The organism is Microcoleus sp. B7-D4, assembly GCF_036705125.1.
GTDB lineage: Bacteria > Cyanobacteriota > Cyanobacteriia > Cyanobacteriales > Microcoleaceae > Microcoleus.
In genome coordinates this window covers 44039-101709 of sequence record NZ_JAUBTT010000017.1, presented here as the reverse complement: position 1 = coordinate 101709, position 57671 = coordinate 44039, and the positions used below count along the sequence as shown (strand labels likewise).

The 57671-nt window shown below is 46.0% G+C and carries 50 protein-coding genes; 30 read left to right on the top strand and 20 right to left on the bottom strand.

Annotation, left to right across the window (positions count from 1 at the left end):
* Positions 1-563: 563 nt before the first annotated feature.
* Both QUB12_RS09475 and QUB12_RS09470 read right to left on the bottom strand, forming a co-directional pair.
* The gene (locus QUB12_RS09475) at positions 564-1082 is read right to left on the bottom strand and encodes a hypothetical protein (RefSeq protein WP_333102109.1); all 519 of its coding nucleotides are present in this window, start codon (positions 1080-1082) and stop codon (positions 564-566) included.
* A 20-nt stretch (positions 1083-1102) separates the two neighbouring features.
* The gene (locus tag QUB12_RS09470; RefSeq protein ID WP_333142223.1) at positions 1103-2188 is read right to left on the bottom strand and encodes a ParM/StbA family protein; all 1086 of its coding nucleotides are present in this window, start codon (positions 2186-2188) and stop codon (positions 1103-1105) included.
* A 411-nt stretch (positions 2189-2599) separates the two neighbouring features.
* Between QUB12_RS09470 and ftsH2 the strand changes: the two genes are divergently transcribed.
* From ftsH2 to QUB12_RS09445, 5 genes are all read left to right on the top strand, one after another.
* Positions 2600-4486 (top strand): ATP-dependent zinc metalloprotease FtsH2, encoded by a 1887-nt coding sequence (gene ftsH2 / locus QUB12_RS09465; RefSeq protein WP_006633417.1) that lies wholly within the window; start codon positions 2600-2602, stop codon positions 4484-4486.
* Between the two features lie 179 nt (positions 4487-4665).
* Entirely contained in the window at positions 4666-5031 is a 366-nt protein-coding gene (locus tag QUB12_RS09460; RefSeq protein ID WP_333142222.1) for a hypothetical protein, read from the top strand.
* A gap of 245 nt (positions 5032-5276) precedes the next feature.
* Positions 5277-6566, top strand: a complete 1290-nt coding sequence (locus tag QUB12_RS09455) for an aminopeptidase P N-terminal domain-containing protein (RefSeq protein ID WP_333142221.1) — start codon at positions 5277-5279, stop codon at positions 6564-6566.
* A 255-nt stretch (positions 6567-6821) separates the two neighbouring features.
* Positions 6822-9749 (top strand): PAS domain S-box protein, encoded by a 2928-nt coding sequence (locus QUB12_RS09450; RefSeq protein ID WP_333306524.1) that lies wholly within the window; start codon positions 6822-6824, stop codon positions 9747-9749.
* A 5-nt stretch (positions 9750-9754) separates the two neighbouring features.
* Complete coding sequence (locus QUB12_RS09445) at positions 9755-10984, top strand: ATP-binding protein (RefSeq protein WP_333306522.1); 1230 nt, start codon at positions 9755-9757, stop codon at positions 10982-10984.
* 15 nt (positions 10985-10999) lie between these two features.
* Here QUB12_RS09445 and QUB12_RS09440 read toward each other — a convergent pair whose 3' ends face one another.
* From QUB12_RS09440 to QUB12_RS09425, 4 genes are all read right to left on the bottom strand, one after another.
* Positions 11000-11581 (bottom strand): HAD family hydrolase, encoded by a 582-nt coding sequence (locus QUB12_RS09440; RefSeq protein WP_333142218.1) that lies wholly within the window; start codon positions 11579-11581, stop codon positions 11000-11002.
* 268 nt (positions 11582-11849) lie between these two features.
* A complete protein-coding gene (locus QUB12_RS09435) occupies positions 11850-12998 on the bottom strand; it encodes an ATP-binding protein (protein WP_333142217.1) in 1149 nt (382 codons plus the stop codon).
* Entirely contained in the window at positions 12995-15256 is a 2262-nt protein-coding gene (locus tag QUB12_RS09430) for a WD40 repeat domain-containing protein (protein ID WP_333142216.1), read from the bottom strand. Before QUB12_RS09430 ends, QUB12_RS09435 begins: the two co-directional genes overlap by 4 nt.
* Before the next feature lies 1 nt (position 15257).
* Positions 15258-16634, bottom strand: coding sequence for an AAA family ATPase (locus QUB12_RS09425; protein WP_333142215.1), 1377 nt, complete (start codon positions 16632-16634; stop codon positions 15258-15260).
* Between the two features lie 581 nt (positions 16635-17215).
* Here QUB12_RS09425 and QUB12_RS09420 point away from each other — a divergent pair.
* The gene (locus QUB12_RS09420) at positions 17216-17509 is read left to right on the top strand and encodes a TRADD-N-associated membrane domain-containing protein (RefSeq protein ID WP_333142214.1); all 294 of its coding nucleotides are present in this window, start codon (positions 17216-17218) and stop codon (positions 17507-17509) included.
* Positions 17510-17620: 111 nt separating this feature from the next.
* Here QUB12_RS09420 and QUB12_RS09415 read toward each other — a convergent pair whose 3' ends face one another.
* Positions 17621-18583 carry a glycosyltransferase family 9 protein gene (locus tag QUB12_RS09415; protein WP_333142227.1) on the bottom strand — a complete coding sequence of 321 codons (963 nt, stop codon included), beginning with the start codon at positions 18581-18583 and terminating at the stop codon, positions 17621-17623.
* 172 nt (positions 18584-18755) lie between these two features.
* Here QUB12_RS09415 and ispD point away from each other — a divergent pair, with 172 nt between their 5' ends.
* Both ispD and QUB12_RS09405 read left to right on the top strand, forming a co-directional pair.
* Positions 18756-19442 carry a 2-C-methyl-D-erythritol 4-phosphate cytidylyltransferase gene (gene ispD / locus QUB12_RS09410; RefSeq protein WP_333142213.1) on the top strand — a complete coding sequence of 229 codons (687 nt, stop codon included), beginning with the start codon at positions 18756-18758 and terminating at the stop codon, positions 19440-19442.
* A gap of 75 nt (positions 19443-19517) precedes the next feature.
* Positions 19518-19850 carry a hypothetical protein gene (locus tag QUB12_RS09405; RefSeq protein WP_333300594.1) on the top strand — a complete coding sequence of 111 codons (333 nt, stop codon included), beginning with the start codon at positions 19518-19520 and terminating at the stop codon, positions 19848-19850.
* Positions 19851-19992: 142 nt separating this feature from the next.
* Here QUB12_RS09405 and QUB12_RS09400 read toward each other — a convergent pair whose 3' ends face one another.
* Both QUB12_RS09400 and QUB12_RS09395 read right to left on the bottom strand, forming a co-directional pair.
* Positions 19993-20925 (bottom strand): LysR family transcriptional regulator, encoded by a 933-nt coding sequence (locus QUB12_RS09400; protein WP_333142211.1) that lies wholly within the window; start codon positions 20923-20925, stop codon positions 19993-19995.
* 66 nt (positions 20926-20991) lie between these two features.
* Positions 20992-21171 (bottom strand): hypothetical protein, encoded by a 180-nt coding sequence (locus QUB12_RS09395; RefSeq protein ID WP_333142210.1) that lies wholly within the window; start codon positions 21169-21171, stop codon positions 20992-20994.
* Positions 21172-21186: 15 nt separating this feature from the next.
* On the opposite strand from QUB12_RS09395, the gene QUB12_RS09390 reads away from it, so the two are divergent.
* The 7 genes from QUB12_RS09390 (at position 21187) to QUB12_RS09360 (ending at position 24712) form a co-directional block, all read left to right on the top strand.
* On the top strand, positions 21187-21480 hold the full coding sequence (locus tag QUB12_RS09390; protein ID WP_333142209.1) for a hypothetical protein: 294 nt from the start codon (positions 21187-21189) through the stop codon (positions 21478-21480).
* A 105-nt stretch (positions 21481-21585) separates the two neighbouring features.
* Positions 21586-21852, top strand: a complete 267-nt coding sequence (locus QUB12_RS09385) for a hypothetical protein (protein WP_333102082.1) — start codon at positions 21586-21588, stop codon at positions 21850-21852.
* Between the two features lie 236 nt (positions 21853-22088).
* The gene (locus QUB12_RS09380) at positions 22089-23108 is read left to right on the top strand and encodes a tetratricopeptide repeat protein (RefSeq protein ID WP_333300592.1); all 1020 of its coding nucleotides are present in this window, start codon (positions 22089-22091) and stop codon (positions 23106-23108) included.
* Positions 23109-23223: 115 nt separating this feature from the next.
* Positions 23224-23385, top strand: coding sequence for a hypothetical protein (locus tag QUB12_RS09375; protein WP_333142207.1), 162 nt, complete (start codon positions 23224-23226; stop codon positions 23383-23385).
* Positions 23386-23489: 104 nt separating this feature from the next.
* Complete coding sequence (locus QUB12_RS09370; RefSeq protein WP_333142206.1) at positions 23490-23687, top strand: hypothetical protein; 198 nt, start codon at positions 23490-23492, stop codon at positions 23685-23687.
* Positions 23680-23934, top strand: a complete 255-nt coding sequence (locus tag QUB12_RS09365) for a YgiT-type zinc finger protein (protein ID WP_333287163.1) — start codon at positions 23680-23682, stop codon at positions 23932-23934. Before QUB12_RS09370 ends, QUB12_RS09365 begins: the two co-directional genes overlap by 8 nt.
* 268 nt (positions 23935-24202) lie before the next feature.
* Positions 24203-24712 (top strand): N-acetyltransferase, encoded by a 510-nt coding sequence (locus tag QUB12_RS09360; RefSeq protein ID WP_333306519.1) that lies wholly within the window; start codon positions 24203-24205, stop codon positions 24710-24712.
* Between the two features lie 243 nt (positions 24713-24955).
* Here QUB12_RS09360 and QUB12_RS09355 read toward each other — a convergent pair whose 3' ends face one another.
* Positions 24956-26533: an adenylate/guanylate cyclase domain-containing protein gene (locus QUB12_RS09355; RefSeq protein ID WP_333306517.1), complete on the bottom strand. Its 1578-nt coding sequence runs from the start codon at positions 26531-26533 to the stop codon at positions 24956-24958.
* A gap of 88 nt (positions 26534-26621) precedes the next feature.
* On the opposite strand from QUB12_RS09355, the gene QUB12_RS09350 reads away from it, so the two are divergent.
* From QUB12_RS09350 to QUB12_RS09305, 10 genes are all read left to right on the top strand, one after another.
* A complete protein-coding gene (locus QUB12_RS09350; protein WP_333306515.1) occupies positions 26622-26882 on the top strand; it encodes a hypothetical protein in 261 nt (86 codons plus the stop codon).
* Between the two features lie 427 nt (positions 26883-27309).
* Positions 27310-28140 (top strand): prepilin peptidase, encoded by an 831-nt coding sequence (locus QUB12_RS09345; protein WP_333306513.1) that lies wholly within the window; start codon positions 27310-27312, stop codon positions 28138-28140.
* Positions 28141-28201: 61 nt separating this feature from the next.
* Positions 28202-28417, top strand: coding sequence for a hypothetical protein (locus QUB12_RS09340; protein WP_333102041.1), 216 nt, complete (start codon positions 28202-28204; stop codon positions 28415-28417).
* 64 nt (positions 28418-28481) lie between these two features.
* Positions 28482-28655: a hypothetical protein gene (locus QUB12_RS09335; RefSeq protein ID WP_333306511.1), complete on the top strand. Its 174-nt coding sequence runs from the start codon at positions 28482-28484 to the stop codon at positions 28653-28655.
* Positions 28655-29605 (top strand): acetyl-CoA carboxylase, carboxyltransferase subunit beta, encoded by a 951-nt coding sequence (accD, locus tag QUB12_RS09330; RefSeq protein ID WP_333306509.1) that lies wholly within the window; start codon positions 28655-28657, stop codon positions 29603-29605. The genes QUB12_RS09335 and accD overlap by 1 nt, the downstream gene beginning before the upstream one ends.
* Before the next feature lie 530 nt (positions 29606-30135).
* The gene (locus QUB12_RS09325; protein ID WP_333058460.1) at positions 30136-30327 is read left to right on the top strand and encodes a translation initiation factor IF-2; all 192 of its coding nucleotides are present in this window, start codon (positions 30136-30138) and stop codon (positions 30325-30327) included.
* Positions 30328-30472: 145 nt separating this feature from the next.
* Complete coding sequence (gene psbV, locus QUB12_RS09320) at positions 30473-30961, top strand: photosystem II cytochrome c-550 (RefSeq protein WP_333306507.1); 489 nt, start codon at positions 30473-30475, stop codon at positions 30959-30961.
* A 154-nt stretch (positions 30962-31115) separates the two neighbouring features.
* Positions 31116-31616, top strand: a complete 501-nt coding sequence (psbV2, locus tag QUB12_RS09315; protein WP_333287153.1) for a photosystem II cytochrome PsbV2 — start codon at positions 31116-31118, stop codon at positions 31614-31616.
* A 601-nt stretch (positions 31617-32217) separates the two neighbouring features.
* On the top strand, positions 32218-32556 hold the full coding sequence (gene petJ, locus QUB12_RS09310; protein ID WP_333142200.1) for a cytochrome c6 PetJ: 339 nt from the start codon (positions 32218-32220) through the stop codon (positions 32554-32556).
* 491 nt (positions 32557-33047) lie between these two features.
* Positions 33048-34067 carry a CHAD domain-containing protein gene (locus QUB12_RS09305; protein WP_333306504.1) on the top strand — a complete coding sequence of 340 codons (1020 nt, stop codon included), beginning with the start codon at positions 33048-33050 and terminating at the stop codon, positions 34065-34067.
* 236 nt (positions 34068-34303) lie between these two features.
* Here the strand turns inward: QUB12_RS09305 and QUB12_RS09300 are convergent, their stop codons facing one another.
* The 3 genes from QUB12_RS09300 to QUB12_RS09290 form a co-directional block, all read right to left on the bottom strand.
* Positions 34304-34801 carry a 2TM domain-containing protein gene (locus QUB12_RS09300; protein WP_333142198.1) on the bottom strand — a complete coding sequence of 166 codons (498 nt, stop codon included), beginning with the start codon at positions 34799-34801 and terminating at the stop codon, positions 34304-34306.
* Positions 34802-34966: 165 nt separating this feature from the next.
* Positions 34967-35803 (bottom strand): cyanoexosortase A, encoded by an 837-nt coding sequence (gene crtA, locus QUB12_RS09295; RefSeq protein ID WP_333142197.1) that lies wholly within the window; start codon positions 35801-35803, stop codon positions 34967-34969.
* 1213 nt (positions 35804-37016) lie between these two features.
* Positions 37017-37754 (bottom strand): PEP-CTERM sorting domain-containing protein, encoded by a 738-nt coding sequence (locus tag QUB12_RS09290; RefSeq protein WP_333300590.1) that lies wholly within the window; start codon positions 37752-37754, stop codon positions 37017-37019.
* Between the two features lie 1224 nt (positions 37755-38978).
* Between QUB12_RS09290 and QUB12_RS37540 the strand changes: the two genes are divergently transcribed.
* Positions 38979-39107 carry a hypothetical protein gene (locus QUB12_RS37540; protein WP_333466280.1) on the top strand — a complete coding sequence of 43 codons (129 nt, stop codon included), beginning with the start codon at positions 38979-38981 and terminating at the stop codon, positions 39105-39107.
* Here the strand turns inward: QUB12_RS37540 and QUB12_RS09285 are convergent.
* On the bottom strand, positions 39059-39196 hold the full coding sequence (locus QUB12_RS09285; RefSeq protein WP_333142195.1) for a hypothetical protein: 138 nt from the start codon (positions 39194-39196) through the stop codon (positions 39059-39061). The genes QUB12_RS37540 and QUB12_RS09285 overlap by 49 nt on opposite strands.
* A gap of 81 nt (positions 39197-39277) precedes the next feature.
* A complete protein-coding gene (locus tag QUB12_RS09280) occupies positions 39278-40852 on the bottom strand; it encodes an outer membrane protein assembly factor BamB family protein (protein WP_333306502.1) in 1575 nt (524 codons plus the stop codon).
* Between the two features lie 127 nt (positions 40853-40979).
* On the opposite strand from QUB12_RS09280, the gene QUB12_RS09275 reads away from it, so the two are divergent.
* The gene (locus tag QUB12_RS09275) at positions 40980-43127 is read left to right on the top strand and encodes a thioredoxin domain-containing protein (protein WP_333306501.1); all 2148 of its coding nucleotides are present in this window, start codon (positions 40980-40982) and stop codon (positions 43125-43127) included.
* 156 nt (positions 43128-43283) lie between these two features.
* Here the strand turns inward: QUB12_RS09275 and QUB12_RS09270 are convergent, their stop codons facing one another.
* The 3 genes from QUB12_RS09270 to QUB12_RS09260 all read right to left on the bottom strand — a co-directional run bounded on the left by QUB12_RS09270 (position 43284) and on the right by QUB12_RS09260 (position 46552).
* Positions 43284-44372 carry an ABC transporter ATP-binding protein gene (locus tag QUB12_RS09270; RefSeq protein ID WP_333306498.1) on the bottom strand — a complete coding sequence of 363 codons (1089 nt, stop codon included), beginning with the start codon at positions 44370-44372 and terminating at the stop codon, positions 43284-43286.
* Positions 44373-44584: 212 nt separating this feature from the next.
* On the bottom strand, positions 44585-45643 hold the full coding sequence (locus tag QUB12_RS09265) for a spermidine/putrescine ABC transporter substrate-binding protein (RefSeq protein ID WP_333142191.1): 1059 nt from the start codon (positions 45641-45643) through the stop codon (positions 44585-44587).
* 51 nt (positions 45644-45694) lie between these two features.
* Entirely contained in the window at positions 45695-46552 is an 858-nt protein-coding gene (locus tag QUB12_RS09260; protein WP_333107567.1) for an ABC transporter permease, read from the bottom strand.
* Positions 46553-46646: 94 nt separating this feature from the next.
* Here QUB12_RS09260 and QUB12_RS09255 point away from each other — a divergent pair, with 94 nt between their 5' ends.
* Complete coding sequence (locus QUB12_RS09255) at positions 46647-48707, top strand: dynamin family protein (RefSeq protein ID WP_333142190.1); 2061 nt, start codon at positions 46647-46649, stop codon at positions 48705-48707.
* 145 nt (positions 48708-48852) lie between these two features.
* Here QUB12_RS09255 and QUB12_RS09250 read toward each other — a convergent pair whose 3' ends face one another.
* On the bottom strand, positions 48853-49701 hold the full coding sequence (locus tag QUB12_RS09250; protein WP_333142189.1) for an ABC transporter permease: 849 nt from the start codon (positions 49699-49701) through the stop codon (positions 48853-48855).
* A 101-nt stretch (positions 49702-49802) separates the two neighbouring features.
* Between QUB12_RS09250 and QUB12_RS09245 the strand changes: the two genes are divergently transcribed.
* Positions 49803-51314 carry an FAD-dependent oxidoreductase gene (locus tag QUB12_RS09245; RefSeq protein WP_333142188.1) on the top strand — a complete coding sequence of 504 codons (1512 nt, stop codon included), beginning with the start codon at positions 49803-49805 and terminating at the stop codon, positions 51312-51314.
* A gap of 332 nt (positions 51315-51646) precedes the next feature.
* Here QUB12_RS09245 and QUB12_RS09240 read toward each other — a convergent pair whose 3' ends face one another.
* Positions 51647-54460, bottom strand: coding sequence for a chloride channel protein (locus QUB12_RS09240; protein WP_333306496.1), 2814 nt, complete (start codon positions 54458-54460; stop codon positions 51647-51649).
* Between the two features lie 791 nt (positions 54461-55251).
* Between QUB12_RS09240 and QUB12_RS09235 the strand changes: the two genes are divergently transcribed.
* Positions 55252-57671 (top strand): S8 family serine peptidase (locus QUB12_RS09235; RefSeq protein ID WP_333142185.1); only part of this gene is annotated, 2420 nt, incomplete at its 3' end.

Genomic DNA, 57671 nt, shown 5'->3' with positions numbered 1-57671 from the left:
AACTGACAAATAACAAAACGATCGCCCTTTTTTTTCAAAAGAGCGATCGCTTTGTGTCTGTATTCAGTACCGGCTGCCAACAGCGCGCCACTAACATTACATCTCAAGGCTTTTTAGCCTTGGTCTACCGATACTTTTTTGCTAACATTTGCTAACAAATACATAAGTTGAGAGCTGATCTCAACCAAGGCGTATCAACCGATGCCCGTAGAAATTTCTACAAGCACTTATATTCTTGCCTTCAGCTTGGTTATCGCTTACAGCCCCACGCCAATCTGATTATTTGCTTTGATAGTGTAGAGGCAACTTATTTATATAGCGGTTGCGTACTACCAAGGTTTTTCACCTAAATCAGAGTGGCTAAATTCATTCTAAGCTGTCGCGCATTTAAATTGTATATTCAGGGCGGGCGTCCCGCCCAACCCCTACTCCCCACAAGACTTTAATTTTTTTTGACAGACAACTTAAATGCCGCAACAGCTTATATGATATAAATATCTCTGGCAAATGTAAGTGATTGTTAGCAAATGTCAGAAAAAGTCTTACTGTTAATCTACCTCATTTTAGAAATCTTGGGGTAACAAAGAACTTAAACGCTCCAACAAAGGATCGGAATCCCGAGGAGGAGCAACTTCAGCATCAGACACTACATTATCATCCGCCACAGATTCAGATTCAATCGGGCCAGGCTCTACTACTTTTGAAACTGGGGCAAAAGAAACTTGAGCAAACTTACTGTTAACACTCCCCTGCAATTGATCCAACTGCGCGCTGAGTTGATTCAGGTGATGTTCCAGTCCCTCCAAACGGCTTAATTCCTCTGCCGAAACATTGTGCTCAAACTCAGCAAATTTTACCACAAGTTCAGCAATACGCTGTTCCAACCGCTGAAAGCTCTGTGTAGAGCTAGCAGACTCAGATACAGACAAAAACTGCCACAAAGCTTGCTTGCAGAGATTGCTGAAAGTCTGATACTTCGTGAAAGCCAACTCTTTTTCAATAGCGGCCAGCAAAGTTTGATCCGCAGCATCTTCCGTAAACGCCACCGAGAAATTCGCCTTATTTTTTGCCCACAGTGCCATAGGGTTCAAGCCTTAATGCGTTACTTTATCGTGGCTAGCTGAGCCTCAGCATAAATAAACTGTCCCAAAGCATTAGCTTTCCGGGAAGGCTGAGCCAAGTGAGCCTTAAGATTGGCGTCTTTAAGCAAAGGTTGCAAAACCTCCCAGAAAAACTCGCCGCCACCGCCAGTCAGAACCACATCCGTCACACGTTCGGGCAGCCACTGCACCAAACGTTCGGACAGTTCGTTAGCGAAAGCCTCCCGCAAGTCCTTAATAATCGGATCCAAATTAGTCGGCTTAGTCGCTCCTCTGGGACGGTAAAAACGCTGGCCCTCGGGTTTATTCACCGCTTCCAGTAAAGACAGAGATTGAGGGTCAGCTCCCGGAATCTTTGAGGCAACTTGTTCGTAGAACTTGTTCATTGCGAAGGAATCGCTCTTTGAAGCCGCCCGGGCGAACCGGAAACGATCGACCATTAACAAATCGGTAGTTTGGTGTCCGATATCAACAACAGCCACCGACAGTTCGGGCAACTCCGGCGTAAACTCCTTGTTATCTTGAGCCTCGCACCAAATCAGGCTGCCGAACCCTTCCGGCATCACCCAAACGTGACTGATGTTAATATCCACACGCTCGCCCCGGTACACCACAACGTGGGGAGAGCGCAGTTGGCTGATAATCTCTTCCTTTTCCTTCTCAAACTGATCCTGCGAATAAAACGGCAAACCCAGCACAACTGCTATTTCGCCTTTCATCTGGAAATATCCAGCACAGGAAAAGACCTTAACCAAAGCATCTACTACTTTCGACTGGTCAGCGCCACCGAGATTAGCGCCAAAATCTGCCGCCAATTGACCGATCGCGTAGCCCTTGCCCTGGTACTCCAGCCACATATCCAACAGAGGGTCTGTTGCTTTGGACTCAAAGCTGCCACCCCGCACCTTTTCCACGGGCATAGTAGCCACGTTGGCAGGGATGAAAACAACGCTACTAGGGTTGCGACTCACGCAAGCTTTAGTTGCCGTCCGACCCAAATCAGCACTAATAATCGATTTGTTGTTAGAAGCGACTTTAGTCTGCTGGGTCAGCATAGCCGAATTAGGAACAAGCTGTCTAGTTGTCATTGAAATGTGTTACCTCACTGAGCCTCACCATTATCATGCCTTATCCCTTGACACTGCCACGCTTAAAGACAGTGGGTTTTGCGGCGATTCTTCTAACTCTACCTAGATCGGTATCGAAATCAGCACCAAACATTATATTCGGGACGATCGCCCTTAATAGATTTTAGATTTTAGATTTTAGATTTTAGATTTTAGATTTTAGAGGCGACAACAGGGGCCGCGGTCCGGGGGCTTGTACCCTGGATGGTTTCGGTCGAGGAGTATTCTCGATCGATCGCGGCAATACGGCCTGTTGCCTGAGAGTGCATTGTTAAGTTAAATTTAGTTAAGATTCTGAGTGTAAACTTTTGTCGCACTTCTCCGACACCGCGATCTTACCCGATCTGTCCCCAATTCAAGGCATCCGCATTTATGAAAATTTCTTGGCGAACTATACTACTTTGGACTTTACCCGCCTTAGTCATCGGCTTTTTCTTGTGGCAGGGGGCCTTTGCCCCATCTCCGGCAGAAATGAGCAAGAACACCGCCAGCACCCGCCTAAGCTACGGTCGATTCTTAGATTACTTAAACGCCGGTCGAGTGACCAGCGTTGACCTTTACGACGGAGGTCGGACGGCTATTGTCCTAGCAGTCGATCCCGAACTGGACAATCACGAGCAGCGGTGGCGGGTAGACTTGCCCTCAAATGCCCCGGAACTGGTTTCTAGGCTCAGAGACTCCAAAATCAGCTTCGACACTCACCCACTACGCAACGACGGCGCTGTCTGGGGACTTTTAGGCAATCTAGTATTTCCCCTCTTGTTAGTAGGAGGCCTGTTTTTCCTCTTCCGCCGCGGTGGCAACGTGCCAGGGGGCCCTGGCCAAGCCATGAACTTTGGCAAATCCAAAGCTCGCTTTCAAATGGAAGCTAAAACAGGCGTACTGTTCGACGACGTAGCAGGCGTTGAGGAAGCCAAAGAAGAACTACAAGAAGTAGTGACATTCCTCAAAAAACCCGAACGCTTCACCGCAGTCGGGGCAAAGATTCCCAAAGGCGTGCTGCTAGTGGGCCCTCCCGGAACCGGTAAAACCTTGCTGGCAAAAGCGATCGCAGGCGAAGCCGGCGTGCCTTTCTTCAGCATCTCCGGTTCGGAATTTGTGGAAATGTTCGTCGGTGTCGGCGCTTCCCGCGTTCGGGACTTGTTCAAGAAAGCTAAAGAAAATGCTCCTTGCATCATCTTTATTGATGAAATCGATGCAGTGGGTCGCCAGCGCGGCGCCGGTATCGGCGGCGGTAACGACGAACGCGAACAAACCCTGAACCAGTTGCTGACCGAAATGGACGGTTTTGAGGGCAATACTGGCATTATCATCATTGCTGCCACGAACCGCCCCGACGTGCTCGACTCAGCGCTGCTGCGTCCGGGACGTTTTGACCGCCAAGTTAGCGTAGATACGCCGGATATCAAAGGCCGCTTGGAAATTTTGGAAGTTCACGCGCGCAACAAGAAGCTGTCTGCGGAAATTTCTTTGGACGCCATCGCCCGCCGTACTCCTGGTTTTACCGGCGCTGATTTGGCTAACTTGCTCAACGAAGCTGCGATTTTAACCGCCCGCCGCCGCAAAGAAGCGATTACGATGCTCGAAGTTGACGATGCAGTCGATCGCGTGGTAGCAGGTATGGAAGGCACTCCCTTGGTGGACAGCAAGAGCAAGCGCTTGATTGCTTACCACGAAATCGGCCACGCGATCGTCGGTACAATCATTCAAGCCCACGATCCAGTTCAAAAAGTTACCTTAGTTCCTCGCGGACAGGCCCGCGGCTTGACTTGGTTCATGCCCAGCGAAGACCAAGGTTTGATTTCTCGATCGCAAATTTTAGCCCGCATTAGCGGTGCTTTGGGTGGCCGCGCAGCCGAAGAAGTAGTTTTCGGCGATGCCGAAGTAACCACCGGTGCCGGCAACGATTTGCAGCAAGTAAGCGGCATGGCGCGGCAAATGGTGACTCGCTATGGGATGTCTACCTTGGGCCCGATCGCCCTGGAAGCCCAGCAAAGCGAAATTTTCCTCGGCCGCGACTACACAGCGCGATCGGAATATTCCGAAGAAATAGCCTCTCGGATTGACGGACAAGTTCGATCGATTGTCGATCACTGCTACGACGACGCCCGCCGAATTATTCGCGAAAATCGCACCGTGATCGATCGCTTAGTCGATTTGTTGATCGAAAAAGAAACCATCGACGGCGAAGAGTTGCGCCTAATTGTCTCTGAATACACTTTTGTTCCTGAAAAAGAACAATACGTTCCTCAGCTTTAAAAAGAAGAGTGAATATTGAGGGCGAATAGAATTCGCTGCTACACAAACAAAGTCCGCCTGCGCGGACTGAAGAAATTCAACCCGCGCAGGCGGGTTTTGTCTGTGTAGCAGCGGTTTCAACCGCCCAGTCAAAAGAAACTTCTTCCTCCTGCTATATGATTAAGAGTTCATCGATTTGTTTGATAGTAATTTCAACATTAATTTTTGGCATTAATTTGAGCGCCCGCGCCGAAAAATTAAGATGTTTTGTAGATATTTGCATCGACTCCAGCAGCGTTGAATTAAGCAAATCCGATATTCCCGGTGCTCCCTCTTATCCAGTCAGAACTATTTTAGTAACTCAACAGTTTAGTAACGAGAAATTGTTGGCGCAAATGGAAGTTGACTGCAAGCAACGACAGTTGAGAACTGTCAGAGTTAGCCAAGATGGCGAAAATTGGTCGAATTTCGATCGGAGATGGACTTTAGTAGATCGCAACTCATCTTTGTCTGGGCTGGTTGACTATACTTGTCAATTGGCGATCGCAGAACCAGAGAATAAATAAGTATAGCCTTTCTCAGTAATATGAGGTGTACGCTTGATAAGCGGGCATAGGGCATAGGGCATAGGGCATAGGGCATACCTCACCAAGATTGAGAACTGCTGTAGACCCAGAAAAAAAACAGAGCACCTATATCTTCAACCCTTGCCTTGCGGGTGCAAGTCTGACAAGCAGCGCTTGAAACCGCTGAGTGTTAATATTACACTCAATCTAAAATCTAAAATCTAAAATCTAAAATCTAAAATCGGATGACCAACCCCACCGAATATCGGCAAAGACGCGAACAGTTAATGGCAAAAATTGGCAGCGGGACGGCGATATTTCGCAGCGCACCCGCAGCCGTCATGCACAACGATGTAGAATACGCCTACCGACAAGATAGCGATTTTTTCTACTTAACAGGTTTCAACGAAGCTGCGGCGGTAGCAGTGCTCGCGCCGCACCACGAAGAACACAAATTTGTCTTGTTTGTGCAGCCAAAAGACTTGGAAAAAGAAACTTGGCACGGTTATCGCGCCGGAGTAGAAGGCGCTAAAGAACTTTACGGCGCGGATGAAGCTTTTCCCATCGCCGAACTTGCGGAAAAACTGCCGAAATATTTAGAAAAGGCCGATCGCATATACTATCACTTCGGGCGCGATCGTACTTTCGACCAAACAGTCCTCAATCACTGGCAGCGCTTGATGGCAACCTACCCAAAACGCGGCACAGGCCCGACAGCGATCGAAGATTCCAACATCATTTTACACCCGATGCGGCTGGTGAAAAGCGAAACTGAATTAGCATTAATGCGAAAAGCCGCTAATATCTCAGTTGCAGCGCACAACCGCGCCCAAGAATTCGCTAAGCCGGGCAGATACGAATATGAAATTCAAGCTGAAATAGAACATACTTTTGGCTTAAATGGCTGCACTCCCGCTTACCCTTCAATTGTTGCATCCGGTTACAATTCCTGCGTCCTCCACTACATCGAAAACAACCGCCAAATGCAGGAAAACGATTTGTTGCTAATAGATGCTGGTTGTGCTTGCGGTTACTACAACGCCGATATTACTCGCACCTTTCCTGTTAGCGGCAAATTTACAACTGAACAACAGATAATTTATGACTTAGTTTTGCAAGCACAATTGCAGGCAATTAGTCAAGTATATCCGGGAAATCCTTACAGCAAAATTCACGAAACAGCAGTGCGCGTTTTGGTGGAAGGTTTAATGGATTTAAAACTTTTGGTGGGGGACATTGAAGAGATAATTAAAGAAGAGAAATACAAGCCATTTTATATGCACCGCACTGGTCATTGGCTGGGATTGGATGTGCACGATGTCGGCGTTTATCAGTACGGCGAAAATCCGCAAGTTTTGCAGGCAGGACAAGTGCTGACGGTGGAACCGGGGATTTATATTTCTCCTTATATTAAACCGGTTGAAGGACAGCCGGAGGTTCCTGAAAAATGGCGCGGTATTGGTGTGAGAATTGAAGATGATGTTTTGGTAACATTGGAAAGTCATGAAGTCTTGACGGCGGGAGTTCCTAAATAATTGTTGACTGTTGACTGTTGACTGTTGACTGTTTGAACAATACCGATGCAACCGGAAACGATTTATGTAGGGTGCGGATCTGTTCTATGGTTCAATGGAATTTGCTCCTTGACGGGTGGCGACGCACCTTAGTTACAACTTGATTGTGTGTACCGCATATAAATTGAATCTGCTGTAAGTTGGCAGTGCAGGCTTGAGCTTTGTTAGTATTAACTTGAAAAAGCTCAAGCCTTTACTGCTAAACCTAGAGCAATTATGTGTATTGATCCTACCAAGATCGATCGACCTCTGGAAACCTGCGAAGCATTGGTAGCAGAGCAAAAAGCAAAAATTCGGCAACTAGAAGAGGATTTGCAGCAGCAGAGAGAATTGTGCCAGAAATTAGAAGCACAACTCAAAGCAGTCGAGAATCCTGGCATTTCGGGCTCCGTAACTGAATCGGATATCACCGAGGACGATCGTATTCGGTTAATCACATCTCTGGAAAAAAGCCAGGAAATGTACCGAACTCTCATCAAACATTATCCGAATGGGTCGGTGTTTTTGTTCGATCGCGATTTGCGCTATACTCTGGTTGACGGCCAAGGTTTGGCAGTAGTTGGTTTGTCCAAAGAACAGTTGGAAGGCAAAACATTGTGGGAAGTATCCCCACCTGAAGATTGGCAACTTTTTGAGACTACATATCGCGCTGCTTTGGCAGGAAAAGAGAATACTTTTGAATATAAATACGGCGATCGCATTTATTCAACAACAATTGTTCCCGTCAAAAACGACCGGGAAGAAATTTTTGCAGGAATGGTCGTTACTCAAGATATTACCGAAAAAAAACAGGCAGAAATAGCGCTGGAAGAAATCAAAAATCAGCTACAAATTAAATATCAAAAGCGCACTGAGGACTTGAAAACAGCCAACGATCAATTGCAGGAAGAAGTTCTCTCTCGCTGGCGCGCCGAAAAAGCTCTGCGGAAAAGCCAGGAACAGCTAGAATTGTTTTTCTCTCAATCTTTAGATGGTTTTTTCTTTATGATGCTGGACGAACCCGTCCACTGGGACGATACAGTTGACAAAGAAAAAGTTTTGGATTACATATTTGCTAACGGGCGGGTAACGAAGGCAAATGATGCTTTGATAGCTCAATACGGAGGTACTAGGGAAGAGTTTATTGGCCGGACGCTTTACTCTTTCTTGTCGCACGACTTGACTGGTAGCAGAGAGATAATCAAGCAATTTTTTGATGCTGGCAGAATTCACATCGAAAATGAGAATCGCACGTTTGACGGAGTTCCAGTTTGGATAGAAGGCGACTATATTTGCATTTACGATTCCCACGGCAGAATCATCGGGTATTTTGGCGTACAGCGCGATATTAGCGATCGCAAAAAAGCAGAAGCAACCCTCAGAGATAGCGAAGAACGCTTTCGGGCAACCGTCGAACAAGCGGCAGTCGGTATTACCCACCCTGACGCAACAGGCCGCTATTTGCGAGTCAATCAAAAATTCTGCGATATAGTGGGATATACTGCGAGCGAACTGCTGTCGCGAACTTGGATGGACGTTACTTACCCAGAAGATATAGATGCAGATTTAGAACAAAACAAGCAATTATTTGCCGGCCAAATTGACAGTTTTAAAATGGAAAAACGCTTACTGCACAAAGACGGCACTGTAGTTTGGGTAAATATTACAGTATCGCTCATCCAAGAACCGCTGAGCGGGGCAGTTTACAATCTAGTAGTGACAGAAGATATTAGCGATCGCAAAAAAACCGAAGCAGCGCTGAAAGAAAGCGAAGAAAGGTTCCGAGAGCTAGCAGAAAACATTGAAAGCGTGTTTTGGATGGTAAACGTTCAACCCCAGGAAATTATTTATATCAGTCCGGCTTACGAAAAGATTTGGGGCCGAAGCTGCGCTGATTTGTATGCTAACAGGCGCTTTTTTGCAGATTCCCTCCATCCAGAAGATCGCGAGCGCGTTATTGCTAATTTAACTAGACAAATTGAGTCTGAAGACGAGATAGAATATCGAATTGTCAGGCTGGACGGCAAAATACGCTGGATTCGCGATCGGGCTTTTCCCATTAGAAATCAATCTGGTAAAGTTTACCGCATCGTGGGCATTGCGGTAGATATTACCGCAGGCAAACAGGCAGAAAAAACCATCCGCGAAAGTGAAGAACGCTTCCGCCAGTTAGCAGAAAATATCCAAGATTCCTTCTGGCTAATGTCTGCGGACTTCACCGATTTATTGTATCTGAGTCCAACTTACGAACAAATCTGGGGGCGCAGTCGCGAAGAATTGTATGCTGATCCATTAAAAATGATGGAGTGGGTGCATCCAGAAGATAAACTCCTGTTGGAAGAGGCAATGGGGCGAGTTTTGCAGGGCGAGTCCACCAATACCGAATATCGGATTTTTCTGCCAGACGGCACAATTCGCTGGGTGTGCGATCGAGCTTTTCCCATTTACGACGAATCGGGCAAAATTTACCGCATCGCGGGTATTGCCGAAGATATCAGCGATCGCAAATTTACTGATGCCCGCATCCAAGCAGCACTCCGCGAAAAAGAAGTATTGATCAAAGAGATTCACCACCGAGTCAAAAATAATATGCAGGTAATTTCCAGCTTGCTGCAACTTCAGGCTCAATATATTGAAGACGAACCGACGCTAGCTTTATTTGAAGAAAGCCAGACCCGTATCCATTCAATGGCTCTGATTCACGAGCAACTGTATCAATCCGAACATCTCGATCGCATCGCCCTTCCCCCCTATGTCGAAAACTTGGTTGCTAATTTGTATCAATCTTTTGGTTGCGGCAACACTTCAATCAAATTTAATCTCAAAATTGCTCCCATTTATTTAAACATAGAAACAGCCATTCCGTGCGGTTTAATTATTAACGAGCTGGTTTCTAACTCTTTAAAATATGCCTTTATCTCGAAGTTACATGGTGAAATATCTATTAGTTTTCATGAAATAGATGACCACCAATTTCATTTAACTATTCAAGATAACGGTCGCGGATTTCCGGCGGATTTTGACGTGGAAAATACTGAAACATTAGGATTGCGCTTAGTGAAAATGTTGGCTTACCAATTAGAGGCGAGTATTGCCATTGACAGTCAGTGTGGAACCTGCTACACTCTAATTTTTAAAGAGTTAAATTATCGGCGACGCCTTTAAAAAAAATGAACCCTATACAAATTTTGGTTGTAGAAGACGAAGTTATTGTAGCCCAAGACATAGCAGGTCGATTAAAAAAACTGGGATATTCAGTAACAGCTACAGTTTCTTCAGGAGAAGAAGCAATTCAAAAAGCGATAGAAAGCCCCCCCGATTTAGTGTTGATGGATATCGTGCTTAAAGGTGACATGGACGGGGTAACAGCGGCAGAGAAAATCCGAACTAATATGAATGTGCCGACAGTATTTTTAACAGCTTATGCCGACGCTCAAACGCTGCAAAGAGCGAAACTTACAGACCCATTCGGTTATATTATCAAACCATTTCAACAAAATGATTTGCGGGTGGCGATCGAGATTGCCCTGCACAGACACGAAATCGAAACCAAGATGCGAGAATCTCTCAAAGCCGCAGAAGCAGCTAGAGAGTCGCTGGAAGAAAAATCGCACCGCCAAAACCATTATATTTCAATGGCCGCTCACGAATTGCGGAACCCGCTCAACGCGATTTTAATCTCTGCGGAACTTCTAGAGCTCGATCGAACTCGCAGCAGTGACGAATCCCAAGTTAGAACCCTGCGATTGGTGCACTCAGCTACCCAAAAGATGAACCAGCTAATCGATGATATGCTGTTTATGGGTCGAGCAGAAGCAGGTCAACTCAAATGTCATCCATTACCGATAAATCTAGTCGAATTTTGTCAAGACTTGCTCGCTCAATTGCAGTTAGGAAATGAAGCCAAGCACAAACTAACATTAATCCCCTCAGATGTTACCAGTGCAATATTAGATCAACAATTGCTGCACGGCATTATTTCTAACTTAATCGTCAACGCCATGAAATATTCCCCAAACGGCGGGCAAGTCACCTTGGAATTGGAATACCGTCAAGCAGGCGAAGGAGACAAAGAAGCTATTTTTTGCTTATCTCCTCAGTGTTTGTTTGGCAATTCCCTATTTAGCAATATTAACTCCCCCTTACTAATTCTGCGTATCCGAGACGAAGGTATCGGCATCCCAGAAACCGAAGTAGGGAAAATATTTGAAATGTTCTACCGCTGCAAGAATACGGGAAAGATTAAAGGTAACGGTTTGGGATTAACAATTGTTAAAAAAGCTGTGGAATTGCAAGGAGGCGCGATCGCCTGCGAAAGCAAAATGGGCGTGGGTACAACCTTCACAGTCGCGCTTCCTTACGTAGCACTTTCCTGTTCGACTCAACGGCAAAAAACTTAAATGCCCCTACAAAAACTAATCAAAGTGTTGCAAAATCCAGTCCACCGCCACCGCTAAATTTGCTGCAATAAAATCCGGTTTAGTATGGTGCTGATACTCCCCACTCAACACGCTTTCCCCGTAACCAGTCTGCACCAAAATACCAGTACAGCCGGCATTGTGAGCCATATCAACATCAGTCGCTTTATCCCCCACCATAAAACTATTTCGCAAATCCAAATCGTATTCCCAAGCCGCCGCTACTAACATTCCTGTATTTGGTTTTCGCCAAGTCGAATACCGCGTAAATTCTGGGTTTTTTCCGCCTTCGGCTGCGCTTAAATAAGGACAGTAATAAAGAGCATCTAACTTTGCTCCGGCTTCATTTTCTAATAAGTGACACAGGCGTTTGTGCAAAGCTTCTATGTGGCTAATCGGATTATAATCCCTCGCTGGGCCCGATTGATTGGAAACCAAACAGCAAAATATTTGTTGGTCATTTAAGCGGCGTACAGCTTGGGCTATTCCGGGGATTAAATTCAAATCTTCTACTTTGTGGATGTAGCCGACTTCGATATTGAGAACGCCATCGCGATCGAGAAATACTGCTCGTTTCATTGTTGTATTGTTTTTGATATAATATAAAACTCGGTGGCATCGGAATTGATATTACTTAAACTTTTCCTCCGCTAGTCCTCCCGCCTACCCGCTAGTCCGCCAGGGAATGAATTCCCTGTCTAATAGCTAAAGTCCTCTAAAAGAGGACTGAATCATTCATTAGTCCTCTGAAGCGAGGACTTTCGCTTTGAGGCCGGGGTTTCAACCCCTGTCGGACTATCGGTTTAACGTGTTTGTTGACTCCAATGGACACGGCGCCGTGTCCTCATCATGATTCTAAAATAGATTGTTTGCCTAGCCATTCGCGGAAACTATTATGATACAAACTATAGCAAATTTCTCCTTCGATTTCTTGTTTATTTAAGAACTCTATCCAATTGTCTAATGTTTTTTCAACATCGTATTCATCCTGATCAATTATATTGGCGATCGCACTTACAGACAAACCTGTTGGGGATTTTACCAAAACATTCAGCACAGACAAGTCGATCGCCGATAAGCCCTCACCTCCCATCCGCAGCCAGTGGTTTTGATAATAGGCTGCTAAACCGGGAGGAAGTTCAGAGAGAAGTGAGGACTCTCCCAGATTAGCATCGGGGCGTGAATTCTCGGCGATCGCCCTTAACATTTGACTCAGATACATGAAATTGTTTTCGCTGACAGTGGCGAGTTGTTGGCAGAATTCGGGTTGAGTTAAATCCGGTGCGGTTGATAGGTATTGCTGAATGTAGTTAAGGACATCTTCCCGATTTTGGGCGGGATAATCTCTTAAATCGAGAGTTTGAGAGGGGGTTTCAATTAACAAACCGGATTTCTCTCTCAAAAACGGGCGGCGGGCGAGGATAAAATAAGTACGATCGCCCAAATATCTCGGCAGATAAAACAGATTTGTGCTGGGAGGCTGACTCGTGCGGGCGATCGCGTCTACAGAATCAATTACAATTATCAACCGTTGGCGATGACGTGCCGTCTCGCAAGCTACGTTTAATTTATCGCTAATTTGCTGAAGCAACAAAGACAGAAACCAACTCCCATCATGGGATTCGAGATTTTGAAGTTGAGATTTTAGCTTGAGGATTTCGGATGTTTCCCCATTGGCGGCAAGGTATTTGTCAATCAGTTGAGTGCAGACTGAAGCGAGAAAATCTTCAGCTCGATTTTTGCCCTCAACTGCAGCGTTGTAATAGATACTGCGAGGATGGGCGGTGACATATTGAGCGAGGATGGAACTTTTGCCGCAGCCGGGAGTGCCGACAATTGTGAAATAACCGTGGCTGTGGGAGTCCAGAAAGTCGGAAATGGCAGAAAAAACAAACTTGCGCCCTGTAAAATTCTCGGTTTTTTCTCGCAGGAGTTGCTGAAATTCTTTTGGGTAAGCGGCGGTAGAGATCGGAGTTGGCAGAGGTGAGGAATTCATGTTAGTTCCTCCATCCCTTCTAGCCGCAGGAAATATACTCGGCCGGATTGGTCGCCTGCCACAATTGTTACTCCATCGGGTGCAATGGCGCAACAGGCGATCGGATTTTCAAGCGTGAAACTAGCAATGAGATTTCCAGTCGATAAATCCCATAGTTTGATGGTGTTGTCATCTGAACCAGAAATCGCTCGCTTGCCATCAGTAGTGACGGCTACTACATTTACCGATTTGCTGTGATCGGTAAGAGTAAACAGTTCCTTTCGAGTCGTTAAATCCCAGATTTTAAGGGTGTTGTCTCTCGAAGCAGAAATTGCGTGCTTGCCATCAGCAGTGACAGCTACTGCATTTACACGGTCACTGTGACCAGCAAGAATAAACAGTTTCTCTCCTGCTTTTAAATCCCAGACTTTGATGTGGTACGAACCAGAAATCGCCAACTTTCCATCAGCAGTGACAGCTACTGATGTTACCAAGGAACCCTCATCAGCAAGAATCAACAGGTTATCTCCAGTTTTTAAATCCCAGACTCTGATACCCTTGAAACAATGAGAAAGCACCCGCTTGCCATCAGCAGTGAATGCTAGTACATTATCCAAGAATCCGCTATCTTTGCGAGTAAACAGTTCCTTTCTAGTTGTTAAATCCCATACTTTAATGGTGCTGTTTATATCAGAAATATCCAGCTTTTCACCAACAAAGAGGTTGCCCAACGAACCAGAAATCGCCCGCTTGCCATCAGCAGTGACGGCTACTGCTGTTACCGGGTATCTGTGACCCGTAAGAGTAAACTGTTCCTTTCCAGTGGTTAAATCCCACACTTTGAGGGTGTTGTCTCTCGAACCAGAAACCGCCCGCTTGCCATCAGCAGTAACGGCTACTGCTGTTACCGAGTAGGTGTGATCCGTAAGAGTAAATTGTTCCTCTCCTGTTGTTAAATCCCATACCTTGAGGGTTTTGTCATCAGAACCAGAAATCGCCCGCTTGCCATCAGTAGTGACGGCTATTGATTTTACCGATTGCCTGTGACCAGTAAGAGTAAACAGTTCCTTTCGAGTTGTTAAATCCCAGACTTTGAGGGTGTTGTCTCTCGAACCAGAAATCGCCCACTTGCCATCAGCAGTAACGGCTACTGCTGTTACCGATTTGCTGTGACCAGTAAGAGTAAACAGTTCCTTTCCAGTGGTTAAATCCCAGACGTTGAGGGTTTTGTCTCTCGAAGCAGAAATCGCCCACTTACCATCAGCAGTGACTGCTACTGCATTTATCCAGTCACTGTGACCAGTAAGAGAAAGCAGTTCCTCTCCAGTTGTTAAATCCCAAACTTTGAGGGTTTTGTCTCTCGAACCAGAAACCACCTGCTTACCATCCGCAGTAACGGCTATTGCATTTATCAATTTGCTGTGACCAGTAAGAGTAAAAAATCCTTCTCCTGTTTGTAAATCCCAGACTTTGAGAGTTTTATCATCTGAACCAGAAATCGCTCGCTTGCCATCAGCAGTGACGGCTACTGCATTTACCGATTTGCTGTGCCCAGTAAGAGTAAACTGTTCCTTTCCAGTTGTTAAATCCCAGACTTTAATAGTGTTGTCTCTCGAACCAGAAATCGCCCGCTTAGCATCAGTAATGACGGCTACTGCATTTACCAATTTTCTGTGACCAGTAAGAGTAACCAGTTCCTCTCCAGTTGTTAAATCCCAGATTTTAATGGTGTTGTCTCTGGAACCAGAAATCGCCTGCTTGCCATCACCAGTGACGGCTACTGCATTTACCCAGTGTCTGTGACCTTTGAGGGTGCGGATTACTTCCCTGCTAGGGGGAGTTAAACAAGGTGTCAAAGGACGCAACCACGGTGCTATTTTCTGTTGCTTTACTTTCTCCAGTATTGTATAAACTTGTGGTATTTTTAAGTGTACCAATCGCCCCCACAATTGCTCTGCTAGTTGCGTTTTGTCTCGCTCTAAAATATCCGATGATCTCCACAATACCGAGCGAATCAAGTTCAGAGCTTTTGCTTTTTCTGGGTTGTACTCTGGGTTACTTAATGCTTCTGAATCGTCAACTAAATGGAAATCATCAATCAGTGCCTGCACTCCAAACTCAGGATGTTGAATCTTTGCCATCAGGAAGTTAAAATCGGTTAGTGTTTGATAATACTTTTCTAAATTCCCTGAATTGACATAAATTAGCAGTAAGCTGCCCAGATAAGCACGTTGATAGAAAAGTGGTTTGGCCTCGAACTTGTTAGCAAATTCTCCCATCTCACGCCATCCCTTTTTCTAAATTCTCAGCAATCCGTTGATATACTTCCTGAAAAATTTTACGCTTTGAATCCATCTCTCGTTGGGCTTTCAGAAAGTCAAGGAAACTCGCATGATAGATGCTGTAGCAGATTTTTCCGTCTACATTCTGCTTTTTCAAATACTCAACCCACTCATCTTCTAAAACCTGTGCCACATCGCATTCATCCACCTCGGCAATTCCAGCCATCATCTCGCAGGGAATCGGCGTGGCAATCTCAAGTAAAATATACAAGACAATCTCCATCAATTGCCCTGGCTTAGCTTCCATCCCCATCCGTACCCAATGGTTTTGATAATACTCTTGCAGCCCGTCAGGCAATTGCTTTAAGCTCAAGTCATTATAATCGCCCTTAGCAATTGCGGGCAAAACATACCGCAAATACATAAAATTGTTTTCGCTTTTGTCTGCCACTTGCTCGACAAAAGTTGTCTCGGTAATGCTACGAATTTGAATCCACTTTCTCAGTTCATCTTTATACTGAGAATCGGTAGAGAGCAGATACCGAATATACTCTTTGATATCATCATGATTGAAATTAACATACTCGCTGTCTCTTAAATCTAACTCTTTTACCGGAACTCCCGGAGATACAGAAAGCCTCTTTTGACCGAGGTTATGCGGTCGCCTCGTCAGCAAGAAATAAACCCCATCTGGCAGAGTAGTCGGTAAATGTAAAAGATTTTCTCCCGCTTCTTGTGCGACTTCATCCAGTGCATCAATCGCAATTACCAAACGTTCGCCCAAAGTGAGTTTTCCCGCCACCTTTGCCAGTAAAGTGGGTAAATCGGCATTTTCTGAATTTGGCAATTGATAGCGGTCAATTAATTGCTGGCGAATGCTCTTCAAAAACAATTCTGGTCTGTTGCGGCCTTCGACGAGAATATTGAAATAGCAGGGAGATTGATGTTCCGAGACGTATTTGGCAACAATGGAACTTTTGCCCATTCCCGCATCCCCGATGATTGTAAAATAACCGTGAGGATTTGCGGTGATAAATTGCTGAAAATTATCAAAAACAAATCGGCGGCCGCAAAAGGTTTTAATTTTTTCTGTTATAAGTGATTCAAACTCTGGCGGCAGCGAATTGTCGGCATTCCAATCTTTTGGGTCAACTATGTCTGTTGGTTCTAGGCCTAATTTTTCAGCTATCTTGGTAACTTGCCATCTTTCTACGCCATTGGGGCAGTCTTTTGTACCGAGTAAGCGCTTAATCGTGTCGGTGGAAACTTTGGCGAGTTGGGCAAGTTTTTCTTGAGTAAAACCTTTTTCTTTAATTTGTTCTCGGAGATACTCTTTTCCCTTTGCACTCGATTGAACTTTATCGGAGTCGCGCATAGTAATTTGTTAGCTATTGTTATTGGTTTTTCAGTTAATTCGATAATCCTACAGTCCGACAGGGAATGAATTCCCTGTCTCATAGCTAAAGTCCTCTTAAGAGGACTGGAAATTAGTATTTTAGTCGGTTTTAACCGACTTCTGCTATTAGCCAGGGAATTCATTCCCTGGCGGGTTTCGGGAGAGTCCGACAGTCCGACAGGGAATGAATTCCCTGTCTCATAGCGAAAGTCCTCTTAAGAGGACTGAAAATTAGTATTTTAGTCGGTTTTAACCGACTTCTGCTATTAGCCAGGGAATTCATTTCCTGGCGGGTTTCAGGGGAATGAAACAGCATGGGGGCTAGCGGGAGCGAGATTTCATGATTATTCATCCGTAACTCCGATCGCACTCACATTCTATATTTAAATACTTCTGTCTGTCTAGGGCAAATAGGTTGTAATCTCCTGCCCTATCTGCCCCAAAAATGAGGGCAGATCACAAATTAAAACTCGCCCTACCTGCCCTAGACTCTCGCTGTTTGCTTCGGTAGAGTAATTGTAGAAACAATAACTTATCAGTATTTAGGAGAGGAAACAGTTATGAATTTTAACTTATTCGGAAACTCGCAACCCGATGAAGATTATAGCGAAATTAAGAAAGAAATGCTGCGAGAATCATTGCGGCAAGTTCGCCAAAGCTACAATCTTGCCCTTTTTGTCACCGCCGCATCGGCAATGGTTACTTTCGGAGGGATCGGACTTCTATTTTGTGAGAAAATCTCAGAGGCTACTCTCACTGCTTCGGGCGGATTGTTGACAAGTTTGGGCAGCATTGAGTTTGCCAAGCAAAAGAAGAAGGAATTGCAGCAGATGATGGATGATTTGGAAGACTAACATCGAGTTTTAGCTTCCCGACTTCTTTCCTCGTCCCCCGGCCGGGCCTGGAAAGCAGCTAAATTGTAGGGGACACGGCACTGCCGTGTCCTGACTTAGATATCCTAGTTTTTAGCCGCCCCAAACCTTCTTCAAAACATCTTGAGGAGAGATGTCTGCCATTTTGCCAGTAGGAGATTTAATGCCCAAAAATCGATCGCTCTTTGGCAACAATTTCGCCGGTTCAGTCGGGCCGAACAAAGCTATTGTATAAGTTTGAACCGCCACAGCTAAGTGCATCGGCGCACTGTCAGTACATATCATCAAATTAGCAGCAGCAATAGTGGCAGCCAACTTGCCGACATCATCCGGCGAGATAACTTTTACATTCGGACATGACTCGACTAACTTTGTCACGAAGTCTGCATCTTCTGGACCTTTCACAACAACAACAGGCAAATTCGGCTGCCGCTGCTGACAATCTTCAATTATTTGCTTCCAGTTGTCTGTAGGGTAAATTTTGTCAATACCTTTAGACACAGCTAATTGACTCGAACCGCCGTGAATTAGAATGTAGCCGCTTTCTTTTACGCCCAACCGCTGCTGTTCGGCTTCCGCCCACTGAATGTCCTGTTTTGGTACATTAATTGCCAGTGGCGGACAAGGATTTGTAATGTTAAATCCTTGCAGCAAATCATGGTACATTGAAGCGGCGTACTGTTCAGTTTTCAGCGGTACAGCAGCAGTGAGAAATCGAGCGCCGTTGGTTCCCGAATAGCCAACTCTCTGCGGAATGCCGGTCAGCCACAGCAGCAGCCCTACAGTCCACCGCTGGCCGAGGGAAATAACTGCTTCGTATTCGCGATCGCGAATTACGCCCAGTAAATTGCCCAAATCTGCCATAGCGTTGCGGTCTTTGAAATTGTACGTCAAGACTTCTTTGACCGACTTGCAGACTCGGTAAGCACCCTTTGCCCTCGGTTCCACGATGACATCAATTTGCGCGTCGGGATAAGACTGCTTGAGGTCATCAAGAGTGGGGAAAAATAAAATTTGGTCGCCAATCCCGCCAGGGACAAGTGCTAGTATTCGCATCATAAACGATCGGGCTATTATTGATCGAGGTAGCTCTCAGAGATCGGCTCTCAACTATCAGCTTATAGTATTTCTAGACCTTAAAATCTACTGGCTGACAGCTAAACAACTGACTCAAAAGTACAGGACGCTCTTATTATATATATCTAGTTGGGTTAAAAACGGTTAGTAAATGCACTTATTAATTCCTGCAGCGGGTTCGGGGCGACGGATGGGGAGTCAGCGGAACAAACTGCTGCTGACTTTGCTCTCTAAACCTTTGCTGAGTTGGACTTTGGCTGCGGCTGAAGCTTCGCAGCACATTAGCTGGATTGGCATCATGGGCCAGCCAGACGATTTTCCTGATTTTCAAGCAATTCTGAGCGATTTATCTTTGGTTATGCCCGTGGAACTGATTCAAGGAGGCGCCACCAGGCAAGAGTCAGTTTACAACGGTTTGCAAGCTTTGCCGCCCAATGCCGATCGAGTGTTGATTCACGACGGCGCGAGGTGTTTGGCAACTGCTGAATTGTTCGATCGATCGGCAGAGGCCCTCTTGACCTGTCCGGGCTTGATTGTCGCCGTCCCGGTCAAGGATACGATTAAGGTCGTAGATGAGCGTCGGATCGTGCGAGACACCCCAGACAGAAGCAATTTGTGGGCTGCCCAGACTCCCCAAGGATTTGAAGTGAAATTGTTAAAGCAGTGTCACGAAGAAGGGCGACAAAAAGGTTGGGAAGTTACCGACGATGCGGCTTTGTTTGAAAAATGCGGTTTACCAGTGCAAATTGTGGAGGGAGAAGAGACGAATTTGAAAGTCACAACACCCGTTGACATGGCGTTAGCGGAATTTATTTTGCGGCAGAGATACGGGGAATAATTTTGAATTGTGTAAGGGGAATGCGACTCAGCTATGTTGTCGTCATTAGGAGAAAATCTGTAATACAAGTGGAGGATGAAAGCAATGGAATATAGCGGTACATGGCGGATCACAGAGATGGCAATGTGGGATAGTGATTATTTGGACATGGAAGTTGAAGCCTATATCGAGATTGATGAAGCAGGTTCAGGAGAATTTCAATTCGGTTTAGTATCAGGTGAAATTGACGGCGAAGTCGTAAAAGATGGAAAGGATCAGCGATTTGAGTTTACATGGGACGGTAATGACGAGAACGATGCTGCATCTGGTAGCGGTTGGCTCAAATTAAAGGATAAAAACTCGGTAGATGGTCGAATCAAATTCCACCAAGGCGACAGTTCTAGTCTTGTTGCAAAGCGCATGAAATAGGCAATCAGCGATCGTACTATTTTAGGCCATTTTTTTTACCGCAGATGAACTCAGATAAAATCCCATCTGTGTTCATCTGCTGATATCTGCGGTCACAAAATCCCAATCTGACCAATAACCAATAACAACTGACTTAAGTTTATCATGAAGGATTAATCGGAAACTCACCCTCACTATCAACGTCTGCGGCACTTTTAACTAAATCCAAAAACGCAAACACGGCCGGAATCAACAACCCATCCCTCAAAACAGCCACCCCAATTACCCTCTCAAAATCCGCAGGTAAACTGCAAACTTTCACCGAAAGAGGTATCGGTTCCGCAGCCAAACGCGGCAGAATTGCTGCACCCAAACCTTGCATCACCATACTGACAATAGTTGAATCTTCGCTGAGTTCGTAAGCGATATTTAAGGGAAACCCCGAAGTTGTCAAATATTTTCGCAGCGGTACAGAACAAGCATTTTCCACCGGCTGCAAAATCAACGGATAAGCCGCTAATTCTTTCCAGGTAATCTTAGCACTTGACAATTTGGCAGTTGGTGGCAGCAACACAACATATTTATCCCGCAAAATTTCTCTAGTTTCAAATTCATCCGAGATGGGAAGAGAGACAAAACCGATGTCTGCTTTGCCCGATCGCAAAGCCTCTTCCACAGCTTGGGTATAATAAACTTCGGCAATGCTGACCGTAATTTTGGGAAAGCAACTGCGAAATTTAGCAATAATACCCGGTAGGATATGAGTTGCGACACTCCGAAAAGTAACTATCCGTACCTGGCCTCCCTGCAAACCTTTTTCTAAATCCGCTTCTTTGACCATCATTTCTAAGGCGCAGGCTATTTGACGCCCGTGACTCACTACCCTTTCCCCCACCGGCGTCAGTTGAGCACCGTGTCGCCCCCGGTGGAACAGTTGCACTCCTAATTCTGTTTCTAAAGAGGCGATGGCGTGGCTGACGGCGGATTGGGACAGTTCCAATTGCAAAGCCGCCTCGCTAAAGTTTTCACAGTCTGCTACAGCTATCAAAGCTTGAATCTGAGAGAGTTTCATCCGCCGCGTATTGATTTCGTTCATAGCGTTTGTGCCAGTAGTACCCAAATTGTCACAAGGGCTTCGATATATCGATTTTATTCATACAACCTATGCAAGCAATGCTTTGATTGTCAATTGCCCTAGAGTTAAGGTTAATTTATCAGGTAACAGATAGACTTTTACAGGACTTGCACGATAACCATATTGTGCTGTAATTGCGATGACGTTATTGCAGCTAAAAGCTATTTTTTGTAATTTTTTTGGTGCAATCTTTGTAGGAGTTATCACTTTAAGGTGTTGGCTATGTCTACTTACAACAGTCGGATAAACCCCCGAATAATGATGTTTTTTTTGATAGCCGATCGAGCTAAACCATCCGAAAAACATAAAGGGCTATCTCTCTTTTCAGCTATAAAAAAAATTGGGCAGTTTTTGCTCTACCTCATTTCTAGTGAGGACGAACTGAGAATTTGGCAGACGTGCGATCGCTATGGTAACACTTGGTGGCACGGTTGCGATCGGGCAACTGGTCGTTCTACCTGCGTGGCGACGGATGATGAAATGCGCGCTTGGCTCGATCGGCGTTATTGCCAATAGTAGTGTGTGGGTTGCGTGGAAATGAAGTGAAATACAGTCCTCGATTAGCAATTACCAATTAGCAATTACCAATTAGCAATTACCAATTACCAAGTAGGAGATGCTATGCTTCAAATATCTTCCGAATGTGCAGCGCCAGATCGCATTATTCTGATGGAAAACGAGGTATACAGATTGCCTCAAACTCATCGAGAAATTCAAGTTTTGTCAGGAATTGCTTGGATCACGGTTGACCAACAGGACATCATCTTGCAAAGCCCTGAAAAAGCATCGCTTCCACCCAGCAAAAACTTTGCTGTCATATCCGCTCTCAACAATATGCCGCTGATTATGGCAGTCTGGCAAGACAAAAACCCAGTCATGGGATTTTAGATTTTAGATTTTAGATTTTGGATTGAAGAATTGGGAATGACTGATTGTGTATGGGTTTGAAGCACGGGTCTACAGTTGCCTTCTTTTTTGAAACAGGCATCTGAACCTAGAGATTGAGAAAAAATTTGGCAGGAACACCCCAAAAAGCTCTATCTTAATAGTTATCACTTAGCTATTGGAGGACTCGATCGGTGCACTGCCGCTCTTATCACTTCAGCTATCTCGCAGCTATAAGTATGGTGTTATCGCCCGCACTCAGCTTGCTGGCAATTTCAGACGCCCGGGCTTATGCCCCAATTATAACTGCGAGGCTCGCCCAAGCGATCGATCTCGCTCAGGCAACTGACCCCAAAACGCAAGCAGACGAACTCTTTGAAACAGGAGTAAAACAGCACCGCGAGGGTTTGTTTCGAGAAGCAATTCAGAGTTTTGAGCAAGTTTTGGCAATTCGCAAGCAACTAGGCGACCAAGCGGGAATCGGAGAAACCCTCAACAATATGGGGGAAGTTTATGGCGAAATGGGTTTGAGGCCCAAAGCTTTGGAAGTTCTGCAGCAAGCTTTAGTCATTCACCGAGAAATCAGCGGAGGGCGTCGTACCGCGCGCACTCTCAATCTCATAGGTTTCGTCAACCGGATTGGGGACAATTTTTCCGAAGCGATGAAACTGCACCAACAAGCTTTGGAACTTGCCAAAACTACCGACGACCAAATTGAAATTGGAGAATCCCTCCACAACATCGCGGCCGTGTACGCAGAACAGGTCAATTACGCCAAGGCGATCGAATTTTACCAGCAAGCGCGGACGATTCGCACGGCCGCCGGCGATCGGCGCGATTTAGGCCGTACCCTCAATAACATGGGCGGCGTCTACTACAACATCGGCGACTTTAATAGAGCGATGGAATTTTATCACCAAGCTTTAGCAATTCGCCGGGAAATCGGAGACCGGGCTGGCGTCGGCCGCCTCCTCAACAACATGGCACTTACCTCCCGCAAACTAGGCAAAGATACTCAAGCGCTGATCTATTTTCAGCAAGCAATACCGATGTTAGAATCTATCGGTGACAAGACAAGCATCGGACGCTTGCTCAACAATATGGGCGCAATTCATGAAAGTCTTGGTCAATATCCTAAAGCTCTCGAATCCTACGAGGGAGCTTTAAAAATTGCCCGCGAGGGCGGCGACAAAGCCGGAGAAACTACAGCGATGGAGGGCATTAAGCGATTGTCTTCCGGTCAGCTTGTACCGCAATAAGAGTAGTTAGTAAGTCGGGTCGAAGGAAGTAAAACCAGATATTTAAGGAATTGAAAATGATAGATTTTTGAACAATAACTTGCTATGATTGCCTGGATGTAACATTAATCAGCCAGTGCCTCGCAACGATATTGACCGTATCAGAGAGAAAATTCGCCTCCGCCAGTACGATATGTCAGCCCACGCAATGGAAGAAATGGCTGAGGACTTGCTGACTATCCTGGATGTAGAAGAGGCGGTTCTGAGCGGTCAAGCGATTTTAGATTTTAGATTTTAGATTTTAGATTAAAGAATTGAAGCATTGACCCCACGGATAAATTCGGGGGGCAAGTTTCATCGGATACAGGTTTTTTATTTCTGGGTTCTGAGTCTGCTTTCGGAATGAATCACGTGGCGGGTATCCTGGATGCTTTGGGTCAGATTATCCGGGTTGAAAAAGACGACCCCAGAGGTACAAAATATGTAGTAGTGGGGACTGCACTGGATCGACAAACACCTGTTGGAGTGGTTGGACGTTTCGCTAGTAACGGACGTTATCTAATCATCACGGTTTATGAAGTCACTCAACTTAATGGCTAATCGTATGTATAAATACAGATGTGAGTATTGCGAAGGAACCGTTCAACCCCGCACTGTCAAGCGCGAGGCATTCAAACATAAAAATGGATTTGTCATTCTTGAAGATGTGACCATCGGTGTTTGCGATAACTGCGGCAATCGATACTATTCAGCCGATATTCTTCATGCGGTTCATGCCGTTGCAACTGGAGCGAGATTGCCTGAAAGAACCGAACAAATTCCGGTTACTCATTTAGAATCAGCATAACCAGTGGAGCGCTTTAATTGCATTAAAACGCTGTGACGATAAAGGAGACTGTCCGGGGGTTAAGATTGGAAGCGATCGATCGACTTTGGCGACGATTTGGCATTTATCTGCAAGTCGTTGTATAATGGGTTGCCAAAAATATATAACTCAAAAAGAGGAAAAAGGCTTCAGGGGCGCTATAATTTGATTGAGATCGCTATCGAAAGATAGAAACAATTTCTGTAGTAATTTGTCCGCCAGAGCGGCCGCACAACCATTAATCTAAGCTATGGATATCCGTACCGAAAAGCCAGAAGAGGTAGAAGCTGTTCGCAACATTAATATTGCGGCATTCGGGCGAGAAAATGAGGCTAACTTAGTCGCTCGATTGCGGGGAATTGCATCTACATTTTCCTTCGTTGCGGTAGAATCCGATCGCATTGTCGGACACATTTTCTTCAGTCCGGTTGTCGTCGAAGGAAAATGTTCTAGGAATGTGTTGATTCAGGGGTTAGCGCCAGTCGCAGTTCTACCCAACTATCAGCGGCAAGGTATCGGAACGCTGCTGATTCGGGAAGGTTTAAAAGAGTGCGGACGATCGGGATTTCAGGCAGTAGTTGTGCTTGGTCATCCAGAGTTTTATCCGCGTTTTGGGTTCATTCCTGCTAGTAGAAAGAGCTTAAAATGTGAATATGATGTGCCCGATGAAGCTTTTATGGTGTTGGAGTTAGAAAGTGGATCTTTGCAGGATTGCAGCGGAACAGTGAAGTATCGATCGGAGTTTAGTCTCTGCGAGTGATATTAATTCCGCCCTTCATCGGAATTATTCATCTCTCTCCGATCTCCCTCTGTGTTCTCTGCGTTCTCTGCGGTTAAATCATTCCGATGCAACCGGAACTGATCTGACGAACTGGCGGTTTTTATTGTGCAGTATCGTAAAAAATTATAAAAATAACATTTAGTAGTCACAGTGGAAAATGGTTGTGCTGTACTTGCCTTTGTGAACCATAAAACCTCTACAACTATTACCCAGCAAAGTTATTTAAACGCCCGCTTTTCCCTTCTCCCCTTTTGCACCTTGCAAAGCAAAAATCGGAGTTTGAGCAGATTTCCCCTTCAGAGAAACAGCTCCCAAAGCCTCGCAAATGAAGTTTAGCTCGATCGACTCACACACCCTTTCGCCAATCAAAATTTGGTTTTCCCCCGCCTTGCTCATCAACCGAGCCGCCGTATTCACCGTATCGCCGAGGATATTAAACTCCCTGCGCCCTCGCGGTTCCCCAACCTCAGCAGCAAACACCGGCCCCAGGGATAGCCCAATTTGACAGCTTACTCCCACCTCTTCACCGCCGATAATTACTGGTGGCAAACCTGAAATGATATCTCGGATCGCAATCGCCGCACTAGCCGCGCGGCTGGCGTCATCCGTGTGAGCGTCGGGCACGCCAAAATAAATCAGCATATCCGAACCATCTAAGTGCGCCGTTACTTTTTGCAACACGCCCCCTTTAGCTGAGACTACAGCATCGATCGACGCAAACACCCGAGAAAAACTCACTACCAGATTGACTTCTTCCTCCGGCGAAGCTTTCTCCACAGACTCCGGTAAACCTATCAAGTTGACAAACATCACCGTCGGTTCAGGAAAATCCGGCGGAATTTTCCGCCTGTCTGCATTTTCCACCAGCAGTCTCAGGATCGTTTTGGGAATATAACTAGCAAGGGGTTCAAGCCGATTCACAGCTTCCCCGATTTCTTTTACCAAGCCCGCAACGCTGCGATCGAGCAATACCGAACTTGGCATCCGCCGCCGAGTCAAAGTGATATCATACTCTCCGAGTCGATCGTCCGTGAAATCGTCCGCCACCAAAAAATAACCCGGTTTTCCGGGTTCAAAACGAAATTCCTCTCCCAAAGACTCTCTAGCAAGTTCAGTCACACACACCCGCCCCACAGTTCCAGAACCCTCAGCTTGCTTGGCTTGCTGGACAGAATGCCCCAGCAGTACGTGAGCCATCCGCAGCGGCGTACCGATGTCAGCACTAATGTAGCGGCCGCAGTGGATGCCCACCCGCATCCTCAAAGACAAAACACCCCGCGCCGTTTCAATATTGGCAAATTCAGCCATCGCCCGCTGCATCCGCAAACCCGCCCGCACCGCCCTGGCTGTATCCTCTTGGTAAACTCCTGACGGAAACTGCACCAGCATCGCATCTCCGGTAAACTCCAGCAAATCCCCGCCCGATTTGCTGACAATTTCAATCATCGAGGCAAAATAGTCGTTAATCACGCCCAGCAGGCTTTCAGCTCCCTTGCGCCCCTGCGTCGCATTCGCTTCCAACAGCGAGGTAAACCCTGCCAAATCCGTGAACAGCAAGGTGCCTGTTTGCCACTGGTAGCGCACCTCGCCTGGGTTGGGCGGAGATTCGGACACGGGCCGGGGTACGTAGTCGTGGAGGATGTAGCGCAGAGTTCGCAGGTGATCGAAAACCCCCATTAGCGTTGCGGGGGAAGGATCTACCCACGCAGCAGCGTACAGTTGAGCCGAAAGGAGCGATCGCAGCCGCAGTTCGATCGCAGCCAAGGGAGGATTGTAGGTTAATCTATTAATAATTTCCACCTAAGTTTATTCTTAAAAAATAGGGTAAGTTCGATCAATCGAGATGCTACACCAATAACTCGACCTCTACCATTATGATAAGTTTCCAGTGACTCCATACCAGCCAAACCCAGAACCCACTATAGAAACTTCCGAAAGTCACAGCTTGCTAGCTCCCGATTTGATCCGAGCTGCTCGATCGGCCTATGGTATGTATCTGAAAGTGCATTCCGAGCAGATGCAGCGTCCGGCGGGTGTAGTTGTCAGTCAAGGAAGCGATCGAGGTCAGTTAATTTTTGCTTCGCAGCCGATTTTATTGCCCGGTGAACGTTTTGTTACTTTTGACGAAATTGAATCTCAAATGTATTAATTGGTAATTGGGCATGGGGCATTGGGCATGGGGCATTGGGCATGGGGCATTGGGCATGGGGCATGGGGCAAACAGGGCATTGACAACTAATATTTATGTTTGCTCGAACGAGTGTCAAAAAATAGGTTGGTAGTGAGAACTTTAGTCCTCAGAATTTGACTTTTGACTAAAGTCCCTACTACAAACCTTATGGGTAATTGACCGGACACAATCTAACAATTAATAAATAACCACAGTCAATCGATTTTAGATTTTAGATTTTAGATTAAAGAATTGAAGATTGACCCCACGGATAAATTCGGGGGATCCTTTATCGGATACAGGTTTTTTATTTCTGGACGGATGAATCACGTGGCGGGTATCCTGGATGCTTTCGGTCAACAGTGAACAGTCAACAGTGAACAGTCAACAGTGAACAGTCAACTTAATGGAACTTATCTTTAATTCCCTTGTCACGGCGCTCGTCTTTATTTTCGGAGCGGCTATTGGCAGCTTTCTAAATGTGGTAGTCTATCGGTTGCCTGCGGGTTTGTCGGTGATCCACCCTCCTTCTCGCTGTCCCAAATGTTTAAATCAACTCAGAAATTACGAAAATATACCCGTTTTCGGTTGGCTGTGGCTGCGGGGACGCTGCAATCACTGCCACAGTCGGATTTCGGCCCGCTATCCACTGGTGGAAGCAGCTACGGGTTTGCTGTTTTTGCTAATCTTCTGGCGGTTTGGCGTAACAGTCCAAACTCTTGGTTTTTGGGCTTTGTTTAGCTGGCTGTTGGCTTTGTCTTTGATTGATTGCGATACAATGACTTTGCCTAATTCTTTAACTCGATCGGGTTTGGTGCTCGGATTGGTTTTCCAAATGGCGAAAGGTTGGTGGCCGACATTTAGTTTGATCGACTCGGTAAACTATCTGGTACTCGACGGGATCGCGGGAGCAGTTGTCGGGTTGTGGCTGTTTGACGCGATCGGACTTGCCGGGACAATCGGCCTGGGGCAGAATGCTATGGGCGCCGGAGATACCAAATTAGCCGCCTTGATGGGAGCTTGGCTGGGCTGGAAATACTTGCTGCTAGCGGGATTTATTGCTTGTGTCGCCGGGGCTTTTGTTGGTGGTGGGGCGATCGCTATCGGGTTGCTCGATCGGCGTCAACCCATGCCTTTCGGCCCGTTTCTGGCTCTAGGTACAGCAATTACTGCTCTGTGGGGCGAAGCGATCTTATCTAGTTACTGGCAGTTGTTTTTCCCGAATTTTAGTTTCTGATGTGCCCGTAGTCAGGCGCGATCGAACATAATATTGTCTCAAAAATTGGTAAAATTGTTCCGTGTCTTGGATTACACTTACAACTACTAGCTTTCGTTGGGAAGCGGAATTAATGCAGCAGCTCCTAGCTGCTCATGAAATCCCGGCCCGGATTGTAGACTTGGGCATAGCATCTTATTTCGGGGCTGGAAGTGCTACAGCCCTGCAAGTTCTTCCACAACACCAGCGAACAGCATGGCTCCTCATCAGTCCAGTTGAAGAGGACAATAGTCAGTAGTCAAGTCTGTTGTTTATTGTCTGTTGTTATGGGTTATTGGTTATTAGTTATTAGTTATTAGTTATTGGTAGCAGCTAACAACTCACAAATAACAACAGCCAACAGTCAACAGCCAACAGTCAACAGCCAACAGTCAACAGTCAACAGTCAACAGCCAACAGTCAACAGTCAACAGTCAACAGCCAACAGTCAACAGCCAACAGTCAACAGTCAACAGTTAACAATTACCAAGTTTTAATGTCTTTATTTGATTGGTTTGCAAATCGACGAAAATCAGTACCGAACTCCCAAGAACGGCCGGAACGAGAAATTGCGGACGGACTTTGGAATAAATGCGAAGCTTGCGATGCCCTGAGTTATACCAAAGACCTGCGAGCAAATCAAATGGTTTGCTTGGAATGCGGGCATCATATCAGAGTTTACAGTGACGATCGCATCGAGCAGTTGATCGATCCCAATACCTGGGTGCCCCTTAACGAAGGACTGCACGCCACAGATCCCCTGAAATTTCGCGATCGAAAAAAATATAGCGATCGACTCCGAGAATTTCAAGAAAAAACAGGCCACCTAGACGCCGTAGAAACAGGCATCGGCAAACTCGAAAATTTGCCAGTCGCCCTCGGAGTCATGGAATTTCAGTTCATCGGCGGCAGCATGGGCTCAGTAGTCGGAGAAAAGCTAACTCGCCTCATCGAACACGCCACGCGGGAACGCTTGCCCGCGATCGTTGTCTGCGCTTCCGGCGGTGCAAGAATGCAAGAAGGAATGCTCAGCTTGATGCAAATGGCTAAAATTTCCGGGGCTCTGGAACGCCACCGGGAAGCGAGACTGCTTTACATCCCGATTTTGACCCACCCGACCACCGGTGGCGTCACCGCCAGTTTTGCCATGCTGGGAGACATTATAATTGCAGAGCCAAAAGCTACTGTGGCCTTTACTGGCGGCCGGGTAATCGAACAAACTCTGCGGGAAAAGCTGCCGGAAAATTATCAAACTTCCGAATACTCCTTCGCCCACGGTTTTGTAGACTTGATCGTACCCCGGACTCAATTAAAGAAAACTCTCGGTCAGCTCATCAGCCTCCACCAGCCCCAGCCTTTCTTGGCCGGCTCAGAATTCCCCGCCCTCGAAGCCAGTGACAGTCACGCTTTGCCCCCGCAGACTCACGCTTTCAAGCTTTCTCCCTAAGCTGCTGCACCGGATGATTGTCTGTTGGTGAGTCCAAGGGAGAGACGAAACATTTCTGATACCAATTTTTTATGAGGCCCCGTAGAATCCGATCACCCTGGCGCCCCCCTTAATAAGGGGGGGACAAGATTCCGATCTTTCGTCCCCCTTAAGAAGGGGGATGCGAGGGGGATCGAGATATGTGCAACTTCACATTAAATTGGTATGAGGAATTGCTCAAAACCCGGCTTCTACCAAAAATATTGAGTTTGTTAACGAGACGTTCACGCAGACACCGGGTTTTGAACCCCGCCCGCGCAACTCCTATTGGTAATAACGACCCAGCAGTGGGATGATATTGATCGGAAGTTGATTGGCCCTGAAGTTAGGCTGGGCAAAAATGCCTAGTCGCAGTTAGCGGTGAGTTAGCTTGCGATCGAACAAAATCTCAGAACAAACTAACAGAACAAGCTAACAGCGCTTTCTGAAATTGTCCGGCTTTCAGTTAATAGCCGTCAACTCAATTTTGACCTGTCAGCGACCTAAAAATTATGGGTTTTGCAGACCTGTCCATCGCAGAAATAGCAGAGGACTTCAACGTCCCTGTTGAAGAAGTGATCCGCTTGTGCGATGAGTTGGAAATTGCCTACAAGCACCCTCAAACCCGTTTGGCTTTGGAGGATGTTAAGGCAATTATGTCCACTCTCGAAAAAAGGCGCGACTCAAAACTTCTTGCAGATTAGATCGCAAAATTCCTCTACCTTTAAAGGTATGGCTGCACAAACTTTCGCCAGTTGTTGCAGACTCAGGGAATTTTGAACACAAATCTGTTTGCCAGGTATGATCTCTTAGCGTTCAATAATTTGCCGGATTTTTTTAAGGAGAACCATGCTTAAAAGATATTTCATTGCTCTGACCGCTGTATTCTTGAGCTTTCAGTTATTTGTCAGCAGTGCGATGGCTGTCGAACTGAGTCCAGAACTTCGCACTGTGCCTTTGAATGACAAGGGTGCTCCGGTAGTGCTGAGTCTCAAACAAGTTCAGCAAGGCAAACGACTGTTCAATTCGGCTTGCGCTCAATGTCACGCAGCAGGCATGACAAAAACTGACCCCAACGTGAACTTGAGTCCGGAAACTCTGGCTTTGGCCAACCCGCCCCGGAATAATATTGAGTCCCTGGTGGACTTTATGAAAAATCCCACGACTTATGACGGGTTTGAGGAAATTTCGGAACTGCATCCGAGTACGAAAAGTGCGGATATTTTCGCTGAGATGAGAAATCTCTCGGATGACGATTTGTACGTCATTGCCGGTCACATTCTGTTGCAGCCGAAAATTGTCGGAGCGCAGTGGGCTGGTGGCAAAGGCGCTCGCTAATCGATTTTAGATTTTAAATTTTAGATTTTGGATTTTGGATTGGGAGAAGGCTGAAGTTCGGCAATAATTGCTGGCTGGTCGTTTTTCGCTCTAAAATCTGAAATCTAAAACTTACCTCCGGCTCATTGATTATCGCAAAAGGTTGTAGTCCCTCATGCTGCGTCGTGGTGCTTTTGTCTGCTTTCTGTTGGGGATGTTAATTATTTTGCCGATCGTGCTGTTGGCTCCTCAACCTGTTTTGGCTGCTGCCGATTCTTACGTGAATAGGTATTTACAAGCCAGCGAACCTGTGGCTCTGGAGTTGGACTCTGAGGGACATACTCGCTTGTTTTCGGCTCAGGATTTGTCTGCGGGCAAGGTGTTGTTCGAGCAAAGTTGCCTGAATTGTCATGTCGGAGGAGCTAATTTGCCCGATCCGACGATATCTCTGTCTTTGGCTGACCTCAAGGGGGCAACCCCTCCCCGCAACAATATCAATAGTCTGGTGGCGTATCTGAGAGAACCGATGACTTATGACGGTACTGAGGAGACTTTTTGGTGCCGCCAAGTGCCGGAAAGCTGGATGCCACAGGCTGAGATTGAAAATTTAGCGGCTTTTGTGATCCGGGCTGCTCAGAAAGCTCCGGGCTGGGGCGTGGAGAATTTTGAGAGTTGAACTGCCACTGCCAAAAAGTGGTAAATTACTCGGAAGAAGGCGATACGACTGCGCGATCGCGCCTGTTTTAACTAATTTGGCGTAAGTCCCACGCTGTAATTGTACTCAATTGGGCGTCGGGATATAAGCAAAGCAACGTCTATGAAAAAGAGCGACAATTTACTGTTTCTCTAGCAAAAAAATGTGTAAGATATAAGTGGTTGCGACCCACCCACTCGACTGCAAACAACAGGCTACAGTAGCAGTAATATGCTTGGCCAAGGACAACTGCGAGAGAAAGGGGGAAAGAACAGACCGCTGGTTGGTAAGGCACGTCCCACCATAAAATACAATCCAAGTTTGTTGTACGAAAATAGTTTTTGCCTTGGGAAACAGGGCTTCTGCGTGGGTTCCCTACGAAGGGATAAAGGGTGTAAAAGCCCAGAAATGCTGTGTAAGACTCGGATCGTCTTCAGTGACGAATCTCTGTAATGAGATACCCAACAGAGCAACGGCAAACGAGACACGAAGCCTACACTGTAAAAAAGGTCAGTGCTAGGTATTTCACCAGGTAAAATATCTAAAGAATCACCCCTTGCGTGTCCATTAGAGGAGAACTGCGTTGAAAAGACTCTTATCGATCGCCCTATTAGCGTTCGCAATTTTTACCGTCGGCTTTGGTCGCCCTGCTTTGGCAGGTGATGCGGTTAAAGGAGCTAAAATCTTTAGCTCGAACTGTGCTGCTTGTCACATCGGTGGCGGCAACGTGGTTATGGCCATGAAAACCTTGAAAAAGACTGCTCTTGAGAAGTACGGTATGAATTCTCTCGAAGCTATTACCACTCAGGTAACTAAGGGCAAAAATGCTATGCCTGCTTTCGCCGGCCGCTTGAAGCCCGAACAAATCGAGGATGTAGCAACCTACGTGCTCGAGCAATCTGAGAAAGACTGGAAAGGCTAAACTGCCTCTTTGAAGTCGGGCAGCCTGGGCGGGTTTGATTTAATTTAAAACTTGTCCTCCCGATCGCACCCTCTCTCACCCTTTGGCGAATAAACATCGGTTTGCAGCGATCTTAACCTATTTGGGAAAGCGCGCCAGAAATCCGATTTTTATTAGCTCAAGGGCGAGGGAGGGTAATTCGATTTTAGATTTTAGATTGAAGATTGAAGATTGAAGATTGAAGATTGGAGATTGGAGATTGGAGATTGAAGATTGAAGATTGAAGATTGAAGATTGGAGATTGAAGATTGAAGATTGAAGATTGGAGATTGAAGATTGGAGATTGAAGATTCCTAAATTCTGATTTTGTAGAAATGGTCAAGCACTTTATATTAAGATTTATTGTGGCTGCGCTTCCTAAATTAAAAGTGTGTGCTAGGATATAACCCCTTATTAGCAAAGCTTTGAAATCAAAATTAAAATCAATCAGGAAAGTGGAGTCTACACCTGCCATGAACGTAAAAACATCAGCAAAAGTTAAAACTCCAGTTAAAACACTCGGAGACGCTGCATCTGGGGCGATTGAGAAATATTTCCGCAAAAGTGTAGCGCACGAGGCTGAAGTTATCAAAGACAAAGACGCGGAAGAACTTCATCAAATGCGCGTGGGATTGAGACGTTTGCGATCGGCTGTGACTGGTTTTGCTCCGGTTATAGATTGGCCAAAAGAGGCTTCTGAACGTAAAATTGGTAAGGTGGGGCGGATTCTGGGAACGCTCAGGGATTTGGATGTGATGCTCGAAAGTCTCCAAAACCGCTATTACCCGAATTTGCCGGCCCAGGAACAGGAAGTTTTGGATAAGGCTTTGTCGAATTTGCTCAAACAGCGCCACCGGGCTTTGAAAGGGGTGAGGGAGATTTTAGAGCACAAAAGCTACGAATCGCTGAAGCAGTCGATCGAGGATTGGCTGGAAAAACCGAAGTTTCGGGCGATCGAACATTTGCCAATTGCTGAGGTTTTGCCAGATTTACTGTTACCTCAAGTCAGCGAGTTTTTCCTACATCCGGCTTGGTTGCTGGGTACAAAATATGAAGAGGGCAAAGTTAAAGTTGTTGATGATTTAAATGCTGAGGCTGTCGAAGAGAAGTTAGCAGCGGAGGGAACTATTCTGCACGATTTGCGGAAGCAAGCTAAGCGGGTTCGCTATTTGATGAATCTGTTTGGGGATTTTTACAGCGAGGCTTACGAAGTTTATGTCGAAGATGTGAAAGCTATTCAGGAATGTTTGGGCGATATTCAAGACAGTGAAGTTTTAGGCGAGTTTCTGACAGATTTTGTCGATCGCGATCTGAAAAAAGAGTTGCCGAAGTTGGCTGGTTTGTTGGCCGAAAATCGCTATGCAGCTTGGCAAAAATGGCAGGTTTTGCAGCGCAGGTATTTGAATTCGGAAATGCGGCAAGGTTTCCGATCTGCTTTAATTCATCCTGTGGTTGAAGATGCGGCTAAGGGAAATTTGCCCCAGGAAAGTTAGGTTTTTCGGGCCCAGAGAATGCGATCGACTCGCGGGAGGGACGAAAAGAGGGATATTTGTAGGGACACGGCATTGCAGTGTCCTTCATTGTGTAACTCAATAAAGGGCGATCGCTCTTGGGGAGAGGTTCAAGAAAAAACCTTAACAATTATTCTTTCCAGTAACGAGTTAAAATCCGAATTACTTCACCAGTGTCAAGTAAAAGAAAGGGCGATCGCGTTTTTTACCATAGAAAATCACGACTGTAACCACTTCATAAACTTATTCGTCGCAGTACCAATCGACTCTCCCACCTGTTTCTTCAAACGCCACCGCTGAAATGCTTGTTCGTAATCTTCCCCTTCAGTTTGATAAACATTCCAAGCATTCAGCGACAATCCCAATCCCCAGGTTAGTAAAATGAAAAGTGACCAAGAAAGCTCGTGCGAACCTGCTAGATTAAACAAAACTAAAAAAGTATTGATAATACCGTACTTGGTCACATTTTTCTGCAAGTTGCGACGACGGTAAGAGTTAAAAACCAGCTTTTCTTGAACTTCTCCTCTAGTTGCTAACCATTGCTGTTCCGCAGCTACAATATCCTGTTCGGAAATGCCCAATTCCGCTGCAATCTCGAAAAGCTGCACTCTCGATAATTCCCCTTCATCCTGTCGCCGCGCGATCGCAAGCTGTAAAATACCCTGAGCATCCTCTGAACCGTAAACTTGACTTATTTGACTTTCATTTGTCGGCATAACAAGTTTCCTATAATTCCTGACATCCTTTTTATGATAGATATAGACGGCGTTAAACGACAGGTAGTGACATTGGCGGATTTCAACACCCGGACATTTGAGTAAGACTCCTGACTATGGGAGGGGAAATCGAAGAACCGATATATTACCTCAAATTGCAACTAATTAATTTCCCGAACTTTGACTAAGTTGGCTATCTCGTTTCAACATAAATTGATAAAATATCCCAAACAAAATCACTGCAATCATTCCCACGACTAAAGAACCTTCACCCTCATGCCAATATTTAAACAAATCTAGGCGATTAGATGCAACTAACAATGCCATTCCCGCCACTCGAAAAACATTAATAATAAAACCAAAAAGGACAGCGACACCTATTACCAAAGCCTTATTTTGTTTAGTAGGAAACATCACCAAACAAACTACAGCTAAACCTAATAAGTAATTCATTGCCTCTATACCCGAACAACCCCCATTTACCAACACCCTTCCTGTCGGTAAAGCAACATAATTACCCTCACGTGTTGCATTAAAACCGACATACCACAAAGAATAATAAGCAAATTTAGCAGTAAGCGAGGTAACAAAATCCACTAAAGGTAACGTAATGACACTGGGGGTGCCATGAAAAAATAGTATTACCAATTCACGCCAATATAGTTTTAAGTTCTGAAAGCCTACCGCAATTAAGCTCAAACCTAAACCAGACAAAAAAGGTGCCAGTCTTAAAAAAGGATCGAATTTACTGGAAACCAGAGCACTTTTAAATAAAATAAAAGCTATTAATATTGTCCCAGCGACAATCGATAATACGTCATTTTTTCCCTCACTCTGTTTGAGAATATCCTGCTTGTCCCACAGTAGGGAACCCACAGCGGACCAAAAAACTATACTCATCCAAAAATGAGCAACATCGTCCATTTTCCACAGGAGTGTCATATTCAGAGTTACTAAAGCTGTGGCGATAATGATGAGCCAAAAAAGTTTTCTCTTGAACATTTTAGATATTAGTTATTAGTTGATTGATTAGAGCCATACTGCGGACTGTTTTTGATTGTCAACCGTAGAATAAGGGTGGCAAGGCGATTTGGCCATCAAAGTACCCACGGAAAATCGAGGGTTTCAGACTACGAACTAAAAACAGTCCAGACTAATTTTTAGATCATATCATAAAAATAGTACGGGATTTAGACAACTTAGTAGCTTGAATCCCTCCTACGGAAAGGACTTGGGGGATTTTAAGGGCTGTAAATCTTTGAGATGAGGTTAGTAGACACTCTGGAATTTGATGAATGATGAGACTTAGAGGCAACGCATAGCTCAGGATTAGGACACCTGGTGAAAAGACTGGTACTCGAAATGATTGGTTGGATGCCTAGCGCTTGCTTACTTAGCCCCTGTAAGCAAAGACTAAAAAGGGAGTTAATCAACAAAAATTAAAAATAAGTAGCCTGAATGAGGTTTGGATTTCTTGAGAGTAGGCGCAATTGGCTCCGTGCATGGTGTGACACTGAGGTTCGAGTAAATACGGCTGAGCGAGTTAGAGTTCGAGCCATGCTCAATGGTGATTATTTGCTTTTCAAGAATCGAGGGTGTCTTTATAGCAATCCTAAATCATTTGTGAATTTCTTCCTCAGAGCGGCTTCGGGGCAGGGCTGTTTCATTTTCTTGTAGGGGCCAACCCTCGTGAAGAGCCCCGATGCCTGAAATGCCCATGAAATCATCTGTGGGTGGGGGCGGGCACTCTTGGCACCGCCCCTACAAAACCCTGGTTTTCCGTAGGGGCAATCCGACCCCTACTCCCCGTGGTTGCCCCGAAACAGCCCTGGGGTTTGGGGAGGGTTTGGGTGGGGTAAAAAATTTACGACTCCTGCAAGGATTGCTATATATCGGAAATGCTTCAGAAACAGCCTTACGGTAGTTCTTAAATGCGCTGTCTAGGGGCGATTTGACGGCAGCCTCTCAATGAAAGCAGCCAACCTAGCAATTTGAGGCAGCAGCCAGGAGGAAAGAGGAAGAAGGAAGGAGCCAGAAGAAGTGTTTTTACAAATATAAGATGCTCTGATTTCGGCTTCAAAGTCTGGGGTTGTCACGGTGGCGCGCTATCAGATACTAAGAAACCTGGTTTCACCAAGAAACCAGGTTTTTAGCCCGAACATAAAATAATCAGTTTGGCATCAAGCCAGAATCGAAAACCAGTTCAAACGATCGCCTATTCACCTTTTTGAGCTTGAGCGCGTTGCTTTTTGAACATAGCACCAAAGCCAACAGCGGCTCCAGCAGCAAGCATTGTTAAAGGTTCAGGAGTAGCTTCAGTGTTGCTAGTGCTGCTGATGTAAGAATCGCTTGCACCACCTGGTAAGGCTTGAACGTGCAAACCTAATTTTAAGGAACCGTTAGTCAACGCGGAAACTACGTTAGCATAATTTCCAGTAAAGCTCAATCCCAACATTTCGCCACCTTGGATACCCCATCTATTACCAGCACCAGTGTTACGTGAGAAGGCATAGTCTGTGGTGAAGCCATTACCACCTTGAGGCAACTGATCGTTACTAGCACCCCCAGTAAAAGCTACGTTACTATTGTTATAAATGTTAGCCACACCCGACAGAAAGTTATTATCATCAAAGAAAACTTTACTGATAAACATCTCAGAGGCTGCGGCATTTCCAGAGTTGAAGATATTAAAAAGAACTGATGAACCCTGGTCAATTACGTCAAATGAAAAGCTATTTGCATAGGCATCTCCTGGCGTATCCCCACCCACGATATTAGCAAAGCTGAAGGCAGAGGCAGGTGCCAAGCCGATGGCGGAAGCCGGTGCTGCAGAGACTGCACTAACAGCGGCGATACCGGCAACAGCTAAAATAGATTTGACTAAGTTTAATTGGGATTTCATGGTTAACACCTTTATTTTTAAGTTGACTGCAAGTAGGTTTTTTCCCTTCACATATTCAATCTAAAGCAAAGCACAAGTTAATGCAAGTAGTTTTGATAAAGATTCGATGAAGATTGAGAATAAGCTGATTTGATTTAGGCAAAATGCCTAAATTGATGGCTTCTAGCTCGCTATTTCCTATGGCGTGCATCAAATAATAGGGGTGCTGCTACCCGGATTTGAGTCCTGAATGTTCTGTCTTTCAAAAAGCTATAACTCAGATTCCTAAACTGGGGTGTAACACAGCATAATTACTGATAAAACTATTTTCAAGCTGTAAATTATGCCCTTAAAAAGTTTTTTATCCGTGAATGTACGGTAGAGAAGTTTAAGTGAGAGCTTGATTGGTGGGTAAAAATAGGTAAAAAGCGATGGTGACAGTGGAAGCTGCGGAATGTGGGCTATAACTCAGGACAAAATCTTGGATCATATTCGGTGCGTCGATTCTCGCTTTCGGATTCAGCAACCAGCGCCTTTTAGACTTATATGTTGCACCATTACCAAGAACCGGCTCTGGGGCCCGTTCCACAAAGAATGAGTTTTCTTGTGGGGAGTGGGGGTTGGGCAGGAGATTCCGCCCAAAACAGGCTTATCGATCATGGTGCAACATCTCAATTTAGAGACCAATGGTTTCGGTGCTCGTTATTATCTGTGACGCCGGAACTTTGGCCGACTAAAGGGACGACTCGACTTTCAGGGACATAGTTTTCGGAACGCCTCTACCGTCAGGGCTGTTTCGGGGCAACCACGGGGAGTAGGGGTCGGATTGCCCCTAGGGAAAACCAGCTTTTTGTACGGGTTGTGCCAAGAATGCCTACCCCACCCATCCAGGATTTGTTAGGCATTTGGTGGGATTGGGGCAGCCACGGGATTGGGGCAACCACAGGATTGGGGCAGCCACGGGATTGGGGCAGTCACGGGATTGGGGCAACCACGGGGGGATTGCCCCTACAAGAGAATGAAACGGCCCTGCCCCCTACCGTCTCACTCTTTTAAGATACAAGGGGCGGGTTTTTGAGGTTGTCAATTATTGGCAGGTATGGTTTGTGAACCCGCCCCTACGGTATTAGGGGTAATCGATCGGACATAATATGACAAGCTTAGCCAGCAAAAGCGAAAACACGCCGAAAATTCGATCGACTGGTGGGCCTGGTGCGACGAAGCCTGAGAGAGGGCCCGGAGGGAAAATAAACCGATTTTTTTTCAATTCGCTACTCTAGCTGCCGCTGGTGTAGGGTGAGGGAAGGGGAAACATTTTGCGATCGGGCGATCGTCCAATACATGAATTCGCACTTTATATCGATAAAAAGCGCTTTTCACTGTCTCACCTGTTTCTTGAACCGCCGCCCAAACGCTTGTTCGTAGTCTTCTCCTTCAGTTCGATCGACATTCTCAGCATTCAGCGACAATCCCAAGCCCACCGCGGATTTCAACACCCTTTTAGGAACAGGCAAGATGCCTGTTCCACAAAAGAGTCTAGTTATTGTGGAACAGGCATCTTGCCTGTTCCCGATAGAAGTACAAAATACCAATAACTAACCCAAAGTATACATCCAGCCATCCCTCGCGCAAATCCTCACAATTCCGTCCCAAACTACAGGCGTCGCCTCAAAGGACAAACCCGGCTTAAATCTCCCCGATTCTATTACTTTCAAACGGTAAAACTCCCCTTTAGCATTTCTCAAAGCATTCTGATCCCCCGACTTCGCTCGTTCCCAATTCAAATTGAACAAATAAACACCGTTGTATCCCGCACTGATCAGTTTATTGCCATCGGTAAAAATCGGAGTTGAAATTGAAGAACCAATCGCTTTTTTAAATACTATTACCGGAGTATCGTAAGACTGGTTTCGCCAAGGGACAGAAGTTTTTTTACCTGTCATCATATCTTGGGAACCGATGTACAAATTGCCGTCGATCGCATTTGTGGCAAACAGCGCCGGAAACTCCCCTGAATTGTACTCGTCATTCAACGCCACCGAGCCAATTATCCCGCCTTCCCAGCTAGAAAGGCGGCGATTTCCGGTAGGCAAAAACCATTCGACGCTGGCATTCGGTTCCTTGTTTGGATTCAGCTTCAGCACTCCGCCGTTGCCCTGAATGTATTGTTTTTCAATGGCACAAAAGAGTTTTCCTGATTTAGAAATTACTGCACTTCCATCCAAATCTGAACCAGTATAGAAATCCCAAACTATCTTTTTAGTTTCAATGCTAATACCGTAAATATGACCGGAACCAGCAGCTATAAATATTCTATCTTTGAGCCGTGATGGCGATGACTCCGCTACCAAGTTGCCGCGGTGCTTGCTGATATCTGCTGCTGCATAAAGCTGTAATTCCGACAAGATATTTGGCTGCTTGATGCCTTGTTTGATTTTTGCACTGCTTGTGGAACTATCGAGAAAATAGCCGATCGCATTTTCCCCCGCATTGAACAAAACGCCGCCGCCGAGGTCCAAAGCGCTGCTGTCATTATCGCGGCTGTAGCTGGGCGTTCTCCTGATGTCCAATTTCCAAAGTTCCTTGCCAGTTCTAAAAGATATTGCCCTGAAACTCGGCACGACACTTTTGCCACCCCCGCCACTGCGGCTGCCTTGCAAAATCACAATTTTGTTTTCGGCGCTAGCTTTTTCATCGATATAAATCGTTGAGGAGCCTTTGATTATATCATCAAACTTATAGCGCCAAACTTCTTTATTGGTAGCAAGATCTATTTTTCGCAAATTGTGGTCATAAGCACCTATAATTAAATAAGTTTTCCCCCGGTCTCTGGTAATGGTTGGCTGTCCAGTCCAACCCGCGCCACTCCAAACTACAGACCGCCTTCCCAGAAAAGTCCGTCCGCTTCCTAGCTCAAATTTGTCGATTAACTTCAAACTTTTCGGAACACCTCTGCCGTAGAACCGACGCTTGTCGTTACCTAAAAAGGTCGGGACTAATAATTCTATTTCTGGGTCTGCTTTAGCCAGGAAATTGTTAAGATTAGTTTCTAATAAAGCTGGCTCCGAGGATTCAGTTTGGCTCAGTTTGAGAACAGCAGGAGGAACAGCAGCGCTCAGCAAAAATTGTCCTAGCTGTTGATTGAAGGTTCTCCGAGATGATAAGCTCATATTAGATCGAGATAATCAGTCTTAATATTAAAACATAATTATCAGCCACAACTCAACTAAAACATCTCGCGCTAAACTGCTAGAGGACTGACAAGCTTACCCAGCACGAGTAAAAGTATATTTGATTATGGTCAACCGTCTTGCTCAATCCCAAAGCCTTTACCTGCGGAAACACGCCGAAAATCCGATCGACTGGTGGCCCTGGTGCGACGAAGCTTTGGAAGCGGCCCGAAGCGAAAATAAACCGATTTTTCTGTCAATTGGCTACTCTAGCTGCCACTGGTGCACGGTGATGGAAGGGGAAGCATTTTCCGATCGCGCGATCGCCCAATACATGAATTCGCATTTTCTACCGATAAAAGTCGATCGTGAAGAACGCCCGGATATCGACAGCATTTATATGCAAACCTTGCAAATGATGACCGGTCAAGGCGGTTGGCCGCTCAACGTTTTTCTCACTCCAGACGAGCGAGTTCCCTTCTACGGAGGCACTTATTTCCCCGTAGAACCGCGCTACGGACGGCCGGGATTTTTAGAAGTTTTGCAAGCAATTCGCCGCTTTTACGACACAGAAAAAGGCAAAGTAGAAGCCTTCAAAGCAGAGATTTTAGGCAACCTCCAACAGTCGGCTGCGCTGTCAGGAGTGACCGCCGAATTAAATCGCGAACTCTTCCAAAAAGGCTTAGAACTCAACACCGGAATTGTCGCGGGCAGCAACCCCGGCCCCAGTTTTCCGATGATACCTTATGCTGAGCTAGCACTGCGGGGAACGCGATTTAATTTTGAATCAAAATACGACAGCAAACAAGTCTGCACTCAGCGCGGATTAGACTTAGCATTGGGCGGCATTTACGACCACGTAGGAGGCGGATTTCACCGCTATACGGTTGATGCGACTTGGACTGTGCCACACTTTGAAAAAATGCTCTACGACAACGGTCAAATTGTTGAGTATTTAGCAAATTTGTGGAGCGCGGGAATACAAGAACCCGCTTTTGAAACTGCGATCGCGGGGACAGTAGAATGGTTGAAGCGAGAAATGATTGCGCCAACAGGCTATTTTTATGCTGCACAGGATGCGGACAGCTTTACCCCCCCAACCCCCCCTTACCAAGGGGGGGCAAAAAATTCAACCCCCCCTTACCAAGGGGGGGCAACGGGGGGGTCAGAACCGGAAGAAGGAGCATTTTATGTCTGGACTTATGCCGAACTGGAACAACTATTAACTGCTGAGGAATTGGCAGAAATAAAAGCACAGTTTACTGTTAGTCGCAACGGCAATTTTGAAGGCAAGAATGTATTGCAGCGCCGCCATCCGGGAAAACTGAGCGACACGATAGAAACGGCTTTGGCTAAACTCTTTGCGGTGCGTTACGGTGGCAATCCCGATACTGTAAAAACCTTTCCGCCAGCCCGCAACAATCAAGAAGCTAAAAACGACACTTGGCCGGGTAGAATTCCCGCAGTTACTGACACGAAAATGATTGCGGCTTGGAATAGCTTAATGATTTCGGGTTTAGCCCGCGCTGCGGCTGTTTTTGGAAATTTGGAATATCTGGAATTAGCTGTGAAAGCGGCTAATTTTATTTTAGACAATCAGTGGACGGATGGGCGGTTTCAGCGGTTGAATTATGACGGACAATCTGCTGTTACCGCGCAGTCGGAAGATTATGCTTTGTTTGTGAAAGCTTTGTTGGATTTGCATCAAGCGAGTTTGACTTTAAGCAACGGGGAAGAGGCAAAACAGTTGCCGAATTCTCACTTTTGGTTGGAGAAAGCTGTGCAGGTGCAAGAAGAGTTTGATGAGTTTTTGTGGAGCGTGGAATGGGGAGGATATTACAATACTGCTAAGGATGCTAGCGGAGATTTGTTGGTGCGGGAACGCAGCTATATAGACAATGCAACTCCGGCGGCAAATGGAATTGCGATCGCCTCTTTGGTTCGCCTCGCGCTGTTGGGCCCTAATTTAGAATATCTCGATCGCGCGCAGCAAGGTTTGCAAGCTTTCAGCAGTATTGTACAAGATGCTCCGCAAGCTTGTCCGAGTCTACTTTCGGCGATCGACTGGTATCAGCATTCTACCCTGATTCGCACGTCACCTGACCAGATTTCGGGGTTGATTTCGCAATATTATCCGACTGCTGTCTGTCAGATTGAAGCTGATTTGCCTGAAGGTATTATCGGGTTAGTTTGCGAGTGTTTGACTTGCAAGGAACCTGCTAAAAGTCAAGAGCGGCTGTTGGAGGAAATTTTGCAAAGTCAAACGCGAGTTTAGTACCAATACGGTCTATATTATTGAACCGCGAAGACGCGAAGGAAGAAGGAGGAAGCAGAAAGAAGAAGTAGATTATCTTCTACCGGGAAGGAATCGCATCTTCAGTCTGCCCCTCAATCTTCCAAAGAATCTCAGTGGCTTCAGCCCGCTTGAGTGTCAACAAATGCAGATACTTTCCGGCGGCACTGCCACTCGAACGCTGTCGCCGACTTGGTGTCGCTGCAAGTCATCTCTGTGCAAGTTTTGTCGGCGAAGGGCGATCGAACTTTTAGCAGTCAACCGCACCGTATAGCGCGTATCAGTGCCAATATAAATAGCCTCTTCTACTATTGCGGGCCAGCTATTTTCAGCATCATAATTAGCCGGATAAATAGCAGCTTTTTCTGGCCGCAACACCAGGGTAACAAATTTCCCAGGGGGGATATCTTCGGTTGTTGCAACTAACACGGGCAACTCCTGGTCAACCAACACGATTATTTTACCGTTTTGCTTTTCTACTACTCGACCACTTAAAAAATTGCTGTCGCCAATAAAATCAGCAACAAACCGCGTTTTAGGATATTCATAAATATCAACTGGCGTGCCGACTTGTTGCAGTTTTCCTCCATCCATCACTGCAATTCTGTCCGACATCGTTAGTGCTTCTTCCTGATCGTGAGTCACATAAATAAACGTAATTCCTAATTTACGCTGCATTTTTTTTAATTCTAATTGCATCTCTTTACGCAATTTTAAATCCAGCGCTCCTAAAGGTTCATCCAACAGCAAAACAGACGGCTGTTTGACTAATGCTCTTGCTAGTGCTACTCGCTGCTGCTGTCCTCCTGACAGTTGGCGGGGATAGCGTTTTCCTACCTCGGTTAACTGTACTAATGCTAAGGCTTCAGCAACGCGATCGCGAATTGTTTTCTGAGGCAAATTCTCCATTTCTAACCCAAAAGCGGCATTTTGTGCTACTGTCATGTGCGGAAATAAAGCATAATTTTGAAATACCGTATTTACTGGGCGGTGAAACGGTGGGCGATTTTGCATCGGTTGGCCGTGAATGTAAATTTCGCCCGCTGTGGGAATTTCAAAACCCGCTATCATTCGCAAAGTTGTAGTTTTGCCGCAGCCGGAAGGGCCGAGTAAAGAAAAGAATTCTCGATCGTAAATTTGCAGGTTGATGTTATCTACAGCCAGGAAATCTTGACTGCGGACACTTTTAAATACTTTGGAAACTTCTAAAACCTCGACAGAGTGCATTGTGTTAGTATGTGTGAGTAATAAAAATCTGAGATCGAGTCCTGATATCTTGCACCATTCTCAATTAATTGTTTAGGAACGGGCAAGATGCCCGTTCCACAATAAAATTAAGTTTTGTGGAACGGGCATCTTGCCCGTTCTTGACGATGGTGCAACTCCAATGCAAACTTAAAATTTAAGTAAACCCGCCCCGGCACAAACCTGTGTTATATCTACTTTCCGGCCCCGGCTTTAACTTCCGTCCAAGCTCGATCGTACAATGCAGTTGCTTTCCCGACATCCTGTAATAATTTCATTTTGGCAAACACCTCAGCCGACGGGTAAATTTGAGGATTTTTAAAATCTTTCGGGTCGATTAAACCTTGATCAATTGCTGCTTTGTTGGGCGATCCGAAGTGGGTAAAATTGGAAATTTGGGCGCCGACTTCTGGGTGCAAAATAAAGTTAATAAATTTTTCCGCTAACTCTTTCTGGGGCGCACCTTTGGGAATTGCCATGTTGTCAGAAAAAATGATTGTTCCTTCTTTGGGAATAGCGTAACGGATATTAGGATTCTCTGTCATCACTTGGAAAATATCGCCACTCCATTCCATTGTCAAATTTACTTCTCCTTGATCTAGCATATTTTGCCCGGTGTCGGGGACAAAAGCTGCAATGATATTTTTACTTTTAATCAGCAAATCGCGGGCTTTGTTAATTTCTTCGGGATTGGTGGTATTTGGATCAAATCCTAAATACATTAAAACTCCTGCAAATGTGTATCGGGCATCGTCTTGCCACGCGACTTTTCCGGTATATTTTGGGTCGAACATCGCCGCCCAACTGTTAATTTCTCCCTGGATTATTTTCGCGTTGTAGCCAATTCCCATCGTTCCCCACTGGTAGGGCAAGGAATATTTATTACCAGGGTCAAAAGCTTGATTGATAAACTTAGGTTCTAGGTTCTTTTGGTTGGGAATATTGTTTAAATTCAGCGGCTCAATTAGATTTTCTGCGATCATGATTTTCACCATGTAATCGGCGGGAAATATTAAGTCGTAACCGGGGTTTCCCTGTTTGAGTTTGGCATAGAGTGCGTCGCTGTTCTCGAAAGTGTCGTATTGAATTTTAACATTGTTCTCTTTCTCGAATTGGGCGATCGCTTCTGGGGCTATATAACTGGCATAATTGTAAATGCTGAGCACTTGTTGGTTGCCACCTGTGGGGCTACAGCCGAAAGCCACCGTTGCGCTCATCACAAACAAAAGTAGGAAAGTCAGCAGGCGTTTCATAGGTTGTGTTAGTTGCAGACGACAATAATTATGACACAGAAAGCAATTTTTTTAACTTTTCTGAACTTTTAACGATGATACAACCAGCAACAAGGAAGCCAACAACATCAAAGTTGAAATGGCATTAATCGCTGGCGTAACTGCAAATTTTATCATGCCATAAACAAATAATGGCAGCGTCATCGAACCGACACCTGTGGTAAAAAATGTCACGACAAAATCGTCCAGGGACAGAGTAAAAGCCAGCAGTGCAGCGCTGAAAATTGCGGGCCAAATCAGAGGGAGAGTGATGCGCCAAAACGCCCGCCATTCGTTAGCGCCTAAGTCAAAAGCTGCTTGTTCTAATTGAGGATCTAGTTCCGCCAAACGCGCCCTGACAGTAATAGTCACAAAGGAAATATTAAAGACAATGTGACCGATAATTACGGTAGGTAAGCCGAGATTGAGGCGAATTCCCGTGAGATTTTCTACGATCCGAAATACTAGGGTAAAGAAAACTAGCAGCGAAATGCCGATCGTAATTTCGGGCATAATAATAGGCAAAAACAGTAAAGCTTCTACTGCTTTGCGCCCTGGGAAATGAAAGCGTTCCAGTGCTAGCGCGAGCATTGTACCAAAAATTGTCGCTAACACAGTCGAAATAGCTGCAATTAGCAAGCTGTTGTTGAGTGCAGTCAAGATTCCGGCGCTGCTACTCGTAGCAATCGTCGCGCCTGCATTGCTAAACAAACTGCGGTACCAGTCAAGGGTAAAGCCACGCCAAACGGCATTGAATCTAGAGGCGTTAAAGGAGTAAATAATTAAGATGAGAATTGGCAAGTAAAGAAAGGCAAATGCTAGTGCAGCTTGTACCCAAAGCCACTTTTTGCCGATCGCCCGCACGAGTAAATCTAGTTTTGTTTTAGTCATTAGTCATTAGTCATTAGTCATTAGCGCATCTTACCCTAAATTTAGATCTGTCAAGGTGATAAGATCGAATTAGACCTTACTCGAGGGAAGACCCATGAGCAGTCAAGAAAAAGCGGCTGGTTGGCTCCATAGCTTGGATCGCCTTGTCAGAGTTCGCAACGAGATAGCAGCTTTGTTGGAGGATCTCGCCCAAAATCTCACCCTAGCTGAATCACAAGCAGAAAATACATCGGGAAAACTAGGACTCTCTAAAGAGATTGAACGTCTCATCCAGCAAAGTGAAAATTTGCGCCAAGGAGTCTTTCGGTTTTTAGTATTAGGGGATATGAAGCGGGGAAAAAGTACATTTCTCAATGCTTTGCTAGGGCAGAATTTACTGCCCAGTGATGTCACTCCCTGTACTGCTTTGTTAACAGTGCTGAAATACGGTACAGCAGAGAAAGCGACGATTTACTATAACGATAGCAAACAACCAGAGGAAATAGATTTTCAGCAGTTTAAGCAGCGCTATACAATTGATCCAGAAGAAGCAAAAATTCTAGAGCGGGGCAAAGAGCTAGCTTTTCCAGATATCAGTCATGCGGTGGTAGAACATCCGCTACCGCTGCTAGCCAAAGGTATCGAATTTGTGGACAGCCCGGGACTGAATGATACGGAAGCGCGAAACCAGCTTACTCTCGACTATATCTACAACTGTCACGCCATACTTTTTGTGTTGAGTGCGTCTCAACCTTGCACATTGGAGGAACGTCGCTATCTCCAGAATTACCTGAAAGACCGAGGTTTAACTATCTTCTTCATAGTCAATTCTTGGGATAGAATTCGAGAGGGACTTGTCGATCCAGAAGACACTGAGGCACTGCAAGTAGCCGAGGACAAACTGCGTCGAGTTTTCCAGACTAATCTGAGTGAATATTGTCAGGATCGGGGCCGGGATATTTATCAGGATCGAGTTTTTGAGATTTCTGCTCTCAATGCCTTGCGTAGTCGTTTGAAAAACTCAGAAGCTACTTTAGAAGGCACTGGCTTTGTCGAGTTTCTGGCGGCTCTCAATCATTTTCTGACTGGGGAACGAGCTGCTGCTGAACGGGAACAAGCAAGAGCGATCGCCCTTCAAGCTTGCAATCGCTTTCAAGCAGCAATCTCCCGCCGCATTCCTTTGTTAGATGAAACTGTCGATCAATTGAAACAGAAAATTGATTCGATTCAGTCGGACTTCGCAATTTTGTCTGAAATTGGTAATAAATTCCAGCAAGAAATTAGAACTGTTCGCGAGCGAACTTCCCAAGAAATAGGCGATTCTTTCCGTACCTATATCCTGGATTTAGAGAACACCTTTGAAAAGGATTTTTTAAGCACTCAGCCCGATTTAGATTTCATGCAATTTCTCGACAAAAACAACCGGGCAATGTTCTATACCTCATTCAAACGTGCTTTCGAGCGATATATGAACGATCGCCTCGCTGCTTGGGAATTCATTGCCAAACAGAAGATAGCCTCTGCTTTCTCTGAACTCGAGGAAAAAGCAGCCGATTCTCGAATTGAATATGAACGAGTAGTAGAGGCTATGAATAAGAAGCTGTTAGGCTATCGATTCTACGCCGTCGGGCATAGCTACAAGCATGAAGAAAACTCGACTTGGGCTGAGGTGGCAATAGATATGTTTTCCTCGATTCCCGACAACCTCAACAGAGGTATCCATTCTTTCAATATGTTTTGGCAGAGTGTCTTGGCTTGTGTCATGGTGACGCTGGTGCTAAATATTATCGGTGTAGTTTTTGCCTCTTTAACTCTTTCTGTTTTGGGTGGAATTCTGGTAGTTACAGGTGTTGTAGCATTGCAAGCGGAGTATGTTCGCCAACAGTTCATTTCTGCGACTAAGACAGAGTTTGTCAAATATCTGCCACAAATTGCTGAAGAACAGTCGCAATATATTTATGAAGCAGTCAGGAAATGTTTTGAGACTTACGAAGAACAGGTGTGCGATCGCGTGAATGCTGATATCAATTCTCGCAAAGCCGAGTTAGATAGTTTGCTCGCTCAAAAACAATCGCGAGAAATTGACATCCAAGCTGAAACTAAACGTCTGAAAGACTTGGAAGCCGATATTTTGTCTCAATTGCAGCAAATTGAGTTGGTAGGTGGATTTCTTTAGCTAAAATCCAAGTAAGCTGAAGTGCATTTAAATTGTAGAGTCAAATTTAAGAAAAGTCTTGTGGGGAGTAGGGGTTGGGCGTCTCGCCCGCCCAAAAAATACAATTTAGATGCCCAACAGCTTAAGATGCCCATTTCGCACCTTACTATTGAGTTTCGTCAGACACGCGGAAGTAAATTAACACCGGAATCAATATGATTACCGTCAACAGCATAGAAAGCGCCGATCCAAAAGGCCAGTCGCGGGCTTTCATAAACTGATTTTGAATCAAATTTCCCACCATAACTGTTTTAGATCCGCCCAATATATCCGGTGTGATGAAAGCGCCGACTGCGGGAACAAAAACTAAAATCGATCCTGCAACAATACCGCGAGTTGTTAATGGTAAAAATACGCGCCAGAAAGTGCGAATATCATTTGCCCCTAAATCTTGAGCGGCTTCTACCAATGAAAAATTGAAGCGTTCTATGCTAGAATATAAAGGCAGAACCATGAAAGGTAAATAGCCGTAAATAAGACCGATCGCCACAGCGAAAGGCGTAAAAAGCAAATTTAACGGTTCGCTAATAATTTGCAAGCTTTGCAGGGCTGTGTTAACTACTCCTTCGCTACGCAGGAGTATGATCCAGGCGTAGGTTCTCACTAAAAAGTTAGTCCAAAATGGAATAATTACCAGCAAAAGCAAAGCATTTCGCCAGCGAGGAGAACGGGTGGCGATGAAGAATGCCAGGGGATAGCCAACTAACAAGCAAGCGGCAGTTGTTAGAAAAGCCAGCCAGAGCGATCGCCCAATTACTCCTAAGAAAAGTCCACTGAACAAACGCTGGTAGTTGCTAAGAGTAAATATCCAAGTAACGCCGCCGTAAGTACCGCGCTCTAAGAAACTGTACAACAGTACAATTATCACCGGCAAAATGAAGAAAACCATCAGCCATGCGGTACCGGGAAATAAGAGCAGCAACAGGTTAGTTTGCTGGCGGTTTTTGACACTCATTATTCACTCAAGCCAAATTTAGCACATAATTCAACACATTTTATATCAAATCCGCATTTTATGAATTATGTCATCATTAATAAATTATCAAGAGGTACGCAATGTCAGCAAAATCGTCAACCCCAAAAATAGCCGTCGTCGGTGCAGGATGGGCCGGTTTAGGCGCCACCTATCACCTAGCCCAGCAAGGCTATGATGTCACCCTCCTAGAAGCAGGCCCTTATCCGGGTGGCTTAGTTGCAGGGTGGAAAACTGCCGGCGGGCGTTCCGTAGAAGCAGGCATTCATGGCTTCTGGTATCCCTACAAAAACATCTTTTCCCTAGTCAAGGAATTAGGACTCGCTCCCTTCACGCCTTGGACTCGTTCTTGTCAGTATTCACCTGCAGGATTGGAAGTAGAATCGCCGATTTTTCAGGACGAACCTCGACTTCCCACACCGTTAGGAACCTTTCTTTACACCAGATTTAAAAGGCTGCCATTAGTCGATCGGCTTTCCGCCTTACCCTTACTCTACGCCGTCCTAGATTTCGACAATTCCGACGAAGCTTGGCGCAGGTACGATCGCGTCACAGCCCGCGAACTCTTCAAACAGTTTGGCGTTTCTGCAAGACTGTACCGCGATGCTTTTGAGCCTATGTTATTAGTAGGTTTATTTGCACCAGGAGAACAATGTTCTGCCGCCGCAGCTTTGGGAATGCTTTATTATTTCATATTAGCACACCAACCGGATTTTGATGTAGTTTGGTGTCGCGGAACAGTCGGAGAAAAAATATTTCGCCCGTGGGTGGAGCGCATTGAAAAACTAGGTGCAAAAGTATTGACAAAGCAGCGAGTTACTGATTTAACAGTTGACAGCAACAACCGAGCCACAGGCGTTGTTTGCGGCGAAGAAACCTTCGAGGCAGATGCAGTTATTTTTGCAGTTGGCGTCACGGGAATGCAAAAAATTATCAGCAGTAGCCCAGCTTTGCAAAGCCGCCAAGAGTTTCGGGACGCGATGAATTTGGGTGCAGTGGACGTGTTAGCTGTTCGCCTGTGGTTTGACCGAAAAATTGACATTCCGCTGCCTTCTAATGCCTGTTTTGGATTTAGTTCAACTACAGGTTGGACGTTTTTTGATTTGAATGCTTTGCACGACGAATTTCGCGACGAACCGGGAACAGTTGTCGAAGCTGACTTTTATCACGCAAATCAATTAATTCCCCTAAAAGATGAGGAAATTGTTTCCTTAGTTCAGCGGGATTTAGCGACTTGCATCCCCGCTTTTCGGGAGGCAAAAGTAATAGACAGCAGCGCGATTCGGCTGTCGCGGGCTGTGACGCATTTTGCCCCTGGCAGCTATCAGTATTTGTTGCCTGCGGTAACAAGTTATGATAATGTATTGATGAGCGGCGATTGGGTTGTGACCCGCCACGGTTCTTGGTCGCAGGAAAAGGCTTATGTTACGGGTTTGGAGGCGGCAAATTTGGTAATTTCGCGTTTCGGAATCGGAAACAAAGCGGCAATTATTCCCGTGGAAGCTGACGAACCGCACATTCAAATCGGGAGAAAGATTAATCAGTTGACTCGCACTTTGACTAAAACTTTCATTCCCGATTTTTGGCTACCATAAAAAGAAGGAAATTCGCCAACGCATTTAACAGATATCTTGCACCATTTTCAATTAGCCGTAGGGGCGGGTTCGCCAACAGCCTTAAAGCTTGCAAATAGGTTCTATAAACCCGCCCGACCCCACGAAAAATCCTCTTATTGATATTGCTGCAAGATGTCAGATTTAACTGAGATGTTGCACCATTCTCAATAAGCTTTTTATGAACAGGCAAGATGCCTGTTCCACAAAGAGTGAATTTTCTTGTGGAACAGGCATCTTGCCTGTTCTTGAGAATGGTGCAAGATGTGAGATTTAACAGATGTCAGGAAGAAGGGGGATTCCCGTCTGGTTAGCTAAGAGGCCGATCGCACTAAAATGACTGTACAGTCGCACCCGCGCGCCACAGCTTCCGGGATATTCCCGTGAATCACCTGCTTCAGCAGCCCTTCGCGGCTTGCTCCCAGGACGATCGCATCGCACTGATCGTTCTGAGCCAAATCAATTAAAGCATCAGAAACCGATTTAGCGCAAACCGAAGTCGCTATTATCGAACAGCTAACCCGGCGCTTGATAAACTCCGCCGCTTGCTTTAATTCTCCGCGATCGGGTTCTGCAACAGAAGGCTGGTGAACCTGACACAATTTAATCTCCGGTACAGCACTCGCAGCCACCAAAGCAGGTAGCAGCCGCAAAGCCGCAGCTTGCTTGTAACTGCCGCGAATAGGCACCAACCAGCGGTGCAAGCCCATCAGCGTGTGCAGTCCCAATTCTGGCCCTGGAATGTCTGAATTCGGCGGGGAAAGTTCAGTCTCTGGAGTCGCTGATGAATCTAAGGATATGGCCAATGCGGGATTATCTGCGCCGTCAACTTTTTCGGGATTTAACTCCCATTCTATAGACGCATATTTGCGCCCGCTGAAAGTGGCAGAAAACTCATTTTTCTTGCGTGTTGCTAATAGTTTTTCGCTCCACTTTACCAAAATAACCTCGCAGCCTGCTTGCCGAATTACGGTATCCACCACATCGCCAAAAATGCGTCCTTTTGTGGAAAATTCGCCTTGCCAGCCCATCAAAATTGAATCGATATGTCGCTCCTTTATTGTCTCCAAAATCGCGTTAGGCACGTCGTGAGCTACCCGTATTTGGGTGTGTACCGGCAAGTTCCAATTGCGAATTATTCGCTCGGCTTGTTGTAGCAGGCGGCGGCTTTTGGTTGTCCGCACTGCGCTTTCTGAGGGGGAACTGTTGCGCGGTACTATGATGATTTGCAGGCATTCTAATTCGTAATTGCGATCGCGCGCGATCGCCGCCGCCAGCCTCAGCAAAGCGGGTGCTGTTTGGGGGTTGGAAAGCGGCACTAATAAGCGGCCGTTTCCGACTTGCGGAGCCCTGGTTTGATAGACAACATAGGAAGGTTCTGGATGCGGGCCCTGGGTTGTTTCTCCGCTGAGACGATCGGATTCAACTCGGATAATGTCGCTGCGGGTAATAATTCCCACCAAACGCCGACCTTCTACGACTGGCAAACGGCTGATATTGTAGTTGTTGAGCCTGTACAATACCTCGCTTAAAGTATCCCTTGCTTTGACTGCGATCGGCTGTACAGTCATAAATTCTTTAAGCAGCGAGTTGCCGGACAAATTGCGCTCGCTGGCATTTGCCAAATCGGTTTGACTGACAATTCCGACTAATTTGCCATCTTCAACTACTGGAAATCCTCGGTGGTGCGATCGCGAAAAAGCCTGCATCACTTCATCAAAAGTCAGCAGACTCGAAAGAGTTTCAACTCGGCGCTGCATCACGTCATCTGCGTGCAAGTCGCTCAAAGTATTGCTCGCAGCTTTTGCCTTTGTCAGTTGAATGCCGTTAAACTCCAAAAGGCGAGTGTACAGCGAGCCACTTTCTACCTTTTCCGCGACTAAATAAGCAACTACAGAACAGATCATCAAAGGCAGCACTAATTTGAAATCCGCCGTAATTTCAAACACAATTACTACCGCAGTAATCGGCGCTCTAGTAACCGCGCAAAAAAACGCTCCCATTCCCGCCAAAGCGTAAGTTACTGGCGAACCGATACCCAGGACATCTGCCTGCACAATGCCCACCATGTGACCGAGTGCAGAACCCATAACTAGGGAAGGCGAAAACAATCCTCCCGGAGCCCCAGAAGCAGCGGATATAATTGTTAGAAAAAAGTGTGCTATAAAAGCAATTAAACTCGTTATGCCACTTGCTTCACCCGTCAGCAGAAACTCCCGCAAACCCGTATTGTTGCGAAAAGTTTCTGGGAGAAAAGCTATTACTGAACCGCAAATAATACCAGCTAGAGCCACTCGCACGGGCAAAGCTAATTTGAGCGATCGCCTGTTAAATTGCAAGCTAGCAATAATCCCTTTAGTGAACAAAGCTCCCAGCAATCCCGCTAAAATTCCTAGCACTATGTAGAAGGGAATTTCCTGAGCCTCAAAACTGCTTTGGTACTCGCGAAGGTTCAAATTTAAACTATCACCGCCCAAAAGCTGCGATACAACTGCACCGATAAATGAAGCGATAATAGCAGTCCCTAAAGTCAATCCCGAAACATCGTGCAGGAGTTCTTCAACTACAAACAAAACTCCTGCAATTGGAGCATTGAAACCAGCAGCCAATCCTGCCGCAGCACCGCAAGCAATCAATTGTCGGCGGTAGTCTGGGGAAGTAGGCATCAAGTGACCTATCCAGCCGGCCAAAGATGCTCCTATTTGCACAGTGGGGCCTTGCCTCCCTAAAGTTAAACCGGAACCAACTGCTAAAATAGTCGTCAGAAGTTTGGCGACAGCTACTCGCAAATCTAAGGAAAGATTGACGCCGCCGAGAGCAGCTTTGACGTGAGGAATGCCGCTGCCGGCAGTTTCGGGAGCAAAACGCTCAACCAAGAAACCTGTCAGCAACCCGCCGAATAAACCGACGGCGGGCAGTAATATCCAAGCTGGGATTAATGTCGAGGTAGCAACTCGCCAACTGCCCAGCCATCCGACTCCTGACTTTAGCAAAACCCCCGCGAGTCCTGAAATTAAACCGATCAGACAAGCTTCAAAAATGGCTAGGCGTTTTGGTCGTAAAAAAAGTTGAGATTTGATGACCCTGGAAGGTTCCCTAAATTGTTTAGGGATAGTTATGTACGGCATAAATAGCGTAGATGACCTGAGAATTGTCTGCTCGATCGCACTTTAGCGAAAAATCCTTCGACTTGGCAAAATATAACTAATTTTTAACCGGAGGTTCACGCAGATTAACGCAGATTAATTCTATAGGTTTATATAGCTAACCTAAATCATTTGTGTAATTCTTGTAGGGGCAATCCCCCCGTGGTTGCCCCAAGGTAGGGGTAGGCACGGGGAGTAGGGGTAGCACTACCCCTACATATTGTTACAAATGATTTAGACGCACTATAGAACCCATTTGATATCTTGCGATCGCTCCTAGCAGTCGAATATCTCACAGCAGTCCATTTACCATAACAAGTACGGAAGAACTACTTCCCTGATTTGTTGAGACTCACTTTGCTGAGGATTCTTTCGCCCTTTTGCCCTATTCAATTCCTGTTACACAACACCCCTCAAAAGTCAACCCTCAACCGCTCTCATCGCCAAAGATCCGACTTTTCCGACTTATCCGACTGGAAGATCCGACTTTTCCGACTTCTACAAACAGCCGCCGACAGAGATAATAGAGAGAGATAGCGAAACTCAACCCGCGATCGCTTGGGTTCTATATGCAGTTGGATATTTGTGAACTGTAACAGGAAAATTTTATTTCCTGGGAATTAATTTAGCTATCGCCACAGATATAGGATAAAATCTATCTTATGGGGGATGCGGGGACAAGGCGATCTCATCTAATTGCAAATGCGATCGCCTTCTCCTCAGACCCGATCGCTTTCAGAAGCAGTTAAGAAAATTATCAAGAGAGCCTTGTTATGACTGATACATCCGAATTGCTGAAAGACTTAAAAAAAGAGCCCCTATTTCAAGATCAGTGGTGGCTGCTCAACACCGGACAGAAAGTAAATAATATTGCCGCCGCAGGCACTCCCGGTATTGACCTGAATGTACTGCCTTTGTGGCCGTTCTATACTGGCAAAGGCATCAAAGTAGGTGTCGTCGATGATGGTGTCGATCTTCAGCACGAAGACCTGCCACCAGCCACAGGTTTGAACGCGACAGATAATAATAATCATGGCACCCCTGTAGCTGGCATTATTGCAGCAAAAAGAAATAAAGTCGGCACCGTCGGCGTTGCTTACGGAGTAGCGAGCATCAAGAGTTTCCAGAAGAACACTGATACCGCTAGCCTGCAAAGCCAAGTAGATTTCGACGTTTCCAACAATAGCTGGGGTGGTGACACCCACTTTCAATTGATTGACGGCAATTTCCAAGAGAACCCCGCTCCCGGCAAAGCGATCGAAAACGCAGTCACTAACGGCCGCGGGGGGTTGGGCACAGTATTTGCCTGGTCCGGGGGAAACGAGCGTGAACACGTTAACCCAGACGACACTCTGCAAGGAGCAGGAAAGCGGGGGAGAAATCTCAACTCAGGCAATTACGAGAACAGCCGCTATGTAATTGGTGTAGCAGCGATCGACAATAAAGGAGTTGTTGCCCCATACAGCAATCCGGGTGCACCACTCTTAGTCTCAGCCTTCGGCGACCGACCCGCCAGTATCGCTACCGTCGATCGTATGGGCGAGAAGGGCGAAAACCCAGAGGAAGAGCCGAATTTTCAAAATATTAACTACACCCACCAGTTTAACGGCACGTCAGCAGCGGCGCCAATGGTTTCCGGCGTTGCAGCCTTAATCCTGCAAGCCAATCCCAAACTCGGCTACCGCGATGTTCAGGAAATTCTCGCTTACTCCGCCCGCAAAAATGACCCGAATAACGACAAGGCTGACCAAATCATCGGTAAAGACACGTGGAAATTTAACGGCGCTAAAAACTGGAACGGCGGCGGGCTCCACGTCAATCACGACTACGGCTTCGGATTAGTCGATGCCACAGCAGCAGTGCGTTTGGCTGAAACTTGGCAATTTCGATCTGGACCTGCCAAAGATAAAGCAGCAACTGCGGAAACTGAGGAATCTCAACTTGCCAATTTGACCCTGCCAGAAAATCAGAAAACACCGTTAAACATTCCCAACAATGATTCCAAAGGTATTACTGGAATATTCAAGTTCGGTTCAGGCATCAACATCGACAAAATCGAACTAGATTTGGATATCGAGCACGGTCAATTTCAAGACTTAGTAGTCAAGCTGACATCTCCCGATAAGACCGAGAGTATAATTCTCGATCGTGTCCCTTACTACACCAAGGCCCCTAAAATAGAAGACAACGGTTTCAAAGGCACAACCGTTAACTACACCTTCAGCAGCGCCCGCCACTGGGGAGAAACCGGCCTTGGCGATTGGACGCTGAACATTTCCGATAATAGCGATAAAAACGACCCCCAAAATACCGGTCAAAATGACACCAGCGGCAAAAATACCGGCGTACTCAAAGGCGCAACTTTACGGCTGTACGGCGACGAGTTAATTGACGACAACACCTACATCTATACCAACGAGTTCGCGAGTACCATTAAAGAACCAAATCAGAGCAATCGCGCAACTCTCACCGACCCCGAAAACAAAGGCAACGACATCATCAACGTTGCCGCCATCACTGACAACGTTATTATCGACCTAGCGCCCAAAGGAGAAAGTAGGCTACCAGGCCGCACAGTTACAGGCGACAAACTCGTTGCTCAAACCCTCACCATCGCCGACGGCAGCATCATCGAAAATGCCTTTGCTGGCGCAGGAGATGACTCAATAGTCGGCAACGAAGTAGCCAACACCCTCTGGGGCGGCCGCGGCAACGACACCCTCGTCGCCTCCGGTAGCGGCGACACCCTCATCGGCTTCAGCTTTGATGGCGACGACACCCTCATCCCCGGTAGCGACTCCCTAGTGGGAAGCACGGGAGACACTACTTACATCCTCGATGCCAGGACAGCCAGAGGCAGCAAAATTAAAAATATTGGTGGTGTCGCCAATAATTTAATCCTCAACAACGCCACCCTGACAAACACCCTCCCCGCAGACGGGCAGAACGGGATGGACAGAATAGGTAACAATTTGCTGATCGACCTCAACGCCGACGGCAAGCTAGAATCAAGACTTGATTTGACCATTGAAGACTTTTACTTGCCTGAGAGCGGCGACTTCCAAAACGTCGGCAACCTGCCTCGTAGTGTCATTCCCTCGGTTTTCACTCCGACAACTCCGACAACTCCGACAACTCCGACAACTCCGACAACTCCGACAACTCCGACAACTCCGACAACTCCGACAACTCC

Bases quoted from the DNA above. Each gene is read 5' to 3' on its own strand.
- QUB12_RS09240 (WP_333306496.1), bottom strand. From the start codon at position 54,460: ATGCCGTACATAACTATCCCTAAACAATTTAGGGAACCTTCCAGGGTC.
- QUB12_RS09360 (WP_333306519.1), top strand. From the start codon at position 24,203: ATGGATATCCGTACCGAAAAGCCAGAAGAGGTAGAAGCTGTTCGCAAC.
- QUB12_RS09325 (WP_333058460.1), top strand. From the start codon at position 30,136: ATGGGTTTTGCAGACCTGTCCATCGCAGAAATAGCAGAGGACTTCAAC.
- QUB12_RS09445 (WP_333306522.1), top strand. From the start codon at position 9,755: ATGAACCCTATACAAATTTTGGTTGTAGAAGACGAAGTTATTGTAGCC.
- crtA (WP_333142197.1), bottom strand. From the start codon at position 35,803: ATGTTCAAGAGAAAACTTTTTTGGCTCATCATTATCGCCACAGCTTTA.
- ispD (WP_333142213.1), top strand. From the start codon at position 18,756: ATGCACTTATTAATTCCTGCAGCGGGTTCGGGGCGACGGATGGGGAGT.
- QUB12_RS09300 (WP_333142198.1), bottom strand. From the start codon at position 34,801: ATGCCGACAAATGAAAGTCAAATAAGTCAAGTTTACGGTTCAGAGGAT.
- QUB12_RS09345 (WP_333306513.1), top strand. From the start codon at position 27,310: ATGGAACTTATCTTTAATTCCCTTGTCACGGCGCTCGTCTTTATTTTC.
- QUB12_RS09370 (WP_333142206.1), top strand. From the start codon at position 23,490: ATGAATCACGTGGCGGGTATCCTGGATGCTTTGGGTCAGATTATCCGG.
- QUB12_RS09270 (WP_333306498.1), bottom strand. From the start codon at position 44,372: ATGCACTCTGTCGAGGTTTTAGAAGTTTCCAAAGTATTTAAAAGTGTC.
- QUB12_RS09255 (WP_333142190.1), top strand. From the start codon at position 46,647: ATGAGCAGTCAAGAAAAAGCGGCTGGTTGGCTCCATAGCTTGGATCGC.
- QUB12_RS09390 (WP_333142209.1), top strand. From the start codon at position 21,187: ATGTCTACTTACAACAGTCGGATAAACCCCCGAATAATGATGTTTTTT.
- accD (WP_333306509.1), top strand. From the start codon at position 28,655: ATGTCTTTATTTGATTGGTTTGCAAATCGACGAAAATCAGTACCGAAC.
- QUB12_RS09450 (WP_333306524.1), top strand. From the start codon at position 6,822: ATGTGTATTGATCCTACCAAGATCGATCGACCTCTGGAAACCTGCGAA.
- QUB12_RS09275 (WP_333306501.1), top strand. From the start codon at position 40,980: ATGGTCAACCGTCTTGCTCAATCCCAAAGCCTTTACCTGCGGAAACAC.
- QUB12_RS09365 (WP_333287163.1), top strand. From the start codon at position 23,680: ATGGCTAATCGTATGTATAAATACAGATGTGAGTATTGCGAAGGAACC.
- QUB12_RS09245 (WP_333142188.1), top strand. From the start codon at position 49,803: ATGTCAGCAAAATCGTCAACCCCAAAAATAGCCGTCGTCGGTGCAGGA.
- QUB12_RS09470 (WP_333142223.1), bottom strand. From the start codon at position 2,188: ATGACAACTAGACAGCTTGTTCCTAATTCGGCTATGCTGACCCAGCAG.
- QUB12_RS09405 (WP_333300594.1), top strand. From the start codon at position 19,518: ATGAAAGCAATGGAATATAGCGGTACATGGCGGATCACAGAGATGGCA.
- QUB12_RS09425 (WP_333142215.1), bottom strand. From the start codon at position 16,634: ATGCGCGACTCCGATAAAGTTCAATCGAGTGCAAAGGGAAAAGAGTAT.
- QUB12_RS09435 (WP_333142217.1), bottom strand. From the start codon at position 12,998: ATGAATTCCTCACCTCTGCCAACTCCGATCTCTACCGCCGCTTACCCA.
- psbV2 (WP_333287153.1), top strand. From the start codon at position 31,116: ATGCTGCGTCGTGGTGCTTTTGTCTGCTTTCTGTTGGGGATGTTAATT.
- QUB12_RS09420 (WP_333142214.1), top strand. From the start codon at position 17,216: ATGAATTTTAACTTATTCGGAAACTCGCAACCCGATGAAGATTATAGC.
- QUB12_RS09430 (WP_333142216.1), bottom strand. From the start codon at position 15,256: ATGGGAGAATTTGCTAACAAGTTCGAGGCCAAACCACTTTTCTATCAA.
- ftsH2 (WP_006633417.1), top strand. From the start codon at position 2,600: ATGAAAATTTCTTGGCGAACTATACTACTTTGGACTTTACCCGCCTTA.
- QUB12_RS09455 (WP_333142221.1), top strand. From the start codon at position 5,277: ATGACCAACCCCACCGAATATCGGCAAAGACGCGAACAGTTAATGGCA.
- QUB12_RS09265 (WP_333142191.1), bottom strand. From the start codon at position 45,643: ATGAAACGCCTGCTGACTTTCCTACTTTTGTTTGTGATGAGCGCAACG.
- QUB12_RS09440 (WP_333142218.1), bottom strand. From the start codon at position 11,581: ATGAAACGAGCAGTATTTCTCGATCGCGATGGCGTTCTCAATATCGAA.
- QUB12_RS09400 (WP_333142211.1), bottom strand. From the start codon at position 20,925: ATGAACGAAATCAATACGCGGCGGATGAAACTCTCTCAGATTCAAGCT.
- QUB12_RS09415 (WP_333142227.1), bottom strand. From the start codon at position 18,583: ATGCGAATACTAGCACTTGTCCCTGGCGGGATTGGCGACCAAATTTTA.
- psbV (WP_333306507.1), top strand. From the start codon at position 30,473: ATGCTTAAAAGATATTTCATTGCTCTGACCGCTGTATTCTTGAGCTTT.
- QUB12_RS09380 (WP_333300592.1), top strand. From the start codon at position 22,089: ATGGTGTTATCGCCCGCACTCAGCTTGCTGGCAATTTCAGACGCCCGG.
- QUB12_RS09305 (WP_333306504.1), top strand. From the start codon at position 33,048: ATGAACGTAAAAACATCAGCAAAAGTTAAAACTCCAGTTAAAACACTC.
- QUB12_RS09475 (WP_333102109.1), bottom strand. From the start codon at position 1,082: ATGGCACTGTGGGCAAAAAATAAGGCGAATTTCTCGGTGGCGTTTACG.
- QUB12_RS09280 (WP_333306502.1), bottom strand. From the start codon at position 40,852: ATGAGCTTATCATCTCGGAGAACCTTCAATCAACAGCTAGGACAATTT.
- QUB12_RS09250 (WP_333142189.1), bottom strand. From the start codon at position 49,701: ATGAGTGTCAAAAACCGCCAGCAAACTAACCTGTTGCTGCTCTTATTT.
- QUB12_RS09260 (WP_333107567.1), bottom strand. From the start codon at position 46,552: ATGACTAAAACAAAACTAGATTTACTCGTGCGGGCGATCGGCAAAAAG.
- QUB12_RS09385 (WP_333102082.1), top strand. From the start codon at position 21,586: ATGCTTCAAATATCTTCCGAATGTGCAGCGCCAGATCGCATTATTCTG.